Raw genomic sequence first — 47,217 nt, 5'->3', positions numbered from 1 at the left:
CCAGAACATTGCTTGGCTTTGTTCTGTCCGTTTTTACCTAAGTTAGGTTGTTTTGTTCTCTGAATATTCTTTTTGGAATTTTCAGGGTTGCATTACTATTTTATTGTCAAAGTGCTTTGTCTTGGCTTGTCAGCCGCAACTCTGATAGAATATCATGTTTGCAACTTCTTGTCAAGAACTTTTTTATTTTTTTGCTCTGGTTTGTGAAGCGCTGAATCCTTCCGGTCAGTCATCTGTCACTCGCAGCGAGCGAATATAAATATATCACCCGTCCCCCTATGTGTCAATTACTTTTTTTAATTTTTTTCAATTTTTATAAAAATTTCTCAAATAGCCGGATGTAATGGGGCTTTCCGTAAATTACAATTGAAAAAATGCAAACAAAAACCCCGGCAATATATTGCCGGGGATTGCTAACGGAGAAAGAGGGATTTGAACCCTCGCACCGCGTGAACGGTCTACACCCTTAGCAGGGGCGCCTCTTCAGCCACTTGAGTATTTCTCCATGCCTGAAAACCTCTACCAAACGGTATTTGGTTGTCTGTTAACGATCATCTATATCATTAACGCAAAAGTTATTATACAAATTCAGCAGAGCATTGTCAACAAGTGTTTTTTATTCTCTGCAAAACTCCTTTATAGCAGTCTCATACAGATTATTTCCCTCTGAATCTATAACTACTATGGCAGGAAAGTTTTCGACACGTAGTTTGCGTATTGCTTCTGTGCCAAGATCATCATATGCTACAACCTCTGATTCAACAATTGCTTTAGATAGAAGCGCACCCGCGCCACCGATAGCAGCAAGATATATTGCTTTGTTACGCACAATAGCATCCAGTACTTCCTTGCTGCGTTTTCCTTTTCCTATCATGCCGCTTAATCCCATATCAAGAAGCTCCGGGGCATACTTGTCCATACGGCTGGCTGTTGTGGGCCCCGCTGATCCTATAGGTCTGCCTTCTCTGGCCGGTGAAGGTCCCATGTAATATATTACGTTTCCTTCTATATTTATAGGAAGAGCCTCTCCTCTATCCAGAGTTTCCTTCATTCTCTTGTGCGCAGCATCTCTCGCTGTATATATATCGCCGCTAATATATACCATATCTCCACTGCGGAGTTTAGAAATTGTGTCCTTATCAAATGGTGCAGTTATCTTATATTCCATATAACAGCCCTTTCAGAAATATAATTTGAATGAGTTTCTTCTATATATAGTGGTTTTTATTTAAAAAAGTATTTTTATACCACAACACTTCGATGTCTGTTGACATGGCAGCATATATTTACTGCCACAGGAAGTCCTGCGATGTGAGTCGGATATGTATTGATATTCACAGCAAGAGCAGTAACTGTTCCACCAAGTCCGCCGGGACCAATTCCGGTCTTGTTTATCCTGTCCAGTATCTCTTTTTCCATATCTGCCACATAAGGAATCTCTGAATGTTCGCCTGTTTTTCTGGTTAATGCTTCCTTTGCCATGATCGCACACTTTTCAAAGGTGCCACCTACTCCTACACCTACCACCATGGGCGGACACGCATTAGGGCCCGCATCCTTTACAGCCTGAACAACAGCATCCTTGACACCTTCTTCGCCATCAGCGGGTTTTAGCATGAAAACCCTACTCATATTTTCACTTCCAAATCCCTTTGGCGCTATAGTTATTTCTACTTTATCTCCGGGCACAATATTATAATGAATAACCGCAGGGGTATTATCTCCCGTATTCTCTCTGATAAGAGGATCCTTTACCACTGATTTTCTAAGGTATCCCTCAGTATATCCCTGTCTGACTCCTTCGTTTATGGCATCAGTAAGATCCCCGCCCTCGAAGTGAACGTCCTGGCCGATATTTATAAAAAACACTGCCATTCCCGTATCCTGGCAAATGGGTATATTATCCTTTTCTGCAATTCTCAGATTCTCTTCAAGCTGAAAAAAAATCTTTTTTCCAAGATCAGCTTCCTCAGCCTGTCCTGCCTTGCAGATAGCCTCCTTCATGTCTGGAGACAGCGTATAATTGGCATCTATACAAAGCTCTTTTACAGCTTTGGTTATTTCTGATACATCTATAGTTCTCAATTCTTCCTCCGAATAGAACTTCTTAATATGAATAAGAAATTTGTCATCAAAACTTTATTGTTTCACAAAGAGCTTTTAATTCTTCTGCTGAAGGAGATGTGGGATTCCATAAAATATGCTGTCCATCATCCTTGTATCTGGGAATAACATGAAGATGAAAATGAGGTACTGTCTGGCCGGCTGCCTCTTTATTATTCTGTACGATATTTATTCCGTCAGCTCCCAGCTTTTCCATAAAATGTCCAGCCAGCTTTTTTGCAAGCTTCATTGCGTCTGCTGCTGTTTCTTCGGGAAGCTCAAAAATATCCGTATAATGATCCTTGGGCAAGATAAGACAATGCCCCTTTGTCGCAGGGCCATTATCCAGTATTACATTGAACTTATCATCCTCATAAATTGAATTTGTGGGAAATTCCCCGTTTGCAAGCTTACAAAAAATGCAATTTGAATCTTTCATAGTCATTTCTCCCTTATGATTAATTATTTAAACACAAACAGCTGATCCATTGTTCGCAGCAGTTTGAAATCCCCTTTCATCTTCAGATTGCCTTCCATGAATGCTCTCTGGAAAGTTATTCTTCCTGATATAATCTGCTCAAAAACCGATGTATTCATTGACACATGTACATTACAGCCCGGTGCTTCTCCCGGTTTACATTCCATATCCTGATTATCTATTTTGATACAAATATCTTTGTCTTTTATCTGATCAAGAAGTGTAATCTGGTAAGCTGCGTGAATCCCAGGCATAGGCTTAAAATGACTTTTTAAGCTGCTGATAAAGTCTTCTGCGTGCTCCGCAGCATGGTCCTTATCCATTTTATCCCTGAAAATGCTGCTAAGTTCCTGGATGTCTTCCTTCTGTTTCTGGACATATTCTTCATTCGAAACATATCTTGAGAGCTGCTCAGTTTCCTGGGGAGTAAGATCCGTTATCTTAGTAATAGAGACTCTGTTCTTAACTGCCTGATTACTCGTTGGCAGCGTCTCCATCTTCTGATTCATATTCCTATATATATTTTCAGCTTTTTTCTCAATATAATTCTGGTAACTCTCAGTTCGCTCAAATGCAGAAGTATCGGCAATATATCCGCAGATACCATCAAGAGGAACTCCTCCGAGTATCTCCCAAGCCGACGCAAGTTCCATCATTCCCTCACGTTCACCATGAGTAGTTGACATCACAATGGGAGCCATAGGAAGGCCCGCGATTTTGTCCTTATCACCATACAGCCAGCATGCATCTAAAAACTGGTGCATATATCCACCTACTCCAAACCATTCAACAGTTGAAGCAAGTATTATTCCATCTGCATTTTTAAGAGTTCCGGGAAGCGCAGTGATACCGTTTTTCTGCTCAAAAAGATTAAACTGTTCCACCTGAACATTAAGTTCCTTGAATACCCCGGTCATTCTAGACAGGACCAGGAGAGTGGGATCATCTATGATTCCTCTGCCACCATAATAAATATTGATTTTCATACCATTATCTCCATGTAAGCTGAATCAAACTAACCTATATTGTACCATAAATCAGCGCTTTGAGACACCTGACCTCACCATCATCGATAAGCATAGACACACTTGCCAAAAGAGACTTCATCATCCTCAAAAAGCTCAACTTTTTCATTCGGCATAAGTCTTCTGCCGTTAACAAAAGTACCATTCGTTGAGTTTAAATCCTGTATCCACAGAGAATTTGTCTTGCGATCCTCTCTGAATAGTCTTGCATGCATGCGGGAAACCGATTTGTCCTTTATTACCGCATCTGCACAGGATGATAGCTTTCCGACAACCATTGGAAGTTTTTGAAGCCCTATATTATCAAGACCGGTTCCCTCCTCTGCGTAGAGTTTGTGAAGCTTTTCCTCAAAATCAAACGAAAGCAAGACGGTTTCCTCATTTTCTTCATCCTCGTCGGTCTGCGCCAAAACATTATGCTCATACGCTCTTTTTCTTATATAACCTGCTTTATTATCTGCACTGTATAGAGGCATTTCTACCAGATCCGAGGGTGGAGCTTCTATGTTTTCATCCATATCAGTTGTACTCTCAGGCACAGGTTCTTTTACTTTGTTACTAAATACTTTTGCATTTTTTCTAAGCTGCAAAATAAAACAGGAAAGAGACATCATGACACTAATCATGAAAACGGCGATATCCAGTATATTTTCCTCATACGTCAGAATATAAGCATATCTGAGGTACCACAAGGCTCCCGCTATAATAGCAAACAACATTGCCATCAGGAAATTCACTCCCAGCGGTAACATTATTTTTATCTTTTTCTCAGTTACTGATTTATCTTTTGCTTCCGCCTCATCTTCATCATCCTCGAAGTCCTCCTCATCATTCATTTCAAAGCTCTCTTTTTTCTCATTCGCGTTTATTCTTGTCTCATAGATATCCTTAGACGTGCGTATTGTGGACATTTCTTCGATAAAGGCCTCCTCCGGTTCTGCTCGAACCGCTCTTTCCAGTACGCTGAAATCAATTCCGCTGGCATCACATATTGTATCCAGAAGTTCGAAAATCAGCTGTGAGCATCGTCCATCCTCAAGATCAGCATATTCCATGAGTCCTTCAAAAAATGCATGATCTATGGTTTTTTCATGTACCGGATCATATATGAAATAGAATCTGCCTGTTGAAAAATCCTCAAAGACTGCCTCCGGAAGAAGTATAATATGGCTTGGATCAAGAAGATAATCTCCCAGGTTCTTTGCGGTTATAACCATATCCGACAAAAACCGCTTAAGCTTTTCATAAGACATCTTTTTGCGATCATATCTGTTTTTTATGCTCTGCCTCGAATCAATTTCATAATATAGGTAGTAGCATTCATCGGTATTTCTCAGACTAAAAGGCAATAGGCCATCTATTTTGTTGTTTTCAAGCATCTTGTATTGGAAAATATTATCTTCATTAACTTCTGTCTCCAATATAAGATAATTGTGTTTTGCATCCTTATAATATTGAATATCCATTACGGTTTTCCTTTCTTTTTGTTTTTCTCTGCCGTTTGAGTGATGATGTCCTTCGCTCTCTTCATTTTCCGCATGGTTTTTGCAGGTGTTATGATCTTTACTCTTGCAGCAGCTTCGGATTTCCATATGTCGGGTATTTTTGAAAAGTAACCAAACAGGGCTCTGTGATTTGTGGTTATACTTCCGTCAATTCTTATGTCCTTACCTGAGAGTGACGATTTTATTTCCGGTTTGCTGCTGCCAAAGTATCTGCTACCGGTCTTTTCATCCGAATGGTCTGCCACATAATCACACGGCGATGAGTACCCCTGTTTTTCATAGAGCAGATACGCTCTGAAGCCCAAAATATACACGTCCTGTGATAGAACACATCGCCCATAGACCATAAACGCCATGTAAATGATCAAAACAATTCCAAAAATAGCTGCAGGAATCACAAGAGCTGCCTCTACTGTCATGTATGCCGGCAGTTCCAGCTTCTTATCTGAAGGCAAAGCTCATCACCCCCACTCCCACTGTTAGAAATGGCATAAAGGCCATCACACTTTTGCCGGATACTTTTTTCATAATAAGAAGAATTCCTCCGATGACGGCCGAAAATGTAAATGATATAAGTACAATAAGCATGGTATCCGTTATTCCAAACAATGGCCCAAGCGCCAGTACCGTTAATCCATCTCCTAGCCCAATCCCCTGCCTGGTGAAATAGCTTACTGTCAATAAAACGATTCCGGGAATAAGCGAGTATAAAAAATCCACCGGCTGTGTAATTCCCTTAATAGATAAAACATAGTCCGGAAAGTGTCATTTGTACGGTAGGAATTGATAACGGGATCTTTTTCTCCCTTATATCCAAAACTGTTGCAATCAGCAAAATTATCAATGCAAAAACCTTAAAGAAAAGGCTTACTATTACTGTATTATCAATAATTTCATAAAAATCCATAACATCTCCTTGTCATCCGGCACATTCTTTGCAGGGACTTTTTCCTATTGCCTCGGAAAGCCGCACCGTTCTTATTGTTCTTTTAATACCACTGCAGTTTCTGTTTGAGTGATATCTGTTTCCGAAATTAGTTATATACACCGTACTCCCTGCCTTTTTTCCACAGTATTCGCAAGGATAATACTTTGCCCTGTCCGCATTTCTCTTTCCGCTAACTTCTGATTTTGAAATCTGTTTCACACTGAGCTTCAAATGCGAACAATCAAGGCTTTTGTGATAAACTGTTCCATGATCCGTTATATAAACAAGTTCATCCGTCTCATCATTCTTTTCATAGCTTTCTCCCGGACTATATCCGGTAAACGCATGTCCGTAAAACCTTCCCTCCACCGAAAAATCGGTAAACGCTGCTATTTTGAAAAGCGGATGCGCCTTATAGGTCGCAACAATATCAATTATGTCTCCGTTGGAATAAAAGGTTGTTTCGCCAAGCTTAAGACCGGAGGCTCCACCGTTTATAGGACTGTGGTCCAGATATTCTTCCCCGAGATAGTTTTTTACCATCTTACCTGCAACTGCCGCATTTAATGCTCCTGTCGCAGCTCCCAATGCAGAATCACCATCCTCTGATTTTGCAAAAGATCGTGTGGTGGCTTCGGTTATCATAAGTTGTCTGCCTGTTTGGTGGAGGGCTGCTTCCAAATCGCACTGGAATTTTAAAATGTCAAAGACGCCAAGCAGATTGACAAAGAAAAAGAGAAACAGGGGTAATACCAATGATGCTTCGATTGTGACAGAAGCAGCCAGCGACGGCCTTTTTCTATTTGCCCGAAGAAGCAAATCCTTTGTATTAAATTTTATTTTTGAGTTCTTCGAACGATTTTCATTTATTTTTTCCATATTTTATTTTTTCCATAATTTATTTTTTTATTTTCCTTATAAATGAAAAAGGCCATCGCCGGCCACTCCTGTTTCTCAGTCAAACATTTCGTAGCCGTATATACGCTCTATTTCTATCTTTTTGTTATAAGCCCCCAAAATCTCGAAATCGACGCTTATTATGTCTACACATCTATCCAGTGAAAAAGCCTCATTGCCACTGAGTTTTCTTATATTTATCTCAATGATATCCATAAGTCTCATGGTCTTTTTTTGTTTCTTTTCCAATATTAAAAGCATCTTCAGGTAATCTTCATAACTTAGTCCCGATCCTCCGCCATTTTTTAGGTGATCCCTAAACTCCAGCATATGTTCGAGGGAAAGATTCCAGCTATCCGCAGTCTTGATTAGTGGTACTTTGCCGCCACTTAAGAGAATTCGAAGATCTGATATTGTTTCTGCGAATGTCCAGGCAAATATTATTGCCATCTTTATCGCCTCTTGAAGTTCGGGAAGCGTAAGAAGTACTGAAGCCGTTAGTGCCAGTGCATCAGCTTCCGCAAGTTTTGCAGGATCGTTCATTATATACACGTAATTTGCAGCTTCTTTTATAAGGAACAGCCTCTCAACAACCTTCTCAAGATTAGCGTAATCGCTGTCCTTGCCCGCCAATATGTATTCCAGTTCATATTTCAGGTGAGAATCCTCCTTTTCAAGTCCGTAACATCCGCACTTTTCATGGAGATATCTCTCAAAAAGCATATCCGGTCCTGCTCCCATTGCCACAGTTTCGTCAAGGCCGGTTCCTTTCAGTAGTTTTCTGTGTGAGGCTAAGGTAGATGAATCAATAGCAGCTGTAGAAATTGCATTAAAGTCAGGTGCTGCCAGCGAGAGAATTCCTACACTTTTTTGAGCCGTGACTCCTGCTGCCGGATTATCAACGTAATAGGTCTCATTTTCTCCGTTTCCGTCCAGATCAAGCTCCCTCGGGGTATTTATATCATTTGCATTACTCTGTGCCTCATTTTCCACATTCATTTCCTCGAACCCGGAATTTTTCAGCTGATCCGCATTATTCTGTATACTTTTTATCGCTGCCTCAACAGGTTCAGAACCCATGTAGGAGAGAATCTGTCTTTTTAACACAGCTCCGCCACCGTCCGTTGCAACCGAGTATCCGGTAATGTCAGCTGACGAAAGCCTGGCGGGCATCATTGTGCTTCTCCCGGTTACTAATCCCACCGGAGATAATTCAAAATTTTTAGAAAAATACTTCTCAATGTGATCCCTTGTATGAATTACAGAACCGTTTGTCCCTCCATAGGTTGTATCAATCAGAAGAAGTCCGTATTTTTCAAACAGCTCTCTGTTGTACTCTCCGAGAACTGAGTTCATAGCAATATCTACCACCAGTTCAGATTTCATTCTCACTGCTCCGGTCCTTGCACCCTGCAAGAGTGCAAGAATAAGAGCAAGGATTATTGTCAGTGACAACGAAAGATAAACCGTTATATATGCATCAGCCTGTAACCTTTGCCGCATCCGAATTGATTGTTTTAAAGATCTCGGTAACAAGTCCGTCTATCTCCTTTTTGAAAATAATTACAAGCCCGATGAGAACAACGATAATCAGTATTACTTCCACAGTTCCCATCCCCGCTTCATCCAAAAGCAGTTCCTTAAGCTTGTCTTTTGCGCCGGAAACCACATATCTTAGTTTTGCCTCCAGCATGTCTTTCTTGTTTAAAATCAGTTCTTTCATTTTTCCTCCTTCATTTAATGAACTATATTTCAGTAACACCTTGTGGTGATTACCTTCGCTAAAATGACAGATATGCCGGTATCATAATTACCACCATAACTATCAGAAGCATGAGAATCATCGGAACAAGAAGTTTTGTTCCCGCCTCCTCTCCAAGCTTTCTTGCATAGGACATTCTCTCTATTGTTGCCTTATCTGACTCTTCCCTAAGAAGAGCCATCATCTCAGAATTTCCTTTCTTTAAATTTTGTGACAAAAGCGTCACAAGTCTTGCATATTGCTGCGAGCCGCATCTTACGCCGAGTCTCTCATATACATTTAATTCAGGAACTCCGCTCTCAAGCTCGTTGCAGCTTTTTAGTATTTCCTCATATAAAAAACTTCGTTTTCCGCCTTCTTTAATATGGGCTTTATACTCGTTAGCAAACTTTTTCAATATTGCTCTTACAGACATGCCGCTTCCCATATACAGCACCAGTCTTGACACAAAAGCCGGATATTCCAGAATCATTTGCCTTCTTCTGTACTCCACTTTCTTTGTAAGATCTCTGTCTCCGGCTATAAAAATCGTAGCCGCTGCTATAAATGAAAGCATAAGGATCATTATGCTGTTTTCGTCGGTAGCCTCTTGCCAGAAAAGGTTTATTCCTTCGACATTTGCAGGAAGCATGAATCTGTCTTTTGTCCGAGTCTCTTCCTCGATTTTTGTTATGTTTCCTTCTATCTCCTGCTTAATGATTTCTTCATCGGTAAAGTCCCTTGGAACAACCGTGATCTCAAAGTCGTTTTCCCATTCATAGTCTCGATAAGTGATATTGGCAGTCAGTAAAACTCTGGATGTCTCAAAGAAAATGTCTTCATTCATAACCTTTCCGTCAGAGTGAATTACATCGATATTGTCGGATTTCCATGAAATCTCAAACGGATATCCTTTGAGCTGCGAAGGAAGCTTCAGGTCGCTTTTCACATGTCTTAAGTCTTTATTTTCCAAGAGTATTTCTTGGGACAACGCCTTTAGCATTTCTTTATACAGTTCTTCCGATTCTTTCTCTGAATATTCTTTTTCTGCGATAGAGACGTTAAAAGCTCCGAGTTTTTCTCCCTCCTCATCCATGGCCACCAGCTGCGTTTTTTTGTCACCCTTCCCATAGTCGCTTCTTAATACCTCTCCCTCGGTATTAAGAGAAGTATTTCTCCTTGAGGAAAAGCAGGACAATAGCGATAGAAGCGATCCGAGAAATACTATTATCAGAACAACGCTTATTTTCTTTATGTAGTAATCACCTAGTCTTTTTTGTACATCTGCCTCTGAATCAAGCTTTTGCAGATTTTCTCTCACCCGGCGCCTTCCATGGGATTTAAGAAAAAGCCTGTTTCTTTCGACAAATCTCCTGAATATATAAGAGGCCGTCTTTAAAAAGATTTTTTCTATTCCCTCCGGTTTTCCGCCTTCGGTATCCGGTATTTTTTCATCGAAGGATAATATCAGTAATAGTCCTATAAAAACCGGAATTACCATGTATATCACCATTAGTATTCTCATTAGTTTCTCCTATCAGATCTCAATATCCACAATTTTCTGGGTCAGCAAATACGCAGCAATATATATGACGAGGCAAACTGTCATAATGACTATCCCGAGCGGATTGCCATATAAAGCATCAAAAAACCCCGGATTGGTCAGCCCCACATAAGTCATTATTCCGAAAGGAACAACCTCCATTATCTGTGCCTCCATTCTCTTTGCGGCAATAAGGATATCAATTTCATTTTCAACATCCATTCTCTTTCCTATCAGATCTATGCATCTTTCTATGGTTTCAGTCATATTTCCGCCGCTTCTTTTGGCAACCGCAAACACAGCCGCAAATTCTTCAATGTCCTTATTATTACTGCGTCTCCCCAGTTCTCTAAGCATGACTTCTATGGTTACGCTGTTTTTTATTCCCTGTTCTATGCGCTGCAGTTCTCTGAAGATAGGTGCACTTTTCCCGTACAGAATTCTCATATCGTGTATTGCTTCCTTAAAAGAATTCTCTATGGAATATCCTGCCTTTTGAGCAGCCAAAACCGCCATCATGGCATCCTTAAACTGAATTCCGAGATCATGGTTTTCCTTTTTTATCTTTTGCTCTTTTTGAATAACAAACCATGGGATAGATAAAGGAAATATCAGAATTGATGCGATAAAACTGCCATAAAACAGTTTTCCTATCATTAGAAGAACCAGAATATTTCTACCTATAAGCGGTATATCAAAGGCTGTCACTTTTAAGTCCAAGACCCGCCGCTTCCAGCTTTGATACATTTTCAAGTTCATTTTCACACCTCCATTCTCCTATTATCTTTCCTGTTTCATCCGTTCCTGTTTCATAAAACTTGTATAATGTTCTTATTTCTATCTCCCCTGTCATTGGCACAGTCCTTCCTGTGAGCTCGCATACTTCGAGAACTTTCCTTGATTTATCGCGAAGTCTTCCCAGCTGCACAATGATGTCTATCCCCGATGCTATCTGCCCTCTTACAGCCGCAAGAGGAAGATCCATTCCCATAAGAAACATTGTCTCCAGACGTGAGAGCATGTCCCTTGCTGTATTTGCATGCCCCGTTGACATAGATATGTGTCCGGTATTCATAGCCTGAAGCATGTCAACACACTCATCTCCGCGGACCTCTCCTACCACTATTCTGTCAGGACGCATTCGGAGAGAGGATTTTATAAGGTCTCTGATAGTAATTGGCTTACACCCTTCTACATTTGAGTTTCTGGTCTCCATCCTGACTATGTTCGGGACATGATTTATCTGTAATTCAGCATTGTCCTCAATCGTTATCACTCTCTCGTCTTCAGGTATGCTGTCCGAAAGTGCATTTAAAAATGTTGTTTTACCGGATCCTGTCCCACCCGAAATAAAGATGTTATAGCCGGCCTTAACCAGAGTTTGCAGATATTCTGCAAGCTCTTTTTTAATTGAACCTATACTTATCAACTTATTAATTGTTATGGGATTGTCCGGGAACCTTCTGATTGTAAGGATTGGACCGTTAAGCGCCACAGGCGAAAGAACAACATTGACACGTGAACCGTTTTCAAGTCTGGCATCAACTATCGGCGATGCCTCATTTACTACTCTGTTGCATTTACTGACTATCTGTTGTATTACATCTTCAAGTTTTTGAAGAGATTCAAATTTCATTTCATGTCTGTATAATCTCCCGTTTTTCTCTATAAAAATATGGTCGACACCGTTAACCATGATCTCGGTTATCCCGGGATCATCTACCAGTAGCTGCAGAACATCAAGTTTTCTGATTGAATAAAAAAGTTCTTTTCGCAGCTGTATTTTTTCATCAAGCGAAAGCTGCTCTTTTCTGCATCCGTATATTATTCCTTTATCTATTCTCTCAAGCATTTCTTCGTCATCAACATCTCGTGAAAAATCCATGCCTTCAAGTATCTGATCACGAATCATTGTTTTAAGAGCCTCACGTTCCAAGGTTCTCACCTCCGATTCTGCTTATTCTATGTAAATTTCTCATGTCAAATTCCTCATCGGAGTGCAGCTCATTTAAAAATAATTCAATTCTCATATGTGCATTATAATCATCATTTGACAACATATAGACCTCATCACAAAGGCGAAGCATCTCAAACAGTTCTCTTACGCCCTCCGCGATATCCACTACGAGGCTGGTATATTTTCCTGTATCCTCTATCTGCTCAAAGAGCTTTTCATACTCTCTTCCGGTTATAAGTCGGCTCTGACATGCACTGGAAGAAGCCGGAACAAAATCAAGTTCTTTATCATGTCTTACTATTCTCTCCAGATAAATACCAAACTTATCGCCACCACACTCAGCAAAGTACATAAGATCCAGCAAAGTCTCGGAATATGTGTCACTCCTTATGATTTTATTAGTACAAAAGCTGTCTGTATTAATGTATAAAGCCTTTTCTTTTTCGCATAACCGCCTTGCAAAACCAATAGCCTCGCTGGTCTGATCAGTATTAGGTACCGGTGTATAAAAGCCTATTATTTTCATCTTCTTTCCGGTATCACCCTTTTTACTCTTTACAACTATTCCGGGGATGTCCAGACACATGCTGAGGATACTATCTGTGATATGCTCACTCTTTTGGTATTTATCCATGTATCTTATATCCACATCTTTTAGTCCATAGGACTTATCGCATTCCGCAAGATCCCGTTCGTTTTCCTTTAATACGATTATGTGTTGAAAACCGCTTACACTTTCTATATTGAACAGAGCCTCCGATATTAGAAGTAAAACATTCTGTGTCTCATCCCTAAAGCCTGATAAATGCTTTATATCCGTTATCTCAAAGATGTCAAATGGGATGCTGAGATTATCTCTTATAAAGCTGTCCAGTTTTTTACAATAATTCTTGTCCTTATCACATATTATTAAAATATTCTTATTCATAATTATTCATTTCCTCTTCATTAAGTGCATATAAGACCACCACCGCCTGTCACAAGAAAGACACTGATCATAATAGGGACGGCAAAGTGAATGGTGCAGTTATGATCCTTTTGGATAAAAATCTTCAGCACTCCGATCACAGCAGCTATGATAAATGCAATTATTATCGAACTCACAGTTTCTCCCGTGGTAAGAAACATTGAAAGAACCGCAAAAAGTTTCAGATCTCCGCCTCCTATGCCATGAACTATATATACCGGAAGAAGAAACATAAGAGTCAGTAGCGCTTTTGCTATTGGTATAAATATAAGTTCCTGCATACCGCTGCCTGTTAAACAAAAAGCAAATTTTGCCAAACATCCCATAAGGAGCCAGCTGTTAAATATTTTATTTTTCAATATATCTGTAATTGCTGATCCGGAGACCAGGCAATACAAAATCGGAATTGTCATAATTTCGTTTCAATCCTTTCTGAAAGAGTAATAAACATGCCGGTGTAAATGCGATTGCATTAAGGATGTACGTATAATTGATTTTGGAGAAAGCGATGAACGCCCGCACCGGCATATTTATGTTTATAAAATTCTGGACAGCGTTAAATTCCTATCCATTCCGTCGCTGTCGGTGACGATATTATCACCGAAAAATCAGCGGCGCAATACCGCTTCCGGCCTGAATTTTTCCTTCGATTTTTTTCTTAAGAAAGTTTTAATTTCGCTCGTGTGACATATAAACAGCCGAACTGACATCCCTTATTTTTGTCAGTTCGGCTGTTTGATTAATATATAGTAGAAAAAAATCGCCAAAATTGAATTATTAAATTTTCTTTAATTTCTCAGGCCATATATCCCCGTGATACCAGATCTCCGCTTATACTCTCTTGTAAACGCCCTTTTCCGTATGTAAGTCCCGCATAGACTTTTGGTACATTTATCATTAGTGCGTCTTCTCCGTCCTCTTTTTCCAGCGAAAGATATGCTTCATGAAGTTGTTCAAAGGTTCCTGTTACATGGGAAAGCCCGTCTTTACTCAGCTTTCCTATAGATCTGATAATCTGTTTCTTCTCAAACAGGTACAGAGCAAGAAGATTATTTCCCAGTTCATAGTTCACATTCAGTGAATGAATCAATTCATCAATGCAGTTCATGGCTCTGCGGAGCCCTTCAATAAAGCCTGTTTTATCATCATATTCCAGACATTCTTCCGCTTCGCTGATATAGTCGAGTACCATTTCATACAGAATTGTTATCATCTGGGTTTTATTGGCTAACGTTATTCTTCTTGTATATGCATGTTTCTTTTCTTTTGTCATAGATATTCCCTCAAAAATTCACCATAAAATTACTGGAGAAGCTGCAAAACCTGTTGAGGTCTCTCATTAGCCTGTGCAAGCATGCTGGTTCCCGCCTGAGAAAGCACCTGCTGTGTGGAATATACGGTCATTTCCTCTGCCATATCCACATCCATTATTCTGGAATAAGCTGCAGTCATATTCTCGCTGGTTACATTGATATTGCTGATTGTATGATCCAGTCTGTTCTGATACGCACCCAGCCTGCTTCGAATATCAGAAACCTTCTGAATGGCATTGCCAATATCCTCAATTAACTGATCCGCACCGGTATGTGGAGCATTTCTTCCTCTTTCATCTCCGGCTTTCATGATGTCCTCTACCTTTATTTCGTAATCATTTTGGGCTCTTGTTCGAAGGTCATCATAATTGGCCTGTGTAATTGCAATATCCAGATCTCTTTGTGCCTCAATCGCCGCCTGATTTGCAGGATTTGCTGCTATATCAGCTGCTGCCTTATCCTGAATCTTCTGAATCTGTTCAGCCTCAGCATCGTAATAATCCTTGATTGCATCCTGCGTTTTTCTGTATTCCTCAGATATCTTTCGTGCATCATCTCTATTTATGAAATAATATGATGAGCCATCTTCTATACCTTTGGTTTCATCTATAGCTTGTTTCGTACTGTCATAATATGTCATATCGATGATTCTTTGTTTTTCAGAATATGACATATAATCATCAGCATCTAAATAGTCTACAGCATCTATAAGATCATCTTTAAAGGTCCTGCTAACATCTGCATATTCAATTCCCAAATTGCTCAGGGTTATCTTTGGAATTCTGATGTCAAGCGTCTGACCTTCGTTAGCACCAATCTGCATAGTCATGGCACCCTTTCTTGTGAGTTCCATGTCAATGCGTTCTCCCTCCAGTTTCTTATTTGCTTTTATTTCAATCTCTCTGCCATCCCTGGTGGCAATCTTAATAAGATCGCCATCTACAGTAACGTTGGCTTCCGACATATAGGTTATTTCTTTATCTCTGCCCTGGGAAAGGGTAATCCTTGTAACATCAATCTTAACCGATTCTGCTTTGTACCCGTCTTCATCAAGAAGTGTTACCTTACCTGTCTTTTCATCATAGTCGCAGTAAAGCCCTTCGATATAATAGTTTCCGCCGTCAATCAAATCACTATAACTGTTTATTGTTATGTCAGGATCGGTATCATCGTCAACAGTAGTATAGCCTCTGAAATCAAAGGTGCCATCAAGAAGAGTCTGCCCGTTAAACTGGGTAGCCTCTGATATTCTTGTTATTTCATCCTTCAGCTGTACGATTTCATCCTGGATAATATCTAGATCTGTCTGACTGTTAGTTCCGTTTGCTGCCTGAACGGCAAGCACACTCATTCTTTGAAGAATGTCGTGAACTTCATGAAGAGTACCGTCAGCGGTCTGAATCACGGATACGCCGTCTCCTGAATTGCCGCCTGCTACACCAAGGCTCTTAATCTGTGCATTCATGCGCCTTGATATTGCAAGGCCGGACGGATTGTCCTTGGCGTTTGCAATTTTTAATCCACTTGAAAGTCTCTCAATGGATTCCGCCAGCTTGTTATCATTTGCAACAAGGGCATTGTTCGCAATCATTGCTGAAATATTGTAGTTAACCTGCATGATGACCTCCGATTCTGTATATTCCTATACTGCGTGTACAAAAATCTCTGCCATCCTTAGCAATGTGCGATTTTCGAAAACTCCGTTTTCCGATCCGGCTATCGCGCTTCCGGCTTCCTGTCTGCGATAGAATATTCCGATATTTGTACTATCTGTTAAAAGTTCGGGCTCTGCTTCTTTTAGCCCATCTATAAATCTTTGTCTAAGCTCTGTCATATATTCGGCCATTTCACCTGTATGCGGATATGCTGCAGCAAATGCGCCTTTTATCACGTTATCCTCAATTGTCATGGCCATTGAAATGTGTCCGTAATCTATAGTTTCAACTTCCGCTTCTACTTTTCTTCCATCAAGAGCTGTCTCTCTTAAAGTTACGTGCATGGATACGGTTCTTCCTTCCAGCTCAACCGGAATCTCAAAACTCTTCTGTCTTGCCATGTTTGTTGCTACCGTGAGTTGTTTTTGCATAAGATGAATGGTTCTGACATCTATGTATGTATCGGTTTCATTCATCAAAATATTATCCAGACTTTCCGATAGCTCAAGCATTTTCTCAACGTAAGCCTCTTCATAGTTGTCTTCATTAATGAGATCATCCAGCATTTTCTGCCTGGTTTCCTTAAATGCCAGCTTTGCAATTTTTTCTGCATGATCCCATACAGAGGTTTCCCTCCCCTTTCGTCCGGATTTAAGATTGAGATATGCCTGAACATTTTCTACATTTGCTTCAATACTATATCTTGCAAGTTCCTTAGACATTTCTTCCGATATTTGTCCGGATGCTATTTTTCTTAAGTCTGAGGCTTTTTCGCTGTAGTATTTTTCTTCTGCTTCCGTTCCTTCCGGGGTTTCTTCTGCTTCTGTCAGTTTATCTGCAAGCTCGTCCAGAAGCATTTCTTCTTTTGCCTTCGCTGCATGAAGTTTCTCAGGTTCGAGGTTGTCATAAACCACATCCGCTTTTTCACTGTAATATATAAATGCTGTTTCTATCTGTGCTGATATGGATTTTGCCAGAGTTTTCTTTCCTTCCACTCCGCCGAATTTGTCATCAACCTTGAAATCCATTCCCTTCTTTTCAGTTCTGGATGAGCGGACCGCCGATAACAAATTTTCAAGAGTCATCTCGGCTCCGGTCTCCAATACCGCGCCTATAGCGGCATTATCCGTAACTTTGAGCGTATTAAAAAGTCTGTAAATGCCAATGAAAGATTCTCTCTCCTCAGGTGTTATTTCGGCATTTTTTTCAAGTTTATAAAGAAATCTGGCGTACTTTTCTTCCTGTTTTCCCGAATTCTTATCCTGATCTGACAGCTCGCTTGATAGTTGATCGAGCGTCATTTTCAGCGGATTATGTCCATCACGTATCATGTTGAGAACCGCTCCGGGTTTTAGCTTATTTATGGTACTCATAAGCTTTTCATCCATTGCTCTGACCCGCTCAATATTCTCTTCCGACACTTCCATCCGGTTATATCCGAGTATTCTGACTACTCTTCTGTTTTCCTCATTAATTTCCTGTCCGATGTCTTTAAGCAGGTCATCAACATTTCTGAAAGCCTTTTTGATATTATCTCCGAGATCTGCTCTTACTTCGGTTCCGACAGCTTCATATGTAGCACCTGCTTTTTCATAGCGATGCTGGATTGCCTTAGCATCATCATAGATTTCACCAAGACTCTCTTTCATTGAGAGATCATGTCTTCCAATGAATGCTAAGGGCAATTCTTTAAATTCGGAGATTTTTGCGGTTGTTTCTTCAAACAGATTATATTTGGAAGGATCAGTCTCTCCGAAAAGCTCCCTGCTAAGAGAATCTATTTCTTTATCCAAAGCCTCTATAACCTTTGTTATCGGCTCTGTTTCCAGATTAAATCCTTTATCAAGAAGTCTTACATTTGCTGTAACTGTCATTTTTAGCCTGACTTCCTCAAGCTGTTTTCTGGCCTCAAGTACTTGGATTTTTTTCTCCGGCAGAAGATTATCTTCGACATTAATTCTTTTTTCTTCTGTTTTCTTCGTGCCTAGACCTCTATCTTCTTCAACTGTTCTCTCAGCTTCGGATAGATTTTTTAAATTTATTTCTTTATCGTCCAGGATGGCTCTTTCAATTGCCTTAGTGCTTATCCTGTCCACTGCTTTTTCAATTCGTACAGCTTTATCAATGGTGCTTTCCTGCTCATTTATATTACCCTTGGCTGCACCGTTCTTATTTGCTATGGATATTGCTGCAGACTTTACTATTTCTTCCTGCGTCATTGGCAAAGTCAGGCTTTTAAGCTCATCTACCTTTTGAAGATTTTCTTTTGTCAGCGGAATCGACTCCTCTATCATCCACTTAGCTTCTTCAAGAACGCTTTTCTTCAATGGGTCAAAACCGGCCTCTTCAATTACCTTTTTTGCCTGCTGTTCCAAGGATTGCCATTCGATTTTCTCAGCTTTTTGGCCATAATAACCCTCTGCTTCAAGTGCAATGAACATTCCGGACTTTCTGTTTTGTCCGTTTGTCGCATGCTCAGCAAGATAGATATTTTCCATGGTGGGTTCAAGTTCATTTAATGTCATAAATTTGACCGCACCATCACTAAGAGCAGTTATTTCCTTCATATTGTCATAAACTGCCATTGTATCCGAAACATTATTCTCAGTAATGGGAATGTCATTCTCCTGAAAAGAAGAGATTATATCATTGGCAAAGGATCTGCTTCCTGTTATCTTCGTAAGCTCCTCGGCAGATATAGTATCCGTATAGCCAATAACTTCTGTCCCTGACATAGCAAGTGTAGCCTTGATTTTATCGAGTATAGTCACTGTTTCTTCCGGTTTCATATCACTAAAATCAAAGCCTTCAGCAGCTGCTTTTGCAAAATCCTCTGAAGACATATTATTGGCCATTACCGACATATAATTATGACGAATAGCCGCATCTGTATTCTGCGCCTCCGTCATTATATCATTTTGCGTTTTTCCGGCTTTAACAAGCCCTTGCTCATTGCTAAGGCTTCCTGCCAGATCAACTGCTACCGCGCCCCTTGGCTGCGTGCTTTTTACATTTGAAAGAGTAAAATTTACTCCTGCATCCATGCTCTTTCTTGTACTATCAATATCGGATTCCATTCCATTAATAGCATTTAAATTCACGTTCATATATTTCTCCGATTTCAAGAAAAAGGTGATAAACACTCTTTGTGCTTATCACCTTTTATTTCGGATTATTTTCGAATTTCTTTAAGATTCGTTATTTTGTCTTTTTTGAAGAAGTAGTCTTCTTTGTAGTTTTTACAGCCCTTTTGGCAGTAACTGCCTTATTTGCCATCTTCTTCTCAGCTGTCTTTTTAGCCGTTTCTTTTACTTCCGGATTCTGGAAAACAAATACCTCAGCTCCATATGGAGGTAGTGTCATAGTTATACTGTAATCCTTGTAATCACAAAGTCCGGGCTCTGCCTTTATACTTGCGGGAACAGAACTTCCGCAGCCGGCATATTTCTTATCAGCACTATCCAGGATGTGCTTATAATTTCCGGCAAAAGGTACTCCAACCTTATAGTCTTTTATCTCCATAGGAGTAAAGTTCAAAACAAACAGAATGTTATCTTTTCCGTTTGAAGCTCTTCTATAAAAGCTATAGATACTGTGATCTGCATCATCAGCATTAATCCACTCAAATCCGCCCCAATCGTTATCCACTTCATAAAGAGCAGGATATTTTCTGTAGATCTCCAACAGGTCTCTCACATAGTCCTTCATACCTCTGTTGAGATCTTCCTGAAGAAGAAACCAGTCGAGCTCTCTCTTTTCACTCCACTCACGCTCTTGTCCAAAATCCTGTCCCATAAAGAGGAGCTTTTTACCACTGTGGCCGAACATGAAAGTGTATCCTACACGAAGATTCGCATATTTATCAACCTTATATCCGGGCATCTTCTCAACCATTGAGCATTTAAGATGAACAACCTCATCATGAGAAAGCGGAAGAATATAATTCTCGGCATTGTTATAGCTCATCGCAAAAGTCATCATGTGATGAGCACCTTTTCTGAAATAGGGATCAAGCTTCATGTACTCGCAGAAGTCATGCATCCATCCCATATTCCATTTAAAGCTGAAGTTAAGACCATCATCCTCAACAGGCGCAGTGATCTTAGGCCATGCCGTTGACTCCTCAGCTATCATCATAACATCAGGATATGTTCCTCTGATAACACTGTTAAGATGTTTAAAGAACTCAATAGCCTCATAGTTCTTATTTCCGCCATCCTTATTTGGAACCCACTGACCATCGCGTTTACCATAGTCAAGGTAAAGCATGGATGCCACAGCATCTACTCTGAGTCCATCTACATGGAACTCTTTTATCCAGAACAGCGCATTAGCTATAAGGAAATTCTTGACCTCATTTTTACCAAGATTAAAAATCTTGGTTCCCCAATCGGGATGTTCTCCCTTTCTCGGATCGGGATCTTCATAGATGCAGGTGCCATCAAAGCATCCAAGACCGAATTCATCCGGACAGAAATGAGCCGGAACCCAATCGAGAATAACTCCGATGTTATTCTTATGAAGTAAATTAATGAGATACATGAAATCAGTAGGCTCACCGTAACGCGAAGTCGGTGCATAATAGCCTGTTACCTGATACCCCCATGAACCGTCAAAGGGATGCTCGGCAATTCCTATGAGCTCAATATGGGTATACTTCATCTCTTTGAGATATTCTACGATACGATCGGCAAATTCCCTGTAACTGTAAAAGCCATCCTCTGTACCGTCGGGATGCTTCATCCAGGAACCAATATGGCACTCATAAATAGCAATTGGCTGTTTGTTTATGTCCTTGCCTTTTTTGCCTTCATACCACTTATCATCGCTCCATTTGAATTTTGACAGATCTGTCGTTCTTGAAGCATTGCCGGGACGAAGCTCGGCATAATTAGCATATGGATCGGCCTTGTACAGCTTTCTTCCATCCGGAGTGTGAATCAAATACTTATACAGCTCACCGGTTCCTACACCGGGAATAAAAAGCTGATAAATACCCATATTTCCTATTTTTTCCATGGGATACATGCTCTCATCCCATCCGTTGAACGACCCAATAACATGTACTGCTGCGGCATTCGGTGCCCACACAGCAAAAAACATGCCCTTTACACCATTTTCCTCAGAGACGTGTGCCCCCAGCTTTTTGTAAATGTCGTAATGCGTTCCCTGTCCGAACAGGTACTCATCCGCATCTGAAATGAAAACAGTCTGACCCATATGTTATCCCCTTTTAGAAAAAATTTATGTAAAAATATTATAGCATAATAAAATCTTTAATGAAGAAAATCCTTCTCTCTTAAGATGATCATATCTTCACTGTCAAAGCGCTTTCTGAGCATTACGTCAAAGTAATGACCAATTGAATGCTTATCAGCATAGTAGATAGCATCATCAACCATTTCTTTAACTTCTGCAACTGTCACCTCATGGTCCAGTGTCTGTCGCTCTGAAATCTTTTGATGAAGGGCAAGTATTCCCAGATTATCGATAACATGCTCTTTTTCAAGTGCGTACTGCTCTGCATAAGCAACCAGAGAATCATCATCAAGTGCTTCTATGTCAACCCGGACATTGAAACATTTTTTGAGGTCCGGATATTTATCAAGCAGCCTGTCAATATCATCTCTTGTGTCTTCAATGACTAAAATATATCCCTTATTCTCACTCTGCAACTGCTTAAGAAGAGTAACTACCGTATCCTCCTTAAGATCAGCTGCTCTTCTGATAATAAGAGCACCATTGACTATCTTATCCAGAATTGAGCTGACAGAACTCTTATTCAGCTTAATCGCCGTAATCATAGCAACTTTTCCTGAGAAGTTTGAATCTGTCTGCTGTACTGCCTTTATCAGACCCTTTGCCAGATTCACGGTACCGGCGCCTTCCTCACCTGTAACTATCGCATTGTTTGTATATGCAGCCATGCTCAGGTTGTCGATTGCGCGTACTATCTGCCTTCTGGATCTCTTGTAATGAATATAAGGGCCAAAGAGTCCTTTCTCCTCAGGAGTCATTACACGTACTCTTTCTTCTATTCCTCTGTCTTCTTTTTCATCATCCTCAGCAGATTCAGGTTCATCTTGAATTTCTTTGGAAATGTTTTCTTTAGGAGTCTCTGCCTTTACGGGTACTTCTTCTTTTGTAGGCTCTTCCTCGGTTGCAGGCATTTCTTCCGACTCTTCAATGACTTCAGAAGCTTCCGGTATTTCTTCTTCAACAGGTTCTTCTTTTTTCTCGTATGTCAGTTCTTTGAGTCCTGCCTCGGCTCTCACGATCTCAGCAGATTCTATCTCTGTGGTTTCTCCAAGATCGATTTCTGCTGCCTCTTTTTCCTCGTCCTCGGACTCTTCCACCGGTTCCTCTGCTGCTTCAGGCTCTGAGACCTCTTCCTCGAGATCCTCTCCTGTAATCTGTACCATCGAAGTTGTATTCTGAAGATCATCTATGGGCGCAATCTCCTCTGAAGACGCCTCTGCAAAGGTATCCTCTTCTGAAGATGAAGCCTCTTTTTCTTTAGCAATTTCAACCTGCTCGGTTTCTTCCTGTGCAGGCTCTGATATTACCTCTTCAATAGGCTCTGTACCCTCATCTGTCACCGGCTCTTCTGTTGGGATTTCTTCAGGAATTTCTTCCTTTACAGTCTTCACAACAGGAGTAATTTCCTCATCCCCGGGTTTCAAAATTCCGGAAATTGCGGGTTCTTCCTTAGGTTTTTCCTCACCAAGTGCCGAGTTCAGAAGGTCCTTATCGAAATCTTTAAACAACTCACCTGTCTCGGACGCTGCAAGCTTCTTGACACTCTGATACTGCTTTTTCTGCTGCTCCTTCTTATATCTCTCCCAGTCACTCATGAACTCATTAATGCTGATCTGACCGGTGATCTGTTTCTCAACCTGCTTGGCATCATCAATAGCCATGCTGATCTGACCGTCATATTCCTGTGACAGCATGTTATCAAAGTGATTATTGATCTGATATCTGATATTCGGTTTTATTACCGCACCCGGAACCTCATCCTGAAGTGGCTCATCCATGAAAACAACACCTTTATACATAGTGTGATCATTCATGGTGGTCTGCGCGATATTTGCGGCAATTTCCTTATCTTTTAATTCCTCTGCTATAGGAGTCTTAGTCTGTACCGGTTCAGGAATCTGTTTCCTTACCTGCTCCATAGATTCCGTATTCCATACCTTTGTATCTGTGCTGGGTACAGGCTCAGTACTAATTTCCTCTTTTTGTTCCCCTACAGGCTCATCATTTTGTTCCACTGCAGATTCCTGCATCTGCGGAGCCTCTGTAACAGGTTCTACTGCAGCTCTCTCCTCCTGCACAGCCTCTGTGCCATATGTCTTGTCCTCATAGAAAAGCTCTGACATTGAAGGCTTCTCAATATCACCTGTAGTTTCAAACATATCTCCGGTATCAAGATTACCGGTTTCTTCCTCTTCTCTTATAACCTGCGGGCCATGCGCATCTGCAAAAAGCGCGGCATCAGGATTCTCCGTAAGTACTTCCTTCAGATTCTCAGCTATTTCCTTCTGAAGATCTACTGTGTTGTAAGTATCAACATTTACTGTCGGAACAGAAAATGGTTCATTTATCGGAGCCTCATAGATAGGCTCTTCTGCTACAGGCTCCTGAACGGGCTGCTCATATATAAGCGCTTGCTGAACAGGTGCCTCCACCGGCTGGCTCTCATAAACCGGCTGGTTGTAAAGCTGCTCTTCCTGTGTGGGCGCAGCTACATAGTTTTGCTGTGCCTGCGCCTGCAATTCCTCCTCAGATATATGCGGAAGCTCTCTCGTAGGTGCTTTTTTCCCATCAACAGCATCCATCCCCGGAACAGCCTCTTTGAACTCCGGTGCATGAATGTTTCCGCTTGTCTCTGCCTTATATTTTGCGTATACTGCCTTCTGTTCAGGAGAAAGAGGTTCATGAAGGGCTTTTAATTCAAGTGCTTTAATAACATAGCGTCCCTCTCTCATGTATAAGAAAAGCTCATCGCATTCCTCTATACATTCTGTTGTGAGGCCTACTCTATGATATAAATAAGCAAGCTCATATGCCCACTTTTCGTTATAATCATGCTTCTTATACTCCTCAAGCACAGCAATACGCTCTTCAAGACTAACTTCCTGAGCCTCGTAGAGCTTGTACTGGAGAATATATCTGGCGGTGTTCCTGGGTGCAAGTCTTACAAACTCCTTGTAATACTCAACTGCCTGAACAAATTCACCCATGGCAATAGCCAGTTCACACAGAGAATAAACTATCTCTCTCCTTGTAGGACTTCTGTCATATGCAAGGAGCAGGATATCTCTACTCTCCTCCAATCTTCTGTTTACCTTGTAAAGGTCACTGATTGCACAAAGCATACCGACACTCTTAACTCTCTTCCAGTCAATTGTGTCGGCAATCTTAACTGCATCTGCAAAACGCTGTGCTCTTATCAGCGATTTAATTTCTTCTGCCCGAATTTTATATTCTGTTTTATCCAAAATATTGTCCTCTAAAACTTTTTCATACTACATCTAGTAGAATTTTAGCATAGAGGTCTTTTGATGTCAAAAAATCACAGCTAAAAATCCGCGTATTTTCGCGGTTTTCCTCGCATTTGATTTTAAAATATGGCAAAATCTTTACTGAATTGATACAATTAATTAACAAAACCATTTGTTTCAGAGTTTTTCACTACTGAAATCCCAATATTTATGAATTCGGAGAATAAAAAAATGCCTACACTTGGATGTGCATCCGGAACAAAAGCAGTTTTAGAAAAATACAACTTAAGTATTCAGAAAAAATTCGGACAGAATTTCCTTATAGATGACTCTGTTCTGACAGGAACCGTAGAGGCTGCAGGTGTCACAAAAGATGATACTGTACTTGAAATCGGACCCGGCATCGGAACAATGACTCAGTATATTGCAGAGAGCGCAGGTAAAGTCATAGCCGTGGAAATAGACAAAATGCTTATTCCCATATTGGCGGATACACTTTCTGCTTATGATAATGTCAAAGTTATCAATCAGGATATACTAAAAGTTGATATAGAAAAAATTGTTCGTGAGGAAAACAGCGGAAAGCCCATTAAGGTCGTTGCTAATCTTCCTTACTACATCACAACTCCAATTTTAATGAGGCTTCTTGAGAGTGAGCTACCAATAGACAGCATTACCGTCATGGTGCAGAAAGAAGTTGCGGACAGAATGGCTGAAAAGCCAGGGTCCAAAGATTACGGAGCTTTATCCCTTGCCGTGCAATATTACACTGAGCCTTCCATGGTTCAGGTAGTTCCACCCAGCTGTTTTATCCCTCAGCCCGGCGTTGATTCCGCAGTAATTCATTTAAAATGTCACAAAAATCCTCCCGTAGAGGTCACAGACTCAAAGTTTATGTTTTCAATAATCCGCGCCGCATTTGCCCAGAGAAGAAAAACCCTCTCCAACGGTGTTGCGAACGGGAATCTTGGACTCACAAGGGAGCAGGTAGTAGCTGCTCTCGAAAAAATGGGATTAAATCCTTCGGTTCGGGGCGAAAAGCTGTCTCTTTCCGAGTTTGCCGAGCTTTCGAACCTTTTGATCGGAGATAGAAATGATTTTTGAAACACATGCACATTATGATGACGAAGCTTTCGACAGTGACAGAGATTCTCTTCTCTCATCCATGACTGAGAACGGAATCGGAACAATTGTAAATGCAACCGCATCAAAAAGAACTGTCGAGAAGTCCATTGAACTTACTAAGAAATATCCTTTTATCTACACCACAATCGGTGTTCACCCCAGTGACTGCGATGAAATGGATGAAGAAGAGCTCTCCTGGCTTGAAAGCCTGTGCTCCTATGAAAAAGCTGTCGCTGTAGGAGAAATCGGTCTTGATTATCACTATGATGAACCTTCAAGAGATATCCAGAAAAAATGGTTTGAAGCGCAGCTTGATATGGCCAAAAGGGTTAAACTCCCGGTAATAATTCACTCACGTGATGCGGCAAAAGACACCCTCGATATTATGAAAAGCATGAAAGCCGAGGAAATCGGCGGTGATATACATTGCTTCTCATATCCCGTTGAAATTGCAAAGGAATATCTGGGTATGGGATTTTATATAGGTGTCGGTGGTGTCATCACTTTTAAGAATGGAAAGAAGCTGCGTGAAGTTGTTGAATACGCCCCCATAGAGCAGATTGTCATAGAAACCGATTCGCCCTATCTTGCACCCGAACCCTATAGAGGAAAGCGCAATTCTTCCTTAAACCTTCCATTCGTTGCCGATAAGATTGCCGAAATTAAAGACTTGCCTTTGGATAAGGTTATTGAAATTACTGAATTAAATGCAAAGAAACTATATAACTTATAATTTAAAAAAAGCTGCCAAAGTGACAGCTTTTTTTCTTTATTTCTTAATTATCATTTTCTCCGAATTCACTGAGTACTACGCTGCCACTTTCTCTGGTAGCAGGAACATTAATGACTCTTTGATTTGAAGATCCTCTGAACCTCAGAGAAATATTTTTCAGCTCAAGTTTAAACTCACCATCCACAAGCACATCTATTATCGACAAAATCGGCTCCGTGTCTTCGCTGTGACAGCGCTTATTTTCCTCATCGGTTAATTCTTCCCATAAATAACCGGAATATACCCATATCGATTTATTGGGAAACTCCCTCCTAACCCTTTCAATAAATGGTCTAAGCACTTTCTGATTTTGAATTTCCATTGGCTCACCGCCAAGAATTGTAAGACCGTTAACATAAGCCGGTTTTAGTGATTCGATTATCTCATCCTCCACTTCTTTCGTGAAAGGCTTACCGAAATTAAAATCCCAGGTTTCTTCATTAAAGCACCCCTTGCAATGATGAGTGCATCCCGAAACAAAAAGTGAGGTGCGGACACCTGTTCCGTTTGCAATATCTGTTGTTTTTATCTCTCCGTAATTCATAAATACTTTGTCCTTTAATAATTCTCAAAAAGGGGCTACCTATTGATAGCCCCTTTTAAACCCTTTTACATATATTCATCAAAGATGTAATACACGCTCTTTGATTTCCTGCGTTCTTCCCTGATTCCAGTACTGAGTTCCGATATAGCCGCATGTACGTCTTGCAACGTTCATCTTGGACTGATCGGTATTGCCACAGTTGGGGCATTTCCAGATCAGCTTGCCATCGGTATCATTCTCAATCTGAATCTCTCCGTTATATCCACAGCACTGGCAGTAATCACTCTTTGTGTTGAGCTCTGCATACATGATGTTCTCATAAATATACTGCATCACTGCGAGGACAGCCTCGAGATTGTTGTTCATATTGGGAACCTCAACATAACTGATAGCTCCTCCGGGTGAAAGTGCCTGAAATTCTGACTCAAACTTCAGTTTTGTGAAGGCATCTATCTTCTCGGTTACATGAACGTGATAGCTGTTTGTGATATAGTTCTTGTCTGTAACACCATCAATAATTCCAAAGCGTTTCTGAAGTGCTCTTGCAAACTTATAGGTTGTGGACTCAAGGGGTGTTCCGTATAAACTGAACGAAATATTTGTTTCCTTTCTCCACTTTGCGCACTTATCATTCATAAACTGCATTACTCTGAGTGCGAAGTCTTTTCCTGCAGCATCGGTGTGAGTTACGCCCTTCATGAACTTTGTGCATTCGCAAAGTCCTGCATATCCAAGAGAAATTGTTGAATAATTGCCATATAAGAGCTTATCGATTGTCTCACCCTTCTTAAGTCTTGCAAGTGCTCCAAACTGCCAAAGGATCGGAGCTACATCGGAAGGTGTTCCAAGAAGACGGTTGTGTCTGCACATAAGAGCCTTCTTACAGAGCTCTGTACGCTCCTCCATTATCTCCCAGAACTTCTCCTCGTCTCCGCCTGATGAGCAGGCTGCATCAACAAGGTTTATGGTTACTACGCCCTGATTAAAGCGTCCGTAATACTTATGATCACCCTCGGTATAGTTCTGCGCATTGGCAATATTACCCTTGTTGCACAGACCTTCGGCAAGGTCTTCACTGTCAACTGTGAGGAAGCTTCTGCATCCCATGCAGGGATAAACGTCACCGTTCTTATATTCCTTCATCTTCTTAGCGGAGATATAATCCGGAACCATTCTCTTTGCTGTACACTTGGCAGCAAGCTGTGTGAGATACCAATATGGTGTGCCCTCGTGAATATTGTCCTCATCAAGAACATAGATAAGCTTCGGGAATGCAGGAGTTATATAAACGCCTTTCTCATTCTTTACACCGACTATACGCTGTTTCAGCATCTCTTCGATAACAAGAGCAAGATCGTTTCTGAGCTGACCTTCAGGTACCTCATCAAGATACATGAATACTGTAATGAAAGGTGCCTGACCATTGGTGGTCATTAATGTGATTACCTGATACTGAATAACCTGAACACCGCGCTCTATCTCCTTGCGCACACGCATCTCGGCGATATCGTTTATCTGTTCATCAGTTGCATCCATACCAGCATCGATAAACTCCTGGCGAACTTCTCTTCTGAATTTCTGTCTACTTACATCAACAAACGGTACAAGGTGGGACAATGTAATACTCTGTCCGCCGTACTGAGAGCTTGCAATCTGTGCTATCGCCTGAGTTGCAATATTACATGCTGTGGAGAAGCTCTTGGGACGTTCGATCATTGTCTCGGAAATAACCGTTCCGTTCTGAAGCATATCCTCAAGGTTTACAAGGCAGCAGTTGTGCATGTGCTGAGCAAAATAGTCGGAATCATGGAAATGAATGATTCCGTCCTTGTGTGCCTTAACTACGTCATCCGGAAGAAGGAATCTGCGTGTAATGTCACGGCTGACCTCTCCTGCCATATAATCTCTCTGAACACTGTTAACTGTGGGGTTCTTGTTGGAATTCTCCTGCTTAACCTCTTCGTTATTACACTCGATAAGAGACATAATCTGCTCGTCCGTTGTGTTTGACTTACGGACAAGGGCATGGCGATAACGATAAGTGATATATTTGCGGGCAACCTCAAACTTCCCGGACTCCATGAGGCCATCCTCAACCATATCCTGGATTTCTTCTACGTTTGCAGCCCTGGTAAGCCTGTTACACTTATCCTCTACCTGCGCCTCTATGCTCTTAATCTGATCTTCAGACAAGCTCTGATCGGGAGTTACTTCCTTATTTGCTTTCTCAATAGCAGCCAAAATCTTGGCGCCATCAAAAGTAACCTCTTTACCGCTTCTCTTAATAATCTTCACTGGCGAACCCCCTATTTAAGTACATTTATATGGAAATACCTATATTTTTAGATAAATAGTAGCCACCCGAAACTATATCTTGTGGCTACAATTAAACTATAATACATTATATAGTATAAATCAAGTAACAATTTTCCGTTATCAAAACTTCCTTACAAATTCAAGCCTGTTCAGCATTCTAAGGTATTTTGACAATCTATCGTTATCCGTAATTTCGTCTCCCGACTCATAGTATGTGGTGTTGAAGCCAACCACAATATCTTGTGGTTCATTAAAAATGATCTCTTTATCTTCATCATTTTTAACTTCTAGCCCCATAACATCACCCAAATGATTAATTGTCCCGTGGTTTCCGTCTATCAGATGAATGCTGTCCCCCAGCAGTTCTCTGTAAAGAGGTTTAAAATAATTAAAATGTGTGCATCCAAGAACCAGCGCACTGTACTTTTCATAGGAAGCATTAACTGACAAAAAGCGGTTACTGATATAATCCCTTACCTCTTCCGTGTCGAATTCTTCTCTCTCCGCATATTTCACAAGCCCCGGCATCTCAAGTAAATCAGCCTTGTGCTGCAAATCCACTCTTGAAAGAAGTCTCTCAAGCTTTTTCTCTCTTATGGTAACGGGAGTAGCCATCACAAGAATTCTTTTACTGTCGTCACGACACTCCTCAACAGCCGGCTTCACTGCAGGCTCCATTCCAAGAATTGGAAGCTTGTACTTTTCCCTTACCATGGATGCACCCACACTGGTAGCTGTGTTGCAGGCAATCACTATGGCATCGACATCTTTGCTGATGAGAAATCTTACAATCTCATCAACATAGCCTTTTATCTCTTCCTCAGACTTTGTTCCATATGGTACATGCCTTGTGTCGGCATAAAATATGTATTCCTGATCCGGAAATCTGTGATAAGCCTCATTCAATACAGAAAGGCCTCCGACACCGGAATCAAAAATTCCTATTCGCATATCATTCCTCGTTGTTGTATCATTATTAATTATGAATGAATCCTACACATTTGAACTTCAAAAATTATATGATGATCCGCATGTAAGCCCTTTTATCCAGGAGGTTTGCGAGTATTACGCATCAAAAGCCGATTACGGCGATGGCTCCGACAGAGAAGAGATTGAACCTTCAGAAATAGTGGAACCCGTATATACTCTGTTTCTTCTTCAGCGAAGGGAAACCTTGCTGGATGAGCTCTCTTATATTCATAAAAAATATCCTCATCTGTTCGCCAGTGTTGAGGGGCTTTATGAGGATATCCTTATTCACATGGACATAAGACCTCTTGAATCCGAAACAGCTGCCCGCCTGTCACTTGCTCTTAATGAAAAAGTCTCGGCCGGGGCTATCACAGAGAAAATCGAAAATCTTTGTGACAGTTATGAGGATATAGGTGAAGCACTGGATCCGTTCTACGGTTGGCTTCACGCCTTCTATTCCTGAACTGTCGCGTATTTCATGACACAAAAAAGGAGCTGATTATCATAGCTTACCTGCGCCCATTCTCCGTCATCACTAACAGCGACTCTGTCGAGTGTAGTTCCTTCCGGCACCTGAACAACGATAAAATCATCGCTGGCTGTGCTGGGAGTGTTGCGCAGATTAAGGTCTGCCGTCGTAACTATCTTATCACCTGTCTTTGTGTATCCCGCGAGTTCACCTACCTGAACCTCAGTCTGCTCTTCATCAGGATCGGGTCTTAAATATTTATCATAAACCTTAGCCTTAAATATCATTCCAATAAGAGCAAGTATAATCAGTCCTGTAACTATCGAAGAGATTCTTACAATAATAAGCGGATCAACTCCGCCCTCATTATCGTCCTCTTCACGATAATCTTTACGTACCTTTTCCCGGTGCACCTTCTCTTTTCGCACTTTTTCTTTATATATTTTCTCTTTTGGCACCTTTTCTTTTTTGACTTTTTCTTTTTTTACTCTCTCTTCTCGTACCTGCTCTTCCCGTTCCAGCTCTCTTGCCCTTTTTCTGATATATCCGGGCTTTTCTTTTGGACTCTCGGGTTCAACACTTACAGGTTCAAGGTCCTCATCATCAAGATAAAATTCAGGTGAGTCCTCAGCAAGACTCTCCCTTTCTCTATCCATTTCCGCCTGTCTTGATCTGTAGTACTCCTCCCTCTCATCAGCTGAAAGGAAATCCAGCGGATCCTGGATCTCTATATTTATCTCCTCTGTAAAGTATTCATCGTTTCTGTTTTTTCTTCTGTAATCGTTAAAATTTCTGATATTGTCCGCCATGACTTCTCCTTGGGAAATCCCTTGGTCAACATCTCCCCCTATAAATGAAAATATAAATCGGGTAGGCATCGCCTACCCGAAACTATAATAGCACATATTTGTTATAAGCAAAAATTTGATTATGATACAACCTTATCAATCATACTCTGAAGCTTAGCTTTACTCTGAGCTCCAACCGCCTGATCCACAAGTTCTCCGTCCTTAATAAATGCAAACATCGGGATAGACATAACGCCATATTTCTGAGCAATCTCAGGCTGCTCATCCACGTTTATCTTTCCAACCTTGAGCTCTCCGTCATATTCTTTAGCAAACTCATCGATCATGGGTGCCATCATCTTGCACGGGCCACACCAGTCAGCCATAAAGTCGATAAGAACCGGAAGCTTACTGTTGAGAACTTCTTCCTCAAAGTTGTCTGTTGTAAATGTGTACTCAGCCATCGTCCACCTCTTTCCGCGATATTGTGGTATCGCTTTGCGTAAATTAATGTAACAACCCTAGCGCTTAATAATATATTTGAAGATCGGATTCCCTTTAGCGGAAAACTTCTCCTCATATTCTGTCATTATATTGCCGTCGTTCATTACGGCATCATTATGAAGATCATAGGTCACAGCTTCGGCATGCCAGCCGGCCGTGTTCAGTTCCATCAAAGAAAAATCAAAAAGGTCTCTGTTGTCTGTTTTGAATTCCAATTGTCCGTCTTTTTTAAGAATGCGGTCATAACGCCGCAGGAAAGTGCTGGAGGTCAATCGTCTCTGAGCATGTCTCTCCTTGGGCCAGGGATCCGAGAAGTTGAGATAAATTCTGTCTACCTCACCTTCCTCAAATACCTCATTAATGATCTCAGCTTCCATTCTTATGAATCTAACATTGGTAAGCTCAAGTTCAGTCTGCTTTTGTACTGCTCTTAAAAGTACACTGGAATATTTTTCTATTCCTACATAATTTATATCAGGATTGGCTGCTGCCATATCCATTATGAAGCGTCCCTTTCCCGTTCCGACTTCTATCCTTACGGGATTATCGTTTCCGAACACTTCCTTCCATTTTCCCTTATGCTCCTCCGGATTATCTATTGTGAAGGGGCTCTCTGCAATCCTTTCTCTGGATCCTGCTACATTTCTAAGCCGCATAAATTAAATTCTACCTTTCAATATAATAATTATAATACCAAATGCTACATATTGAAAAGTTTTTGCAGCTTCATCTTTGGTTTTATCCACTTTTAGTGTATCATAGATTAGCAGACTGTCGCTACAAGGAGTTTTATGAATTACAAAGGTTTTATAAATAAACTTAATATAATCATTTCCATGGTTCTTATATCTGTTCTGCTTACTCAGACCGGGTCTTTTTGCCATGCGGAGACAGACCTTGAGGCTGCGCAGAATGCACGAAAAGAGTTGCCCATACAAAGTAATGACACTCCGGGATGGCCTGCTGGTCCGCAAATAGGTGCAGAGGCTGCAATTCTGATGGATGCCAACACCGGGACAATTCTTTATGCAAAGAACATTCATGAAGAGCTCTACCCTGCAAGCACCACAAAGATAATGACTTGTCTTCTTGCGGTTGAAAATGCAGGACTTAATGACAGAGTTGATTTTTCCTATGAAGCTATACACTCCGTCCCCGCCGACGGTTCAAAAATCGGCATGGATGCAGGTGAATATCTGTCACTTGAAGAATGCCTTTACGGAATCATGGTTGGTAGTGCAAACGAAGTTGCAAATGCCGTTGCGGAGCATGTAAGCGGATCCATTGACGGCTTCATCGATCTTATGAATGAAAAAGCCGCTTCATTGGGATGCACAAATACTCACTTCTCAAATACTAACGGTCTTCAGGCTTCCGATCACTATACAAGCGCATATGATCTTGCTTTAATCTCCTCTGAGTTTTTCTCAAATGAGCTCCTCTGCAGAGTCGGTAATACGCCAAGATATCACTTTGAGCCAAGCGCCGGACAACCCGATGATTTTTATCTTAATAATAAACATAAACTGATATCCGGTGAAATGTCTTATCCTGGCATCATCGGCGGCAAAACCGGTTATACCGATCTGGCAAGAGAAACTCTTGTCACCTGTGCAGAGCGCGGTGGCATGAAGCTTGTCTGTGTCGTTTTTATGGAGGAATCTCCCTCACAGTTTACGGATACGGTAACTTTATTTGACTATGGTTTCAACAATTTTATAACAGTAAATATTAAAAGTGAAGAAAGCGGATATATCCCGAGGGATAACGCCTTTTTCTCATCCGGAAACGATATTTTCAAAGACCCCACTTCTGTTCTTGAGTTTGGAAAATCGGATTATGTGATCCTTCCTGTTAATTCCTCACTCTCGGATGCCACATCAACAGTATCCTATGATAATGAAGATGGTTCATCAAATGTGATAGCCACCATTAATTACTCATTTAACGATGTACCTATAGGTTCCGGACATATTCTCGTCTCTCAGGCATCATCCTCTCAGGCAGCTTCTGAAGACAGAGACATTAAAACCATATATTTAAACATGAAACAGATCATTACATATTTTGCCTTTGCCGGCTTTTCATTAATTCTTCTTATCTATATATCTTCACTAATCAGCACTTATAGCTTTGGTGGAAGCAGAGAAGATCGTAAAAGACTTAACAGAAGAAAACGTGAAGCAAGGAAAAGAAGCGGTCCGAAATTATGAGTTTTTCTTATGGTCCGAAAGCCTGTTGAAGCTTTTCTTTTCGGATTTTGCCTTCATTTCCAGCATTTCTTTATCTGTAATAAATTTAAGAGTCTTAACCGCATAATACTTCTGGCTTTCCGCCTTTTTAACACGGACTTTAGCTCTCATATATCCATGCTCTTTGCAAAGCGATACGCTGTAAAAGTGTTTTCCGTTATTGGAAAACCATTTCACCTTACGCTTTATGGGCTTGTTACATAGATAGCACTTTGTCCCCATTACTTCGGGATCCGATAACAGTTCTTCCCTCGTCCTGAATTCTCTTGATATATATTTGGCATAATGCTCGAAGATTATATGAACTTCCTGATCTTTGGTCTTGGGAGTCACATAATTATCAAATGAGTAGTTATAAAAGACCTTTCGGCTCAGCTCACAGAATATTCTGGCTGTATAATCCGCATCTGACAGTGCTCTGTGAAATGCTCCATCTTTTTCCATTCCGAGGCTGTCTGTAGCATGCTCCAGCGACCTTCGCATTTTTCCGTCTTCATACTGAATGCTGAAAAGCTTCTGAACATCATAGAATGGAAGCGGCCTGTCTGAAAGCAGCGGGAGGTCGTAAAAATCCATATTGCGCTGAAGCTCAGTAAGATCAAGAGGTCCCCAGGTGCAAAATGTCGGTTCCTCACCGCACCACTCCAGGAATTCGGTAATAACAGTAACGAAATCATCACCCTTCTGAAGATCCTCCATTGATATATGGATAAGATCTTCTGTTATCTTATGCATCTTTTTATATACCTGCGGTCTTATGAGTCTGCTGAATTCACCTGTCCTGTTCATATTTTCATCGATACGAACCGCACCGATCTCAATAATCTCAAAGGGCAGGGATTTGCCGTTTCGCTCTTTTACTGTTTTCCCCTGATTCCACTCAAGGTCGAAGACAATGTAATTACCCATTCTTTACCTAAATCCTCATCAGCATTAATACTCTTTGGCAGGTGTCCAGTGTTCCTGACCATACATATCAGTGAATTTGAAGGTTACGAGAACTTTTCCATCTCCCACGGAAGTGTTTGCAATGTGCAAATCCTTCATATCACCTTCAATAGTCAGGGTCTCTCCAAGATGATATTTATCCTGGAATACCTGATCATAATCATAAAAGTCACAAAGGAAATCTATTGTATCGCCTTTTACAAGTTCAGTGAGGTTCTTTGCTACAGTCTCAGTCTCTCCTTCGACATAGTCATAATTTACACCTGCAACATAGCCATCCTCGTTTTCAGAATCAAATACAAGAATAAGATTTGCCCTTACTCCGTTTACCTCACAGGGAACCCTTCCTGTTATAGCGTAGTTGTCTGAATCCCCCTGGGTATCCAGACGATAGTATGCAACCGGATGACCATCTATGGAAATCCAGGTTCTGTCTGGAGGAGCTACGGGATTTCCGTCTGCATCAATGTCGTAGGAATTATCAAGTCCGAGATCAATATATCCTGTGCCATCGTCATAGAACATATTTACATCAAGGTCTGAAACAAGCTCCCACTGCTCCGCGGACATCTGGATTACCGATTCCCCATCTGCATTTTCAGTCCACATGAGATTGTCTAAGTCAAAGTGATTCTCTGCGACATACTCAGCCATAGTCTCAACGTCAAGTCCTCTTCCAAAGAATGAGGAGTTGGATGCATCAAGCCCCGATACACCTGAAACACCATCTGACATCATGGCTCCGAATAATTGGATAAGCACATCTGCGCTGGAAACACTCTGTCCTTGCCCACTTACATCTCCGAAAAGGCTTCCTACAGGAGAAGTTGTTCCGCCTGCTGCAACCTGACCGGCAACCTCCATGGATGCTGCCTTCTGAATACAATCAGCATAGCTGCTGTCCATTCCGATGGCTTCGTAGGTGTTGACCATGTTGTCCACCTTCGAAGTCTTTTTATAAGGAAAATAAATCGACAGTCCATAAGCATTTGTCATGCTCTGACTGGTTCTGTTGTACTTTACGCACCCTTTAAGTGCCTCGGCAAGCTCTTTTGACTCTTCCGTACCCATGTTTGTTGCAAGATGAATGAGATCCACCTGATCTATTCTTGAGGAAGCAGCAAATTCTCTGGCCTCGGATCTCGCATTTGAAACAAGCTTATATTCCTTATTGGATATTTTTTCCGACGTTTCTGTCGCAAAATCCTTTAACTCTCCGGGCACAGTATTCTGAAGCTCGGCGAGGTCAATCAGCGAAAGTGTCGTCTTCTGGCCTCTGCAGGTTTTTGCACATTCATCAGTGTAAGAATCAATTATAAGTTTAGCCAGATCAGGAGTTTCCATTGAAGGATTTTTGGAGTATTCATTTAACCAGGGTGTGTAAAACCAGCCAACACCGGGTTCTGTCTCCTCTGAGGCAATCATGTAATCCGCATAATTGGATGCAACAAGAGCCGTCTCAACTGTTGCCATAAGGCAGGCATCAAATCCGATAAAGTCATAGGTTATTCCGCTGTCCTTAAGGGCCTTGTTAATCTGAGACAAATCCATTGAGCCGTTTCGTGCGAATTTTTCATCATAACCGTAACCGCTGACCGAGCCGCCGCCGTGATCCCAGAAAATAAGATCATATCTGTCAGCTTTAAAGTTTTCGCTCGCCCATTTTACAAAATAAGTCAGATTAGCAGGATCTGTCATAGGCTTCTCGCCAAGGCCATCCTGCAAAAGAGCAAGTCCTCCCTTTTTAACCTGATATATCTGATTGGTTCTGCTGGAAATAAGGTTGTTCTGCCAGTTCTTACAACCACCCGTATAAACAATAATATTAATGTTATCGGAAAGATCCGCGCCCATCATTTCCTGAAGATCCTTCGTCGCCATAGCGCTTCTGGACTCAAGATCTGTTCCGCACATATACACCATAATTGTGGTGATGTCTGTTCCGTCGCCTTTTAAAACAGTTCTCTTATCTCTGGAGCCATCAGCGACATCCTTGTTCAGATTACCTGTATTGGGAGTTTCACTCCACTGACTGCTTGCCTGACCGTAATATCCCGTGCCTCCGCCAAGAAGTGTTCCCAAAAGAGAACCCATCTGTGAGCTACCGGCACTGTTACTGCCACTTTGTGCAGATGTAGTGTCATTTTGCTGCGTTGTATTCTGTGTTCCCGAGGTAGTAGTTGTTGTCTGCGGGGTAGAATTAGTCTGTGACTGCGTATTCGTATAAGCAGTCTCGTTTCCTCCGGAAAATCCTCCCATGAGACTTCCGATACCGCCACCGCCTCCAAGAAGTAATATCGCCAGAATAATTATTATGGAAAGAGGACTTCTGCCACCTCCGCTTCTCTGAGATCCGCCTCCTCCTGTTGTTCCGGATCCGCCACCTTTTCCCGAATAACCGTCAGATGATCCTACGGGTCCTCCTCCGAGTCCGTCACCTCTCTTATAGACTCCGGTTCCCCCTTCTTCAATGTTTTTCTTTCTCCTGATCGGTTGATCCGCCATACCTTTTTTCCACCTTTCCTCTTGCTTACTCTATTACATAGATTTTTTTGCAAAAACTGTCGGCAATATATAATCTTCCCCCTTGCATGCACATTCCCACCGGAGATACCAGTTCTGCATCAGGTATTTTTTCATCCTTTACTTCCACTGTTGTCACCTGACCATCACTGATTCTTCTTACTGCGCCGTTTACCGTATCAGCAACGAAAACAGTACCGTCATTTGCAACCGCAACAGCCTTGGGTGAAGAAAAAGTCGCTGCAAATGCATCCCCGTCCGTAAATCCCTCGGTTCCACTTCCGGCTACAACCTCTATATCCCCGGAGGATTTTTTTGAAGAAGCATCCGATACGTTAACTCTTAAAATTCTGTTATTCCCGGTCTCAGCAATATAGAGAAATCCGGAATTATATCCAAGTCCCATGGGACAGTTAAGATCATCAAGAAGAGTTATGATGTCTCCTCCTGATGTTATCACCTTGATACTATTGGCATGTGTATCTGAAACAAAGAGGTTTCCGTTCTCATCTGATGCCATGCCTGTCGGGAACTCAAAACTCTCCGAATCACCGGATGAATTCAGCACAGTTTCGACTTTATCTGCGCTTACTATACGAATAACTCCGTTGTCTGTATCCGATACAGCTATTCCGGCTCCATAAGCACTCACATCCCAGGGCAGTTTAAAAAGAGCCTGCGCAGGATCTGCATCATTATAGCCTCCCTGCGGTTTGTCATACGCATCTTTCTCACTGTCGGCACCGGCAAATATTTCTGCTCCGCTCTCAGTAACCTTCCATACACACTTTGAGTAGGAGTCCGTTACATAGAGGGCGTCTTCAAACACGCACATTCCGCCGGGTTCAACGGTATCCGGAAGAGCATCAAGATTAAAATCTATGCTATTTTCATTTTGAATCCCAACTACTTTTTCCGAGGAATCAGATGAAGTTTCTTCAATATAAGCTTCCTCTGTCTCCTCAGCACTCTCTTCCTGTGCGGCTTTTTCCTGTTTTTCCTTAAAAAGGCCGCAGGCCACCATGGACACGGTAAATGTTGTTACCAAAAGTACAAGAAAAACGATTACCCACTTAAATCCTTTTTTCTTTTTTTTGTTCATAAGACTCCCCCACAAGAATCTATAATCACTACTATTATGAGTATATCACAAATAATGCCTATTTCCGCTGTACTACGGCATCTATTTCTTTAAGCTCATAATCCTTTATCCTTATTCCGTCAAAGGTGTGCTCTATAGTAAAATATGCCTCTCCTCCAAGTCTGGTAGCTTCATCCTGCTTCTGATCTGCACGGAAGTTCCCAAGAGAATAGTACACAAGCGTCTCACCGCCATCCTCTCTTTCAAGTGTCTGAACGTATTGAAGTACGTGAGGATGTGTTCCTATTACCACATCTACTCCCGCATCACACAGGAGATAGGCAAATTCTCTCTGGTCATCACTTATACTTTTTGTGTATTCATCTCCCCAGTGAGCATAGACAACGATAAAATCCGCTTCTTTTTTCGCATCTTGTATATCGTTTACACACTGTTCCTTTTCCTTTTCTGTCTTCGGAATGTAATGGACAGCGTAGGGATACTTTTCGGACATATCCATCCCGTTTGTTCCGTAGGTATAACTGAAAAGAGCAATCCGTATACCGTTTTTACTTATTATTTCGTACGGTCTGTATGCCTTGTCGCTGCTTCCCTGTATTCCAATGCAGGTTATGTCATTATTTTTATAAAATGAAGTCGTTACATCTATGCCGTAAATTCCCTTATCAAGAGCATGATTATTCCCGCATACCGCAATATCAAAGCCCGCATTTTTTATGGCTTCTCCAACCTCTATCGGAGATCCAAACTGCGGATATCCGGAAACAGCGGAGGGCTTATCCACCAGTATGGTCTCCGCTTGAATTGAAGCTATGTCGGCAGATTCTATCTCCTTTATAAAAGGCTCATAGAGAAAGCTGAAATCGCCGTGCTTATTGGTATACGCGTACTCATAAAGACTCTTATGGATAATGTTGTCTCCGAAAGCCGCGAATTTCACCTCATTATCGATGTTCTTAAGGCCAAACGAGCTCCATATCCATAGAGTATTATCATTATTTCTGTCTTCTGTGAGGATTATCGCTTCATCTCTCTCAAGCAGTTTCATTCTGGTCACAAGTCTGCCTATATCCGATGCAAACCACTTGGAATCTATATCTCCGTCTTCCGAGATATCATATATGAAAATATGCTGAGAATAACTGATCTCATCCCCTGTAACCCAGAAGGGTTTTTCATTTCCGTAGCGTCCTCTCTTCCATAAAAGAAGAATCAGTTCCTCGTCACCGTTTCTGTCTATATCAGTAATAAAGGCATCCTGAATCTTTAATTCCTTTTTGTTTGTCCATAAAAGATTTCCGTCTCTGTCAGTCAGTGTAACCTTTTTTCTTTTTAGGTGACATTCGATTCCGGCATCTGACGTAAATTCCTTTTCCTGCCAGGAAACCCACGAGGGTAAGAGCAGCGCCCAATATATGCAGCAAATGGCTGCCGCTATTACAAGCAGCAGCCACACTGATTTTTTTGAACTCAAAATTTTTTTCATCTCTTCACGCGATAACTCATAGTCCACTGCGGTTTGTCAGGTGTGGATTCCGCTTCAACCCAGTTCCAATCATCATCCAGATATCCGCCGTTAAGTCTTCCTCTCCACTCGGAGTCTGTCATTCTTTCTGATATCGGTACCTCAAATTGGTAGAAGCTGTATACGCTGCCTCGTCCAACATGGAGTTTGCCGTCAATAGGAAATACTACATATATACGATCAGCTCCGCCGGTACCTACTTCGAGAACCGATCCGTTGGGATCAGTTGCGATATCAGCAACAATAGGACATGGTGCCTGGTAACTGTATGCAAGTCCCTCCACCGTATCTTTATTTACTTCAACCCAGAAATGCTCAAGGTTACCACCGTAGCATCTGATAAATTCGTAGTCCTCATCACTAAGGGATTCATTTTTCAGCTCTTTTTCGGAAATATCAAGAAGCTTTTTAGCCATATCGGAAAGCAGATCAAGATCTTTTTCTGCGGAAGACTCAAGCATTCCCATATTTTTCAGTCCCTCTTTTGTTTTGTTTGAGAGGAATAAAAATCTGCTGTAGACAACGGGTTCAGGATCTACATAGCCCCTGTCGTCCGGAATGTCCTCATCATCCTCACCGCCGCCCATCTCTGCCATTATCTGCTTGGCATACAGAATGGTATCGTGCTTAAGCTCGGCATATGAACCTGCGAAGGTTTCCAGGTCTTTCTTTTCCCATTCGTCTGACAGCATGTATGAAGGATATCCTTCAGGCTTTTTCTCGAACAACGGTCTCAGCGTATTGAGCCATCCGGAATAAAGGCTTGCGTTCCAGAGCTCATTGTTGTCACCACTAAAGAAACCTTTAAGGACAGTGAGATTGTCGGTGTAATTCTTATAATCCGTTGCTCCATTCTCATCAAGAATTGAATAAGCAGTATCAGAACCAAGGACTGCTGCCGTATCAAGCGTATCCGGAAGATATCTGTTATCTCCGTTACTGTTTTCCTGGACATTTCGATATACAAGGCGCTGCATTATTGAAGCATCTATGGTAAATCTCTGTCCCATAAATCTGAAGGAAGGTATAACAACCTCTTCATCTTCGTAAACGGGAACCGAATTAATCTGCGGAGGATCCAGTTTCTCTGCTGCCTTTACGACTTTATCCAATGATGAACTATCGGAAGATAAATCTGCTGCTGCCGGCATTTTTCCATAGCAGGTCTTTACAAGATCAGCAAAAACGTTATATCCCGGATCATCGGAAGCTCCTGCAAAGAAGCTTGTTACACTGTAGATATCAGCCCATTCCTCAGGCTTTTCATCTATCGCCATAGTCATGAGTACTGCGCTCTTAACTCTCTCTTCGGATTCAAGCTCAAACGGAATACGTCCATACCACATCATGGCTCTGAAGTATTTCTCCAGAATTTCATCTCCTTCGTAGTAACCCCTTACCTTGTACTGAGAATAATCCTCGTTAAGTTCAGTGAGTCCGCATACACTAATGCCGTCAGCCGACATGATTTTGTCATACTCAGCGCTTACAAGGTCTTCAAAATTCTTATCATTTATCGGAGCTTTATTATTCCCACCCTGAAGAAGGGATCCTATATAGAAAAAGGCGAGATTATTAAATGCTGCTTTTTCCCAGTCTGTTCCCTTTAATTCTTCATATTGTTTTTGAGTAATTTCAAGCATATTGTCAGTAAGGCTCATTAGCTTATCCGACAAAAACTTCTTTTCCGTATTTTTCATAAGGAATGCAAAATACAGGTGATAAGTATGCATCAGTGAATCCACTGTTACAAAGCTTGGGAAATAGTCGTAACGATTATCTTCATAAACATCAAAGAATTCATCTTCATTGCTTTCTGTCACAGCAAAAGAATTCTTTATCAGCATGTTTCTGAAATCCGTTACATTATTGTATTCGTCCTCATACTCAGTCTCAAAGAGTCCAGCAAAGCGTTTATGATATTCTACATTTGAAAAATCTTCTGCCACGGAATATGCAGGGATGGACGGAACAAGCTTCTCGTCGTAATAGATTTCTTCCTTGTCTCCAAGCAGAGACAAATTGATGACATCATAATCAGATCTGCCTTCATCTTCCTGCGAATCTGTGGTTTCATCAGTTGTTTCTTCCGGCTCCTCATTTTTCACAGAAGCATCATCGTCGCTGCTCTCAGTTTTTTCATCAACAGCAGCCTCTGTTGTACTTTCTGAGTTCTTTGCTTTATCACCAAGATCAGTCTGGTCACTCACACTATTTCCCGGAGTGGTGCTACCCGCGCATCCTGATAAGACCATAGATAACGTCAATAATATAGTAACAACCTTTTTCTTCATACTAAAACCCTCATTAAAAACTGTATTGCGTTTTTGTTGCAACTATAAAAAGTATAGCACATATTAAACAAATAGAAAAAACTGCTCAATTCATGCAACGGTGCAATTTTCATTTACTATCTTCGGAAATTCTTCCCAAAGTTATTCCAGAAAAAACTGTATTCTTCATTTCTTGCAAAAACGAAGGCGTAATGAGAATTTCGTCTTGCCTGCTTCAAACAATTCAGATAGTCTTGCTGATATGGCACAGAAAAAACATGATTTTCATATAATACTATGAGCGGAAGATCAGAAAAGTCCTCTGCTCTTGAATATATCTGCTCATCATTTTCTGTGCCAATGAGCCTTAGAGGAATTCTGACAAGCTCAGACATAAAATACTCTGAGTAGTCAGGAGCATCTTTATCCATTGAGCTCAGATACATACGCACCCATTCTTCTCCAAGTCCCTGTGATGCGTAATTCTCTGCTGAGGTGATGGTGGGCGAAAACATCGGAAGATTCACTTTCTTTCCGTATACCAGCTTTTTGATGGTTTCAGGTGAAAGATAGAATTCTTCTGCTATTTCCATGATAGATTGTCCCGCAGAGTAGCGATTGCAGATCATGGCATTTCGCTTATTGAGTCTTTCTCTATAGCCGGATGCTTCGCCCCATCCCTTAGCGGATTCTTTCTTAGGAATATATATCACTTTCCCGCCCGCATACTTTTGAACTTCCTCTAATAGTTTTTCAGGCAAAATGTTTTTGGCATTTTCGTATTTCATACAAGCTTATTCATTCTTTCTTCAAGAGCATTTATGGATTTTACGATTGAATTGCAGGATTCAAGGTCATCTATTGAAGCATGCCATCTGAGTGTAACAATTCCTTTGTAATAAGCCATGCACAAGAAACGCTCTTTGAAATTCTCAATTTTAATATTCTTTTTCTTTGCATATTCATAGAGCTTTTCCGGAACCAGAAGATATGGCTTATTGAGATCAAGGATTACAAAATCCATCAGATAATCCATTATTCCGGCTCTTCCCCAGTCAGCGCAGTAGGTCTTTCCGTCTTCTCCAACGATCATATTACAGAAGAATGTGTTGTTGTTGGCAAGAAATCTCTGACCTTCGCAAAACGGCGCATACTTAAGAGCTTTTGATGCAATCTCGTTGTAATAATCTTCCTCAAGGAAGGTGGTTCCGAACATTTCCTTCCAGTTCTTCCAATAACCTTCCTCAGGATCACCGAGCATATCATCACGGATGAAAGCTTCAAGACTCTCAAATGGAGCTCTGTTGTTCTCATCAAACTCTCCGTAGCCTTCTACAGAAGATACATCGGTAGCTGCAATCTCAAAGATCATGTCAAAAAAGTTTTCATAACTCTTCTCAAATTCTTCAGGAGAAAGTTCACTTGCGCTTCTGCCCTTAGGGCTCATCTCTATTTTTTCCTTAGTAAGGTTTCTTATAAAAATATCTCTGTTCATGTTTTTGTCCTCATCTATTTGTCTTATGTAATGTTTACTTTGTCTTTTGTATCAGCGCTTTTACAATTATGATGATATCAGCGTCTGTCCTGTAATCAAATAGAGAGAACCGTTATAACAGAACTATACCTAATTTACTCATTTTTTATTGCGATAGCTGTGAACTCGCCGGGAAGCATATCATTCTCCCAGGACGGGTGTTCATCAAATCTTTCCAAAGTAAAGCCATTTCCTATTATGGAGTTGATGATCTCACTAATTGTGTACTTTCGATACTGACATTTGGGAATCTGCTTACGGATTTCTTCTTCATAAAATCTGGCATGTGCCATCTCACCCTCAAAAATATCTGTAGAAAAATAGCTCATGGTAGGCTGCTGTAATCCAAGCGCATCAGTGATTTTGGTAAAAGGATGAAAATCGCTGCAGATCATCTTCCCACTTGGCTTTAGCAAGTCATGCATAACCTTCATAAAAGCATCAATGTCATGAAAATAGTGAAGGATTCCGCCTTCCATAAATACCACATCAAAGAAGCCTTCATATTTGCTCATGTCAATTTCCATGATGTCGCAGACTTCATATCCAATTGTGGTGCCTGCTGCCTTGGCAGTCTCGACTGCATATTTCTTATTGGCTTCAGAGATATCGAATACTGTCACCTCCGCTCCCAAAAGTGCAAGTGGAACTGCTTTTTTTCCGCATGATCCACATATATTGGCAACCTTTATACCTTCATATGTATCAAAATAGTTTGCATAATGTTTAAGCATCTTTCCGGGATTTTCCTTATCCTTAGCTGCTCTCTCTTCCGGTGTCCCCGCATTTCTTACCCAGAAATCATATGCATCAAACTCCCAGGCTTTCTTGTGTTGTAAGCTATACTCTTCCAAATTCTTCACCCCTTTTTATAATTTCCCATAATTTATTTTTCTGTTCTATGCCGAACTTCAAAATCTTCCATAATGAATCGACCGCATAAGGTCCATAAACCTGCATATATGAAATATGCATCTGCTCAGCACCTTTAAATATCAGCTCAAACTCTTCTCTTGATATTTCTTCCGTGCCAAAATACCCTCTCAAAAAACTCCTCGCCAGATCAAATCTGTAAGTCATCTCTTCTGTATCGTAGTTGAAATCCACAAACTGCATTATAAATGGCCAGCCCAAATCTAAGTACCTGCTACCAATTCCCATGATCTTTAATATAATAATTTCCATCCTTTGCGGCAAAAATTCCTGGCGCCATACCATTTTCATTGCCCAGATATAGGTGCGCTGAAGTATTACTCTTTATCGTACTCTCAGGTACTGAGTCAGGTAAGCCTTTCAGTAGATAATCCTGAGTCTCTGTTTTGATTTTAAACATCAGCCTTGCAGATTCTTCATTGAACCTCTCTCCTATTTCAGGATTATCCAAATCCCAATGACACTGAACTATTTCAAGGATAGTCTCATCACTAATATTTATCATTATTTTTCTCCGGTTACAAATCAAACAGGCTCATCTGCTTATACTTATCCGGCATCTCCTGTATAAATTCAAAACACTCTTTTGGTGTTGAAAGGATATTATTTTCCTTACAAATATTCCGAAACAGCGCTTTCAACTCTTTTGAATTAGGACTTGGAAGTTCATATGCATTACCATATCGCTTTATGTATTTCTCTTTTATCCCGGGAAAATTCTTATCAAGCGCAGCATAATAGTACTCCCTGTCGCCTTCCCTGAGAGTAAGACCCATTCCAAAATCGATGATGCCCTTTACTCCTGTCCTAACACATTCATTCAGAATAGCTTCTATGTTTTCTTTTGTATCATTGATAAACGGAAGTATTGGTGTCAGCCATACAACTGTAGGAATGCCTCGTTCACGCATCATTTCCAAGACCTCTATACGACGTTTTGTGTTGCAGACATTTGGCTCAAGAATTTTACACAACTCATCATCATAGGTTGTAAGTGTAATTTGGACTACACATTTTGCACTGCGATTTATTTCTGAAAGAAGGTCAATATCCCGAAGTATTAAATCTGATTTTGTCTGAACTGCTGCCCCAAAACCATTCTCCAAAATTATTTCAAGGCATCGCCTCGTCAGCAAAAGTTCCTTCTCACAATGCATATAAGGATCCGACATCGCCCCTGTCCCAATCATGCACTTTTTTCTTTTTGACCTTAGTGCCTGTTCAAGGAGCTCGGGTGCATTCTGCTTTACCTCAATATCCTCAAAAGGATGTGTGAACTGATAGCATTTACTCCTGCTGTCACAATAAATACAACCGTGGGTACATCCACGGTATATATTCATCCCAAAGTATCCATTTTTTCCGGATAAAATGCCTTTCGCATCAGTAAAATGCATCTCTTCACCTTCTCTTTTCGCAGAGTGTATTCTGCAAATGTCTTCATTACCCACCAGAACTCATTGCAGGTATTTACGAATTCATCTTCCGTGGGAATGCCTTGGAATATAGTCTTAGTTTCCTTAAGGCGTTCTATGGCAGGCAAAATATTATCTTTATCCAGAATCTTTTGATAAGTATCCCCTATCCATACATTTTCATACTCATTTTCTCTGTTAAACCTTCTAATGAACGTTTCTTTGTCCATAGCATTTATAACGAGAGTGATTCCATCTGCTAACACCATCAAATGAGCCTTTGTATTATCGAACATCTCCGGATGAACTACCACCACCGACTCTGCGTCGGAAGAGGTTTCTGTTATGCCGCAGAGCGGCATGAACCTTTGGGATGCTTAATGCATCCCAAAGAACAGGGCATGTCCACTATGCCTCTATCCCATTGGGTTACCTTTGGGAATACTTTTCTTAAGATATTTGCAGCTCCGTTTATATCTGCATTTGTTATTGTCCCATCGTAGTGCCTGTAGAGTCCACGCTTTATCCTTTTTCCCGAAAAAACATAGTCAGACTTCCTGCCCTTTTTATACACAGGGATCTCATCCATCGCAAGGAAATCCG

General features: G+C 41.1%; 43 protein-coding genes, 1 tRNA gene and 1 pseudogene. 4 read left to right on the top strand and 41 right to left on the bottom strand.

What is annotated here, in order from left to right; all coding sequences use genetic code 11:
- Positions 1-417 precede the first annotated feature (417 nt).
- The 22 genes from G596_RS0117030 to G596_RS0116920 form a co-directional block, all read right to left on the bottom strand.
- A tRNA-Ser gene (locus G596_RS0117030) sits at positions 418-505 on the bottom strand.
- 111 nt (positions 506-616) lie between these two features.
- Entirely contained in the window at positions 617-1,168 is a 552-nt protein-coding gene (locus tag G596_RS0117025; RefSeq protein WP_022763028.1) for a Fe-S-containing hydro-lyase, read from the bottom strand.
- A gap of 74 nt (positions 1,169-1,242) precedes the next feature.
- Positions 1,243-2,085 (bottom strand): fumarate hydratase, encoded by an 843-nt coding sequence (locus G596_RS0117020; RefSeq protein ID WP_022763027.1) that lies wholly within the window; start codon positions 2,083-2,085, stop codon positions 1,243-1,245.
- A gap of 46 nt (positions 2,086-2,131) precedes the next feature.
- Positions 2,132-2,542, bottom strand: coding sequence for an HIT family protein (locus tag G596_RS0117015; RefSeq protein WP_022763026.1), 411 nt, complete (start codon positions 2,540-2,542; stop codon positions 2,132-2,134).
- Between the two features lie 23 nt (positions 2,543-2,565).
- Entirely contained in the window at positions 2,566-3,567 is a 1,002-nt protein-coding gene (locus G596_RS0117010; protein WP_026671403.1) for an SCP2 sterol-binding domain-containing protein, read from the bottom strand.
- A gap of 80 nt (positions 3,568-3,647) precedes the next feature.
- Positions 3,648-5,072: a DUF6382 domain-containing protein gene (locus G596_RS0117005; protein ID WP_022763025.1), complete on the bottom strand. Its 1,425-nt coding sequence runs from the start codon at positions 5,070-5,072 to the stop codon at positions 3,648-3,650.
- Positions 5,072-5,566, bottom strand: coding sequence for a TadE family protein (locus G596_RS25355; protein ID WP_022763024.1), 495 nt, complete (start codon positions 5,564-5,566; stop codon positions 5,072-5,074). Before G596_RS25355 ends, G596_RS0117005 begins: the two co-directional genes overlap by 1 nt.
- Positions 5,553-5,831, bottom strand: coding sequence for a prepilin peptidase (locus tag G596_RS24550; RefSeq protein WP_196805250.1), 279 nt, complete (start codon positions 5,829-5,831; stop codon positions 5,553-5,555). The genes G596_RS25355 and G596_RS24550 overlap by 14 nt, the downstream gene beginning before the upstream one ends.
- A gap of 16 nt (positions 5,832-5,847) precedes the next feature.
- Positions 5,848-6,018: a hypothetical protein gene (locus G596_RS25045; RefSeq protein WP_022763022.1), complete on the bottom strand. Its 171-nt coding sequence runs from the start codon at positions 6,016-6,018 to the stop codon at positions 5,848-5,850.
- Between the two features lie 12 nt (positions 6,019-6,030).
- Positions 6,031-6,918, bottom strand: a complete 888-nt coding sequence (locus G596_RS24105; RefSeq protein ID WP_049944879.1) for a hypothetical protein — start codon at positions 6,916-6,918, stop codon at positions 6,031-6,033.
- Positions 6,919-6,993: 75 nt separating this feature from the next.
- Positions 6,994-8,439, bottom strand: coding sequence for a DUF5702 domain-containing protein (locus G596_RS0116975; RefSeq protein ID WP_155829343.1), 1,446 nt, complete (start codon positions 8,437-8,439; stop codon positions 6,994-6,996).
- Entirely contained in the window at positions 8,417-8,659 is a 243-nt protein-coding gene (locus G596_RS26120) for a Flp1 family type IVb pilin (protein WP_022763018.1), read from the bottom strand. The genes G596_RS0116975 and G596_RS26120 overlap by 23 nt, the downstream gene beginning before the upstream one ends.
- Before the next feature lie 58 nt (positions 8,660-8,717).
- Positions 8,718-10,202, bottom strand: a complete 1,485-nt coding sequence (locus G596_RS0116965; protein WP_022763017.1) for an immunoglobulin-like domain-containing protein — start codon at positions 10,200-10,202, stop codon at positions 8,718-8,720.
- Between the two features lie 12 nt (positions 10,203-10,214).
- Positions 10,215-10,940 (bottom strand): type II secretion system F family protein, encoded by a 726-nt coding sequence (locus G596_RS0116960; RefSeq protein WP_022763016.1) that lies wholly within the window; start codon positions 10,938-10,940, stop codon positions 10,215-10,217.
- Positions 10,915-12,132: a CpaF family protein gene (locus G596_RS0116955; RefSeq protein ID WP_044929014.1), complete on the bottom strand. Its 1,218-nt coding sequence runs from the start codon at positions 12,130-12,132 to the stop codon at positions 10,915-10,917. The genes G596_RS0116960 and G596_RS0116955 overlap by 26 nt, the downstream gene beginning before the upstream one ends.
- A 13-nt stretch (positions 12,133-12,145) precedes the next feature.
- Positions 12,146-13,105, bottom strand: coding sequence for a hypothetical protein (locus tag G596_RS0116950; protein ID WP_022763014.1), 960 nt, complete (start codon positions 13,103-13,105; stop codon positions 12,146-12,148).
- Positions 13,106-13,125: 20 nt separating this feature from the next.
- Entirely contained in the window at positions 13,126-13,557 is a 432-nt protein-coding gene (locus G596_RS0116945) for a prepilin peptidase (protein WP_022763013.1), read from the bottom strand.
- Between the two features lie 383 nt (positions 13,558-13,940).
- Complete coding sequence (locus G596_RS0116940) at positions 13,941-14,417, bottom strand: flagellar export chaperone FliS (protein ID WP_022763012.1); 477 nt, start codon at positions 14,415-14,417, stop codon at positions 13,941-13,943.
- Positions 14,418-14,446: 29 nt separating this feature from the next.
- Entirely contained in the window at positions 14,447-16,075 is a 1,629-nt protein-coding gene (locus tag G596_RS24100) for a flagellin N-terminal helical domain-containing protein (protein WP_022763011.1), read from the bottom strand.
- Positions 16,076-16,099: 24 nt separating this feature from the next.
- Positions 16,100-19,219, bottom strand: coding sequence for a DUF6240 domain-containing protein (locus G596_RS0116930; protein WP_022763010.1), 3,120 nt, complete (start codon positions 19,217-19,219; stop codon positions 16,100-16,102).
- Positions 19,220-19,310: 91 nt separating this feature from the next.
- Positions 19,311-21,332 carry a 1,4-alpha-glucan branching protein GlgB gene (gene glgB / locus G596_RS22700; protein ID WP_022763009.1) on the bottom strand — a complete coding sequence of 674 codons (2,022 nt, stop codon included), beginning with the start codon at positions 21,330-21,332 and terminating at the stop codon, positions 19,311-19,313.
- 56 nt (positions 21,333-21,388) lie between these two features.
- Positions 21,389-24,616 (bottom strand): hypothetical protein, encoded by a 3,228-nt coding sequence (locus G596_RS0116920; protein WP_022763008.1) that lies wholly within the window; start codon positions 24,614-24,616, stop codon positions 21,389-21,391.
- A gap of 234 nt (positions 24,617-24,850) precedes the next feature.
- Here G596_RS0116920 and rsmA point away from each other — a divergent pair, with 234 nt between their 5' ends.
- Both rsmA and G596_RS0116910 read left to right on the top strand, forming a co-directional pair.
- Positions 24,851-25,723, top strand: coding sequence for a 16S rRNA (adenine(1518)-N(6)/adenine(1519)-N(6))-dimethyltransferase RsmA (gene rsmA, locus G596_RS0116915; RefSeq protein ID WP_026671401.1), 873 nt, complete (start codon positions 24,851-24,853; stop codon positions 25,721-25,723).
- A complete protein-coding gene (locus tag G596_RS0116910) occupies positions 25,713-26,477 on the top strand; it encodes a TatD family hydrolase (protein WP_022763006.1) in 765 nt (254 codons plus the stop codon). Before rsmA ends, G596_RS0116910 begins: the two co-directional genes overlap by 11 nt.
- 43 nt (positions 26,478-26,520) lie before the next feature.
- Here the strand turns inward: G596_RS0116910 and nrdG are convergent, their stop codons facing one another.
- The 3 genes from nrdG to murI all read right to left on the bottom strand — a co-directional run bounded on the left by nrdG (position 26,521) and on the right by murI (position 30,327).
- Positions 26,521-27,060 carry an anaerobic ribonucleoside-triphosphate reductase activating protein gene (nrdG, locus tag G596_RS0116905; protein ID WP_022763005.1) on the bottom strand — a complete coding sequence of 180 codons (540 nt, stop codon included), beginning with the start codon at positions 27,058-27,060 and terminating at the stop codon, positions 26,521-26,523.
- A 78-nt stretch (positions 27,061-27,138) separates the two neighbouring features.
- Positions 27,139-29,355: an anaerobic ribonucleoside-triphosphate reductase gene (gene nrdD / locus G596_RS0116900; RefSeq protein WP_022763004.1), complete on the bottom strand. Its 2,217-nt coding sequence runs from the start codon at positions 29,353-29,355 to the stop codon at positions 27,139-27,141.
- A gap of 141 nt (positions 29,356-29,496) precedes the next feature.
- Positions 29,497-30,327, bottom strand: a complete 831-nt coding sequence (gene murI, locus G596_RS0116895) for a glutamate racemase (protein WP_022763003.1) — start codon at positions 30,325-30,327, stop codon at positions 29,497-29,499.
- A gap of 31 nt (positions 30,328-30,358) precedes the next feature.
- On the opposite strand from murI, the gene G596_RS0116890 reads away from it, so the two are divergent.
- A complete protein-coding gene (locus G596_RS0116890) occupies positions 30,359-30,811 on the top strand; it encodes a hypothetical protein (protein WP_022763002.1) in 453 nt (150 codons plus the stop codon).
- Here G596_RS0116890 and G596_RS0116885 read toward each other — a convergent pair.
- The 3 genes from G596_RS0116885 to trmB form a co-directional block, all read right to left on the bottom strand.
- Entirely contained in the window at positions 30,802-31,626 is an 825-nt protein-coding gene (locus G596_RS0116885; RefSeq protein ID WP_022763001.1) for an SH3 domain-containing protein, read from the bottom strand. The two genes, G596_RS0116890 and G596_RS0116885, sit on opposite strands and share 10 nt — an antisense overlap.
- A gap of 119 nt (positions 31,627-31,745) precedes the next feature.
- Positions 31,746-32,069 (bottom strand): thioredoxin, encoded by a 324-nt coding sequence (gene trxA / locus G596_RS0116880; RefSeq protein WP_022763000.1) that lies wholly within the window; start codon positions 32,067-32,069, stop codon positions 31,746-31,748.
- 57 nt (positions 32,070-32,126) lie between these two features.
- Positions 32,127-32,765 carry a tRNA (guanosine(46)-N7)-methyltransferase TrmB gene (gene trmB, locus G596_RS0116875; protein WP_022762999.1) on the bottom strand — a complete coding sequence of 213 codons (639 nt, stop codon included), beginning with the start codon at positions 32,763-32,765 and terminating at the stop codon, positions 32,127-32,129.
- 135 nt (positions 32,766-32,900) lie between these two features.
- Between trmB and G596_RS22695 the strand changes: the two genes are divergently transcribed.
- Positions 32,901-34,322 carry a D-alanyl-D-alanine carboxypeptidase family protein gene (locus G596_RS22695; protein ID WP_022762998.1) on the top strand — a complete coding sequence of 474 codons (1,422 nt, stop codon included), beginning with the start codon at positions 32,901-32,903 and terminating at the stop codon, positions 34,320-34,322.
- Here G596_RS22695 and G596_RS0116865 read toward each other — a convergent pair.
- From G596_RS0116865 to G596_RS25345, 13 genes and pseudogenes are all read right to left on the bottom strand, one after another.
- On the bottom strand, positions 34,317-35,270 hold the full coding sequence (locus G596_RS0116865) for a 3'-5' exonuclease (protein ID WP_022762997.1): 954 nt from the start codon (positions 35,268-35,270) through the stop codon (positions 34,317-34,319). The two genes, G596_RS22695 and G596_RS0116865, sit on opposite strands and share 6 nt — an antisense overlap.
- A 24-nt stretch (positions 35,271-35,294) precedes the next feature.
- A complete protein-coding gene (locus G596_RS0116860) occupies positions 35,295-37,814 on the bottom strand; it encodes a clostripain-related cysteine peptidase (protein ID WP_022762996.1) in 2,520 nt (839 codons plus the stop codon).
- 25 nt (positions 37,815-37,839) lie between these two features.
- The gene (locus G596_RS0116855) at positions 37,840-38,934 is read right to left on the bottom strand and encodes an NHL domain-containing protein (protein ID WP_022762995.1); all 1,095 of its coding nucleotides are present in this window, start codon (positions 38,932-38,934) and stop codon (positions 37,840-37,842) included.
- A gap of 58 nt (positions 38,935-38,992) precedes the next feature.
- Positions 38,993-40,420: a CapA family protein gene (locus tag G596_RS0116850; RefSeq protein WP_022762994.1), complete on the bottom strand. Its 1,428-nt coding sequence runs from the start codon at positions 40,418-40,420 to the stop codon at positions 38,993-38,995.
- Complete coding sequence (locus G596_RS22690; RefSeq protein WP_022762993.1) at positions 40,417-42,753, bottom strand: DUF3160 domain-containing protein; 2,337 nt, start codon at positions 42,751-42,753, stop codon at positions 40,417-40,419. The genes G596_RS0116850 and G596_RS22690 overlap by 4 nt, the downstream gene beginning before the upstream one ends.
- 116 nt (positions 42,754-42,869) lie before the next feature.
- Positions 42,870-43,520: a CD3324 family protein gene (locus G596_RS25350; protein ID WP_022762992.1), complete on the bottom strand. Its 651-nt coding sequence runs from the start codon at positions 43,518-43,520 to the stop codon at positions 42,870-42,872.
- Entirely contained in the window at positions 43,517-44,227 is a 711-nt protein-coding gene (locus G596_RS0116835; RefSeq protein ID WP_022762991.1) for a hypothetical protein, read from the bottom strand. Before G596_RS0116835 ends, G596_RS25350 begins: the two co-directional genes overlap by 4 nt.
- Before the next feature lie 134 nt (positions 44,228-44,361).
- Positions 44,362-45,120 carry a class I SAM-dependent methyltransferase gene (locus G596_RS0116830; protein WP_022762990.1) on the bottom strand — a complete coding sequence of 253 codons (759 nt, stop codon included), beginning with the start codon at positions 45,118-45,120 and terminating at the stop codon, positions 44,362-44,364.
- Positions 45,107-45,451, bottom strand: a complete 345-nt coding sequence (locus tag G596_RS0116825; protein WP_196805248.1) for a hypothetical protein — start codon at positions 45,449-45,451, stop codon at positions 45,107-45,109. The genes G596_RS0116830 and G596_RS0116825 overlap by 14 nt, the downstream gene beginning before the upstream one ends.
- On the bottom strand, positions 45,414-45,704 hold the full coding sequence (locus G596_RS0116820; RefSeq protein WP_022762988.1) for a hypothetical protein: 291 nt from the start codon (positions 45,702-45,704) through the stop codon (positions 45,414-45,416). Before G596_RS0116820 ends, G596_RS0116825 begins: the two co-directional genes overlap by 38 nt.
- Before the next feature lie 13 nt (positions 45,705-45,717).
- The gene (locus tag G596_RS0116815; protein ID WP_022762987.1) at positions 45,718-46,596 is read right to left on the bottom strand and encodes an SPL family radical SAM protein; all 879 of its coding nucleotides are present in this window, start codon (positions 46,594-46,596) and stop codon (positions 45,718-45,720) included.
- Positions 46,539-46,976, bottom strand: coding sequence for an aminoglycoside 6-adenylyltransferase (locus G596_RS0116810; protein ID WP_022762986.1), 438 nt, complete (start codon positions 46,974-46,976; stop codon positions 46,539-46,541). Before G596_RS0116810 ends, G596_RS0116815 begins: the two co-directional genes overlap by 58 nt.
- Positions 46,958-47,217: pseudogene (locus tag G596_RS25345) on the bottom strand (RNA-guided endonuclease InsQ/TnpB family protein); the annotation flags it as partial. The pseudogene G596_RS25345 and the gene G596_RS0116810, both read right to left, overlap by 19 nt.

It is taken from the genome of Butyrivibrio sp. AD3002, assembly GCF_000420905.1.
Classification (GTDB): domain Bacteria; phylum Bacillota; class Clostridia; order Lachnospirales; family Lachnospiraceae; genus Butyrivibrio.
This window is presented reverse-complemented; position numbering and strand designations above follow the sequence as displayed.

Excerpts from the sequence above, each read along its gene's own strand:
- G596_RS25350 (WP_022762992.1), bottom strand. The coding sequence starts at position 43,520 with ATGAAATACGAAAATGCCAAAAACATTTTGCCTGAAAAACTATTAGAG.
- G596_RS0116950 (WP_022763014.1), bottom strand. The coding sequence starts at position 13,105 with ATGAATAAGAATATTTTAATAATATGTGATAAGGACAAGAATTATTGT.
- G596_RS22690 (WP_022762993.1), bottom strand. The coding sequence starts at position 42,753 with ATGAAGAAAAAGGTTGTTACTATATTATTGACGTTATCTATGGTCTTA.
- G596_RS0116860 (WP_022762996.1), bottom strand. The coding sequence starts at position 37,814 with ATGGCGGATCAACCGATCAGGAGAAAGAAAAACATTGAAGAAGGGGGA.
- glgB (WP_022763009.1), bottom strand. The coding sequence starts at position 21,332 with ATGGGTCAGACTGTTTTCATTTCAGATGCGGATGAGTACCTGTTCGGA.
- G596_RS0116850 (WP_022762994.1), bottom strand. The coding sequence starts at position 40,420 with ATGAAAAAAATTTTGAGTTCAAAAAAATCAGTGTGGCTGCTGCTTGTA.
- G596_RS0117010 (WP_026671403.1), bottom strand. The coding sequence starts at position 3,567 with ATGAAAATCAATATTTATTATGGTGGCAGAGGAATCATAGATGATCCC.
- G596_RS0116810 (WP_022762986.1), bottom strand. The coding sequence starts at position 46,976 with ATGCCGCTCTGCGGCATAACAGAAACCTCTTCCGACGCAGAGTCGGTG.
- G596_RS0116855 (WP_022762995.1), bottom strand. The coding sequence starts at position 38,934 with ATGAACAAAAAAAAGAAAAAAGGATTTAAGTGGGTAATCGTTTTTCTT.
- G596_RS24100 (WP_022763011.1), bottom strand. The coding sequence starts at position 16,075 with ATGCAGGTTAACTACAATATTTCAGCAATGATTGCGAACAATGCCCTT.
- G596_RS26120 (WP_022763018.1), bottom strand. The coding sequence starts at position 8,659 with ATGAAAGAACTGATTTTAAACAAGAAAGACATGCTGGAGGCAAAACTA.
- G596_RS0116910 (WP_022763006.1), top strand. The coding sequence starts at position 25,713 with ATGATTTTTGAAACACATGCACATTATGATGACGAAGCTTTCGACAGT.
- G596_RS0117025 (WP_022763028.1), bottom strand. The coding sequence starts at position 1,168 with ATGGAATATAAGATAACTGCACCATTTGATAAGGACACAATTTCTAAA.
- rsmA (WP_026671401.1), top strand. The coding sequence starts at position 24,851 with ATGCCTACACTTGGATGTGCATCCGGAACAAAAGCAGTTTTAGAAAAA.
- G596_RS0116890 (WP_022763002.1), top strand. The coding sequence starts at position 30,359 with ATGAATGAATCCTACACATTTGAACTTCAAAAATTATATGATGATCCG.
- G596_RS0116865 (WP_022762997.1), bottom strand. The coding sequence starts at position 35,270 with ATGGGTAATTACATTGTCTTCGACCTTGAGTGGAATCAGGGGAAAACA.
- G596_RS24105 (WP_049944879.1), bottom strand. The coding sequence starts at position 6,918 with ATGGAAAAAATAAATGAAAATCGTTCGAAGAACTCAAAAATAAAATTT.
- G596_RS0116825 (WP_196805248.1), bottom strand. The coding sequence starts at position 45,451 with ATGGAAATTATTATATTAAAGATCATGGGAATTGGTAGCAGGTACTTA.
- trmB (WP_022762999.1), bottom strand. The coding sequence starts at position 32,765 with ATGCGGCTTAGAAATGTAGCAGGATCCAGAGAAAGGATTGCAGAGAGC.
- G596_RS0116955 (WP_044929014.1), bottom strand. The coding sequence starts at position 12,132 with ATGATTCGTGATCAGATACTTGAAGGCATGGATTTTTCACGAGATGTT.
- G596_RS0116815 (WP_022762987.1), bottom strand. The coding sequence starts at position 46,596 with ATGCATTTTACTGATGCGAAAGGCATTTTATCCGGAAAAAATGGATAC.
- G596_RS0116930 (WP_022763010.1), bottom strand. The coding sequence starts at position 19,219 with ATGAACGTGAATTTAAATGCTATTAATGGAATGGAATCCGATATTGAT.
- G596_RS0117005 (WP_022763025.1), bottom strand. The coding sequence starts at position 5,072 with ATGGATATTCAATATTATAAGGATGCAAAACACAATTATCTTATATTG.
- nrdG (WP_022763005.1), bottom strand. The coding sequence starts at position 27,060 with ATGAATTACGGAGAGATAAAAACAACAGATATTGCAAACGGAACAGGT.
- G596_RS0116940 (WP_022763012.1), bottom strand. The coding sequence starts at position 14,417 with ATGACAAAAGAAAAGAAACATGCATATACAAGAAGAATAACGTTAGCC.
- G596_RS0116885 (WP_022763001.1), bottom strand. The coding sequence starts at position 31,626 with ATGGCGGACAATATCAGAAATTTTAACGATTACAGAAGAAAAAACAGA.
- G596_RS0116975 (WP_155829343.1), bottom strand. The coding sequence starts at position 8,439 with ATGCGGCAAAGGTTACAGGCTGATGCATATATAACGGTTTATCTTTCG.
- murI (WP_022763003.1), bottom strand. The coding sequence starts at position 30,327 with ATGCGAATAGGAATTTTTGATTCCGGTGTCGGAGGCCTTTCTGTATTG.
- trxA (WP_022763000.1), bottom strand. The coding sequence starts at position 32,069 with ATGGCTGAGTACACATTTACAACAGACAACTTTGAGGAAGAAGTTCTC.
- G596_RS0116820 (WP_022762988.1), bottom strand. The coding sequence starts at position 45,704 with ATGATAAATATTAGTGATGAGACTATCCTTGAAATAGTTCAGTGTCAT.
- G596_RS0116835 (WP_022762991.1), bottom strand. The coding sequence starts at position 44,227 with ATGAACAGAGATATTTTTATAAGAAACCTTACTAAGGAAAAAATAGAG.
- G596_RS22695 (WP_022762998.1), top strand. The coding sequence starts at position 32,901 with ATGAATTACAAAGGTTTTATAAATAAACTTAATATAATCATTTCCATG.
- G596_RS0116965 (WP_022763017.1), bottom strand. The coding sequence starts at position 10,202 with ATGAGAATACTAATGGTGATATACATGGTAATTCCGGTTTTTATAGGA.
- G596_RS0117015 (WP_022763026.1), bottom strand. The coding sequence starts at position 2,542 with ATGAAAGATTCAAATTGCATTTTTTGTAAGCTTGCAAACGGGGAATTT.
- G596_RS0116945 (WP_022763013.1), bottom strand. The coding sequence starts at position 13,557 with ATGACAATTCCGATTTTGTATTGCCTGGTCTCCGGATCAGCAATTACA.
- G596_RS25045 (WP_022763022.1), bottom strand. The coding sequence starts at position 6,018 with ATGGATTTTTATGAAATTATTGATAATACAGTAATAGTAAGCCTTTTC.